Consider the following 50,706-nt stretch of genomic DNA (forward strand, 5'->3'; position numbering starts at 1 on the left):
AGCACCTGGACGATCAACCCAGCAACCGCATAGACCAAGGGGCCGCCCGGCCTACGGCCGGACAGCCCCCACCAAGATCTTCATGAGTCTTCTAGGCCAGACGGGCCTGGGCAGCAGGCACAGAGTGCTCGGTGCGGGGGTTAGCCACCCAACCCTGTGCTGACCAGCGGTTTCAGCAGGGCGCCAGGAACCCTCAGGTGGGTAGTGTCGGCAACTCGCGCCGGGAACCAGCATCGGTGGACGGTACGACCGGTCGATTCCGAACCCTGCCTGTCTTCGCCTTCTGTGTCCGGAAGCTGCGGTGTCCCGGTGGGCAGTCTCGGGTAGCACCTGCCTGGGCGACTGGGAGGGGGACCGTTCGTGGGTAGGGCGAGTCGTGGGAAGAAGCAGCGCAGCCGGGACGACTCGACTGCGTGGAGCGCCGTCAGGGCCGCACGCGCCGCGCACCGAACCCGGGGCGACACTCTTCGGCTTCTGCAGGACAACGTGTGGGTTGCCACGATGATGGCGTCGAACGCGGGCAACCGGATGAGGGAGCTGCGTACCGTCCTGCATCACAGCACCGTGCCGGAACAGCACCGTGAGGACCTGGCGTTCGCGTTGATGCTCGGCAAGCAGGGGATGCGGCGGCCGTGGCCGTCCAGCCCCGCCGAGGCGGCACGGTGGCAGATCAAGCAGATCCTCCGGCTTCTTGACCGTGCTGAAATTCTGGTCATCTCGCCGGCCGCACACGCGGCGGTCATGGCCGCCGCAGCCACCCTGGAGCCCGCAGACATCGCCACCCTCGACAAGGACCGGGACATTCCCATGCCGGCCGGGCTGCTGGTACTGCCGGAGCCGGTCGTCGTAGAAAACCGGGGCGGCTCCCTGTCCGACATCCGCGCCTTCGGCTGGCAGTTCGTCACCCAGCATCAGGTCCTGCCCGACGCCCAGTACCCCGGGGTCCAGCTCGCGTGCTTCATGGACCGGGACGGCCCCGTGCAGCCGGAAACCTGGCGCCAGGCCGTCGCCCAGGCACGCGCCACCGGATCACCGCTTCCCCCGCTCGTCCCGGACGGGATCTACGGCATGCGGGCCGACGGCGCCCTCGCCGACAGCACCGAGCGGCACAAGGAGATCTCCGACGAGCACCGCAGGCTCAACACCGTCCTGAACCAGGTGGCCCAGCACACCACTCCTCCGCCGGAGGAAGGACTGTGGGACGGCGGGCGGATCAAGGACACCTACGACGACTTCGCCGCCCGCTACGCGTTCGCGTTCTGGCGGCTCGCCGCCCAGGGCGTCACCGTCCTCGGCACCCCGCAGCAGCCGGGCGAGGACAGCCCACGGAACGAGCCGGGGGTGCGGACGGCGATCCCCGACGTCCGCGTCATCCGGCTCGCCAATCAGGCGCCCGCGCGGAGCTCGGCGGAAGGCCACGGGACGAGCCGGGCCTACCGTCACCGGTGGACCGTCCGGATGCACAAGGTCCGACAGTGGTACCCCAGTGCTCAGGAGCACCGCGTGATCTGGCGCGGCCCCTACATCAAGGGCCCGGCCGACGCGCCATTCATGATGGGCGAGAAGGCGTACTCCGTGGATTGAGGCCGGTCTCAGCCAGCCATGCAGAAGGCGAACAGCTGCTGCCTCCAACCGGATCGGTCGGCAGAGAGGCCAGGCGCATGGCCGGTGCGGTGACAAGCAGGCCCGGCTTCCTACCTTCTTCGGGAACGAAGCCGGGCGGTGCTGAGCCTGCCGGGGGCTTACTGACTGTGTCGCTCCAAATAGATGGAGGTGAACACGGCGACTTTGGCACGCAGGGCCCACGGGTCGAAGGGCTTGCTGATGTAGTCGACAGCGCCGGCCGCATACCCGCGGGCGGAGTGTTCGGATCCGGTACCCATCGCTGTCAGGAAGATGATGGGAACGTCCCGGGTCCTCGGACGGCGTTTGATGTGAGCGCAAGTCTCATAACCGTCCATCTCCGGCATCTGCACGTCCATGATGATGACAGCGAAGTCATCGTGGTCGAGCAGGGCTTTGAGGGCCTCTCGGCCGGAGGAGACCGTGACGAGCTCCTGCTCGAGTGTCGCCAGGACTGCGGTCATCGCCAGCAGGTTGTCCGGCTGATCATCAACGATGAGGATCTTGGGCATGTCCTGCGGCCTCGCCGGCAACACAGCAGCTGTGGCCTGCTCGACGGCGTCCAGCTGGCGTTCAAGCAGATCGCAGCGCCCCTCCGCAGCAGCACGCTGAGCCTGTGCCTCTGCAAGGGCTGCACCGAGGCGCTCGACCTCCAGCTGGAGCGCGTTGCGCTCCTGGAGGAGACCTGAGACATCCGGATACGCCTGCGCAAGAGCGTCCGCCCGCCTCCGCTCCGCAAGGCGATCGGCCTCCAACTGGTTGAGCCGCGTCTCCAGATCGGCGATGCGCTGTGTCCTGTCCAGCAGCGCATCGCCCAGGACATCGCCGCGGACGGTGGACCGCCGGGAGACATGGTCGGCGTCGGCCAGCTGCTGCTCCAGGATTTCCACCGCGTGCTTGGGGGACGAGGCAGCGTCCACAGCCGATCCGTACAGGCTCCGTACCAACTCTATGGCCTCGGTGGTGACTGCGGTCCCGCGATGCTCGGCGACATCGGTGAAGAGGTCGCTGATCACCTGCCACGGAGGCAGCCGGGTGCCGTTCAGGTACCGCGAGACCGTGCCCGGATCGAGACGGCGCCGGGCCGCATACCGACGGACGGACAGGTGAAGGCTCTCGAACAGCTCGCGCAACGCCTCGGCCAACGCCCGGGATGCATCGTTGAGGTCGTCTCCCAGAGGTTGGAGTTTACTCATGGCTCTCCTCCGCGACCGTGCTGGCACTCACGGTGCTTGGTGGCTGGACGCCGCCGCCCTCCGCGGCGATGAGACGGTTGAAGAAGGGCACGGCCAGTCCCGTAGCGGCAAGACCCGCGAGCACGCTGTGCGCGAGTCCTTCCCCGGAGACGGCCGTCAGCCCACTTGCCGCCCCGCCGGCGACCAAGGCAAGCAGAAATACCAGGGCAGACCTCAGTGACAGCAGAGGACGGTCCACTGTGCTCTCCAATCATCCAACCCGCCGCAGTGCGGCAGGACTTGTTCCCTATCCGGCCGTTTACGGGACGGAGGAACCAGGATGAACGAAGCCAGAGGCGTTGCAGCCCGCAAGCCGAAAGCGAGGCAGTACAGACTGCCTGTTGCACGGGTGTTGCCGCCGTTCACACCGAACCCTTGGCCGGTCACGAGCCCGGGAGTTCACCTGTTGCCAGAATGTTGCTCTGCAACGCTGCCGTTCTTCAACAACACCCGGTGACGTGGAACAACTCCGCTGGGATCCGGTTCCCGGCCGAGCACCGTCGCCGTGCCCGCCGCCTCAAGGTCGCACCCGCGGCCGTTCCGCACCAGCCCGAAGAACGGCCACCTCCTGGAGCAGGAGACCGACGTCGACACAGTGGTACAGACGCGCCAAACCTTGGAAGCCGCCGCCGCGCAGGTGGTTGCCACGCTCTGATGAGGCTTCCCCTGCCAGCACGTGACCGACGCCGGCCTCCAGGCGTGACGGCCGATGACCAGCCCGCCCGTTCTGCTCCTGGGAGCCCCCGCGCGGGTGAATCGTGGGCTTCCGTGCGAACTGCCGCCGGCCCGGGGTGCGTCGTGCCGGTCATGGAAGCGATCAACGAGGTGCACGTGTCCGAGCCCGGCCTGGTTGTGGTCGACGTGGCCGCGGCCGACGACGAGACCGCCTTCGCCTTCCACGCGGCCCTGGCCGCGCGGTGGGCGACGACGTCCGTGGAACGCACGACGCGGGACGCCGGCCAGCCGGGAGTACGGCTGCGCTGCTACCTCGACCTGCGTCAGCCCCTGAACCCGCCCGGACCCCGCAACGGCCCCTGGTGAGGGGCGACCGAGGAAGGAGGTCTACCGGGCGTGTGGGGTACCGGCTCACGGGCAGCGGCCGGTGAAGCGTGAGCGAGAATCCAGAACGTGACAACCGACCGCCGCCCGCTGGGCACTGGCCCCCTGCACGTGCACGCCCCCGCTGCTGAGCGCGCTCCGCGTGCCCAGCTCGCCGCAGAGCGCCTGCCCACCATCCCGACCATATCCGGAGCAGCGCTTCGTCCGGTTGGACGCCGCGCTCTGGGAACCGGCCCTGCAGACGGCCCGACCGCGTAGCCGACCACACCCTGAGACGCGATCCAGTCGTCGATCTGGGCGAGGGCTGCTGCCGCCTGCTGCACCACCCGGCGGGTGAAGTGGAGCAGATGGAGCCGCGACAGTTACTGAGTTTGTCGGCGTGATGTCGCGAGGCTGACAAGAGACGGTTGTCGCGGTATGCCGGAACTATGAGGTATCCGCAAGGCGGCGGCCTGACCGCCGAGCGGCGGGCGTTTCACGAACGCATCCGTATGGAGGCGGCCGAGATGTTCGCTGAAGGACAGGACAACGCGGCGGTGGCGAAGGAGCTGCGGGTCAGTGTGCGCTCGGTGCAGCGCTGGCGCCGTTCCTGGCAGGAAGGCGGCCGGCAGACACTGTGCTCCAGGGGGTCGGCCGCCCGTCCCAAGCTGAACGAGGCCCTGTTCTCGGTTCTGGAGCAGGAGCTGGCCAAGGGGCCGGTCGCCCACGGCTGGCCGGACCAGACCTGGACCCTGGCCAGGATCAAGACGCTGATCGGACGCCGGTTCCACCGGACCCTCACGCTCTCGGCCATCGCGCGGATGCTGCGGCGTCACGGGTGGAGCCATCAGGTTCCGGCCCGACGGGCCCTGGAACGCGATGAGGAGACGGTCGCCGGCTGGGCGAAGGAGACCTGGCCCCGGGCAAAAGGACCGCGGCGGCGCTCGGCGGCTGGATCGTCTTCGAGGACGAAGCCGGCTTCTCGATGACGCCGCCCACCTCCCGCACCTGGGCAAGGCGCGGGCACACGCCCGTGATCCGAGTATGAGGACGTTCCCAGCGCCGGTTCTCGATCGCGGCCCTGGCCTGTTACAAGCAGGGCGAACGCTCACGCCTGGTCTTCCGGCCCAAGCGGCACGCCGACCACAAGCGCGGCGGCCGGCGCAGCTTCACCTGGACCGACTACCGCGACCTGCTGACCGCCGCCCACCAGCAACTCGGCGCCCCCTTCGTCCTCCTCTGGGACAATCTGAATGTGCACCTGGACGCCCGGCTGCGGGCCTTCATCCACGCCCGTGACTGGATCACCGCCTACCAGTTACCGCCGTACGCACCCGACCTGAACCCGGTCGAAGGCATCTGGTCACTGGTCCGACGCGCGGGCCAGAACAACACCGCCTTCACCGACCCCGACCACCTGATGCACGCCCTGCGCCGCACCCTCCGCGAACTCCAGTACCGCAGCGAAACCATCGACGGATGCCTCGCCGCAACCGGACTCACCCTGACGACATCCCGCTGACAAACTCAGTAATCGTTCATGAGTCCGTTTCAGGTGGTGCGACCGGGCGGCAGCGCAGGGGGCCCCGGCACCGCCGGGCCAGTGCCGGCGATCCCACGGGCGTGCTGGGACGGATGAGAGCGCAGAGCTGTGCGGCGTTGCCGCGGAGGCGTTGTCAGTGGTCTGCGCTACGGTCGTCTCCCCCTTGAGGGGTGCGCTGTCCCGCCCGGCCTCTATCTCAGGCCGGGCGGGACGCGTGGCGCGTTCCCCCTTATTTTCTTCGGCACAGGGGCACGCCGTTCTTCCGGATAGGAAGGACCGACACCAAGGTGTCCTGTCTCCATATGACGGTGTGCCGCGGGGGATTGCAAGGAAAACCGGGAACTTCACCCGCCGGGTGCCCGCAGTGTGCCCTACGTGCACCGGATCGGTCATCTCCCGGGCCGTGGCTGACCGTCCGCGACCCCTAATGTTCCGTGATTTCGTGATCACGTCGCGTGATCTACGTTCCTCGGTTCATGCTGAGGGCCCCTCAACGGCGGTTCGGCACCCGCCCGTTGAAGGGATTCCCCCGGCGTGGTCTCTTCCGGATGCCTGCGCCTGACCGACATCAAGACAAGGACGTTCATGAGCAGGAAACGCATAGCGGCAGCAACGGTGCTGGCGCTGGTGCTGGCGGTGTTCGCCTGGAGCCTGGCGATGGCGGCGATGGGACATGCCGCCCTCATCGCCGGGCTGGCCCCGATCCTGGGGATGACCATCAACCAGGTCCTGCGCGGCACCCGCCCGCGTACCACGCCGGCCTCCGGGCACCATGTGGCGCCGGTGCCCGACAAGAAGGACGGCGCCCCGTGAACACTTCCGAGCCGCCCCCGGGCCGTCCCGGCCGCAAGCTGGGCCCCATCGCGGCCACGGTCGGTACCTTGCACCGTGCCTGGCTGGAGCCGACCCGCGAGCGTTACCTCTCCAGCGGATGGACCCTCAACGACCTCAGCTTCCACGTGCTGCTGGCCAAGTCCAAGCTGTCCGAGCTGCTGCGCGGCATCGGACACTACCCGCGCTGGGAGGTCATCCACCGCCTGGCCGCCGTGCTCGACATCCCCAGCTGGCCGCTGTACCGGCTGTGGAGACAGGCCGCCCTGGACGCCGGCAAGAGCCGTGACTGGATCGACCGCTCCACCGAGGGCGCCACGGCCGTGGCCACCACCCACTCCGGCCCGCCCCTGGAGCACGGCCCTCTGCGCCTGACCGTCGAGGAAGGCTACCTCGCCTACGCCGGCGCCTTCCTCACCGGCGACGCCCGTGACGCAGCGGTGGAGGACGCCTTCGCCATCCTCTGGCTCAGCTTCGACGAGGCCCTGGCCAGCCCCGACATCCGCCGCTACGCCTGGTCCCTGCTGCGCGCCACGGTCAAGGCCCGGGCCGACTACCGGGACGAGCGGCCCGTGCTGGGCGAGGCCGCCTTCGACACCGTCGCCCTGCGCCAGGAAAGCTCCACCGAGAGCCAGGCCGCCCAGCTGGCCGAGAGCCTGGAGCTGTACGCGGCGATCAGCCGGCTGCCCGACACCCAGCTCGACGTGATGGTGCTGCGGCTCGTGTGCGGCTACCCGTCCGAGAAGGTCTCCGATCTCCTCGGCGTCCCCCTGGCCACCGTACGGTCCACCGAGCGCCACGCCCAACGCTTCCTGGCCGACACCATCGAGCCGTCCGCGACCGAAGGACCCACCCCGTGACCACACTCCAAGACATCCTCTCCAGGGCCCTGCTCGCCCCCGACCGCACCGTGCCCCGCGACACCGTCCAGCCGCGGGGCGCCGACCCCGCCGTCCGGCCGGTGATCACAGGACGGGAAACGGCGAACACAGCGGCCGCGGACCTGAGGGCCCTGTGCGAGACCGTGGTCCGCCACACCCCGGCCACCGCGGTCGCCGCCTTCATCACCGACCAGGTCCCCGAGCCCCGCAGCGCACTGGTCCTGGCCTGCGTGCTGCAGCTGACCGACACCGACGACGGCGCCCGGTTCTGGTGGCAGTACGCCGCCGGCGCCGGCCAGCCCGCCGCCGCCTACTGCCTCTACCTCCACCACCTCGCCCTCGGCGAGACCCACGCCGCCCGCTGGTGGCACACCCAGACCAACGAAGTACAGCCCAAGCCCACCCCCAGCACCCCCCGAAACCGCGCTGCTGTCCTGTGGAGCGACGAGGTGATGCCCGCGGTCCTCCGGGACGGCGACGGCGCATCCACCACCATGCTGCTGCGTGTCCTGCGACGCTTGGCCGGCCACGTGTCTCGGCCCCGGTCGGCCGTGGTCGCGGAGCTGATGACCTACATGCCCATCGCGGTGGCCGTCGGCTACCTCCGCGAACCCGACAGCGAACTGCCTCTGCCCGGACCCGGCTTCGCCCACCAGGTCCGCGCCCGGCTGGCCGCAGCCGCCGAACGGCCCGACGGCCCCAGCGACCTCCCTGCCCGCCGCCAGGTCAGCCCCGCCCGACGGCGAGAGGCCGCCTCGTCCGAGCAGCGAAGCCACCGCCAGGTCGACGAGGCCGCAACCCGCTGAAGCCGACACGCCCCCGGGACCGCTCTCCCCGGGGGCGTGTCGGTTTCCCCGACCTCGCCCGAACACTGTCCTACGCCGACCACCGAGCCACCACTCGCGGCGGGTGCGCTTCACAGTGAGTGACACCTATGACCACAAGGTGACGGTCTCCCCGTCAGGCTGATGACGGCCGGGGCTACCGCGCCCCCCGGCTGCGGGGCCGACCGCACCTGTGCGCGCAGCGGGTGCAGCCCCGGGCCCGCAGGGCACGGAGGGGAAGGATCCGATGGGCTGTGGGCTACAGTCCGGCGATGGACCTCGAGGAACTTCGCCGGCGTGCTCTGCGTGTCCACGACCTGTACGACGAGCTGAACCTGCAAGAACACGGCCGGGTGTGGACTCGCGAGGAGTTCATGCTCGGATTCATGGGGGACGCCGGTGACCTGGCCAAGCTGATCCTGGCGCAGGAGGGGGTGCGGTCGGACCGGCCGGACAGCCGGGCCGCGCTGGAGCACGAGCTGGCCGACTGCCTGTGGTCCGTGCTGATCCTCGCCCACCGCTACGGCATCGACCTGGAGAGCGCGTTCGTACGCACGATGGAGGACCTGGAGAAGTCGATCAGCGCCCGTCTCGACCGGTAGGACCAGACGGAGATCCTGCGCGCCGTGCTGACCGCCTGCACGAAGAGGAATGACGCCTGAGACAGCCCGACGGGACGCCTTTCGACGGCGACGTCCTGACGCGGGCCCAAGTAGCAGCGGAGCCGGATTCCGAGCTGCCCTGGGCCAGGTGTGTCCAGTAGACGGCTGATCCAGTTTGTGTAGCGGTCAGTTGGTGGACGGTCGGGGAAGCGGTGCGTTGGTACGCGCTCGATGGCGTAGGAGTCCACTGAAGTCGGATTTCAGGGCGGGTGGTGCTCGTGTAGCCGGCGCGCAGCATTCGCACGGCGTCGTCAGGCGTCCTCGTCGCCGGGGAGCGGCGGCAACTCCTTCCTCCAGCGGTCGGGATGGAGCAGGTGGCAGTCGGCGGGGCACCAGCGCCTCCGGATGTCCTCTCGATGGGGGGAAGAAGGACTGGGCGCTGAGGACCAGGTACACCAGCTCCTCAGTGATCGTGAGGCAGAGGGGACAGGGGATTCCGGCTCGAGTGATTTCCATGCGCGGGAGAGTGCACAGGTCGGTGGCTTAGAGGTCGCGCGGATAGGAGGGCGTACGAGGAGGCAGCAACTGGTCCGACGGCGCTGGCTGCTGGGCATGGTCCGGGGGTGGTTGGTAGGTCTGCGGCGGAGTGACGTCAAGGGATCACTTGCCGTCGGCTCCGGTAGCATCGGCGCCATGTCTGGTGCTTCGTGCGCGGCTTGTGCCGCGGTGACGAGGACGCTCCGCTAGCGGCGGGGCGTTCGTCTCACTTCTGTTGAACGTTCCGTCGCTCCGTGGTTGAACCGGAGCGGCACGTTCGTGCTGCTCGGAACTTCTTCTGGGCAACGGAGCACTCGGTGTTTTCAGGCATTCTCTCTTCGCGCGGGGACGATTCGTCCCCGGTGCGCGCGTGGCTGGTGCTGTGCTGCATGGCCATGCTGCAGTTCTTCATCGCGGTGGACGTGACCGTGGTCAACGTCGCCCTGCCCTCGATCGGCGCCGACTTCGGGGTCGACGGTCACGCCCTGACCTGGGTCGTGGTCGGGTACACGATCACCGGCGGCGGGCTGCTGATGCTCGGCGGCCGACTGGGCGACGTGCTCGGCAGGCGCCGCATCCTCCTGCTCGGCACCACGCTCTTCGGCGCCGCGTCCTTGCTGGCCGGGCTCGCGCCGTCCTTCGCCGTGCTGGTGACGGCCCGGCTGCTGCAGGGTGCCGGGGAAGCGATCGCGCTTCCGGCGGCGATGGCGGTGATCGTGCTCATGTTCCCCGAGGGGCCGCGCAGGTCGCGGGCGCTGAGCGTGTGGGCGGCCGTCGCGAGCTGTGGCCTCGTCTTCGGGTTCGTGATCTCCGGGATCATCACCGAGCTGCTCGGCTGGCGGTGGATCTTCCTGGTGTCCGTGCCGTTCATCCTGGTCGTGCTCGCCGCTGCGGCCATTCTCGTGCCGGGCGAACGGCCCGCCGGGCCCGCACCGCTGGACCTTCCCGGTTCGCTCCTGCTGGTCGCGGCTCCGCTGCTGTTCACCCTCGGCGTCATCGAGGCGGGAGAGGCGGACGGCACGCTGCCCTGGCTGCCGCCGGCGGCGCTGGTCGGCGCGGTGGCAGCCGGGGCCCTGTTCGTCGGGGTCGAGCGCCGTTCACGGAACCCGCTCGTGCCGCTGCGGTTCTTCCGCAACCGGCCGCGCGTCCTGGCCAACCTCGCCACCGCTCTGCTGAGCGCGGCACTGTCCACCTCGTTCCTGCTGTTCACCTACTACCTGCAGGACCGGTGGGGCGCCGGCCCGCTCCGGGCCGGTCTGACGATGCTGCCCCTGGCGGTGTCCCTGATCGCGACCTCGGTGCTGGTGCCCCGGCTGCTCGGACGGTGGGGTACCCGGGCCTGTGTCCTGGCCGGCATCGGCTTCACCGCGCTGGCGATGGCAGCCATCGCGCTGGTCTCCTCCCTCGGGGCCCCCGGCCCGGCGCTGATTCCGGCCATGGTGCTCATCGCGGCCGGGATGGGGTTCGGGATCGTCGGGCTGCAGTACGTCGCGGTGACCGGCGTGACCGAGGACGACGCCGGCATCGCCTCCGGAGTCCAGCGAGCCGCCGACCAACTGGGCGGTTCCACCGGTGTCACGCTCTACGTCGGCACCGGGTTCGCTCCCGCCCTGGACGGCACCGACCCGTTCCTCGCCAGTAGCTTCCTTGCCGTCGCCGGGCTCGCCGCGGCCGGGTGCGTCGCCTGGCGGATCTCCCTGCCCGCCGCGGTGACGGAGGAAACGCTCGGGTGATCTTGGGCAGGGCTGCGCCCGGCCGGACCGCCGGACGGGCGCAGCCCTGGAAACAACAGGTCCACGATCACCACCGGTCAAGCAGAAGGTCACGTGCCCGTCCTGCCTTCCTCCATCACCGGCCCTCTGTGGGAGCAGTTCCACGCGCTGATCCCGCGCCGCCAGGTCACTCATCCGCTGGGCTGTCATCGGCCCCGCGTCCCGGACAGGGTCGTGTTCGACAAGCTCCTGGCCCGGCTCGTGCTGGGCGGCACCTACCAGCAGCACGCCGACCACCAGGTCTCCGCGACCACGCTGCGGTCCCGGCGGGACGAGTGGATCGCCGCGGGAGTCTTCGAAGTCCCGCTCGCCTGGCCGGACGCGGACGCGTTCCTCGCGGAGATGCCCGACTGGTTCCGCCTCGACCGCACCGAGGGCCAGGAGCACGCCCTGTACGTCGCGGCGGAGAAGGACACCCTGCGCCAGCAGCTGACCGGCTGGCTCGCCGGTGCGGGTATCCCTGTGCTGGTGGTCCGCGGCTTCGGCTCGCAGTCGTACGCCGACGTGGTCCACGACCGCGTCACCGCCGACCCGCGCGGTGCCGTGCTTTTGGTGATCGGCGATTTCGGACTGCTCCGGCGAGGACATCGAGCGGGACTGGGTAGCGCGTACGGGCTGCTGGAGCCACACCGGGCGGGTGCTGCTGACCTACGAGCAGGTACGTGCCTACGAGCTGCCCGCGACCGAGGGCAAGCGCGGCGACCCGAGGTGGCCGGCCTTCGCCCGCCGCTACGGCTTCGACCCCCGCCGCCCGGTGCAGTAGGAGGTGGAGGCGCTGGAGCCGGCCGAACTCCGGCGCCTGGTCCTCGCCGCCGTCGACCCATACATCGACCGCGACGTCCTCGCCCGGCAGATCACCCGCGAGGAAGAGCAACGCCGCGCCCTGGCCGCCTTCCTGGACGGCTGGGACGCGGCGGGCGGGGGAGCGCACTCGTAGGGCTGTTCCAGCGTGGGGGCGCTCAGGCGGGTGCCGGCACCGGGCGCAGCGCCGCCAGCGGTGAGCGCCGGCCCTTCTCCACCGCGCGCAGCTGCTCCCAGTTGACCTCGGGGTGGTCGGGGACGATCGAGGCCGGGCGGAGACGCACGAGACCGAATCAGCGGGCCAGATCCAGCAGGTCCCTCACGCCGGGAACCTGGCGGTAGGGCTGGAAGCGTGGGATGAGGTCTTCGACCAGGCGGGAACAGCGCGGGGCGTGGAGGCGGCGGGCCAGGAGCAGTGACTGGGTGGCGGCGGCTGCGGCGGGTTCGGGTTCTTTGAGGTCGAGGTGGCTGGCCGCCTGGTAGGCGAGGAAGATGCCGCGGGTTTTGCCCCGGGAGGCGGGCAGCAGGCGTTCGCCGTCGGTGATGAGGTGGTGGGCGCGGGCGGTGTCGCCGAGGTCGAGGAGGGTCTGGCCGGAATCGACGGCGAGGTCGGCGTCGGAGAGCCAGGCGCACCATGCGGGGCGGTCGCCGGCGGTTTGGGCGAGGTGCTTTTCGGCGGCGGCGAGGGCGCGGAGGGCGGGGCGGGTTTCACCGCGTGCGGCGTGGGTGCGAGCCATGCGGAGCTGGAGGAGGCTGCGGGCGGCGGGGTGGGTGGCGCGGGAGAGTGCGTGGGTCAGGAGCTGTCCGGCGAGAGAGTGGTCGCCTTGCCAGGCGGCTTGGTAGGCGAGGTCGCTGATGAGGCCGGCGCCGCGGTCGGTGTCGCCTACGGCGTGGCTGTTGTGGAGGGCGGCGATCCAGTACTGGGCGGCGTGGGCATTGTCGCCGGTGTCGAAGCGGCGCCAGGCAAGGGTGTGGGCGAGGTCCGCGGCCAGCGTGTGCAGCCGGTGCCGGGTCGCGGCGCTGTGGGAGCCACGGTCGAGGAGATCCGTCACGGTCGCCAGGTGTTCTCGCAGCAGCCGGGTGGTGTGCGGATGGTGGACGGGGTCGCTGGCAGCGAGCTGCCGCGCGGTGGTCTCCAGCACGTCGACCAGGTCCCCGTCTCCGGCGAGCTGGGACGGCACGGTTCGTGTGGTGCCGGCGGCTGCCCAGTCGGCGGTGAGCGTGGTCAGTGCGGTGGAGGAGACGGTGAGGAAGGTGCGGCGGTCCACGGTTCGCAGGGCCTCTCTGAGGGCGGGCACGGTGGCATGCGGGGCGAGGGGGACGACGCCGGTGTCGGTCAGCGGCAGCCAGTCGGGCCACGGCCCGGCGATGATGCCTGCGGGCAGGCCCAGGGCCTCGGCGATGTAGGTCTGGGAGTCCTCATCGGGCCGGATACCGCGCTCCCACTTGCGGACGCGGGAGGCATCGGTGCCCGAGCGCAGCCCACGGCGCGCAGCGGCGGCCCGCACACCGGCCGCCAGATGCTCCTGCGACAGGCCGGCGGCCCGGCGAGCGCGGGCCAAAGGGTGTAAGGCGCGGTGCTCCACCGCGCCATCGTGGCACCGGCTGACCTGCCCCGGTACGGCACGAACCAGACGGGACCTCACCGGGACCTCTCCCGCCGGCGAACGCGGGCGCTCATCGTCTACGGCAGGCTGCGCAGCCGCCCCCGGTCCGCCACCTGGCACGAAGGGCACCCACATGACGCACCAGCACACCCGCCCCGCCCCCGAGTCGTCCACGGCACTGCAGAATCTTGAGGGAGCGACCGTCTTGGTCACCGGCGGCGCCGGTCTGATCGGCTCACGGATCGTGCGCCGCCTGAAAACTCTGGGCGCCGCCCCGCTGGCACTGTGCACCCTGGACGCCTACCCCCCCGACGTCTACCAGGACCTGTTCGGCATCGACACCACCAGCGACGACGTCCTGGTCGAGGACGTCCGCGATGCTGCCGCCGTGCAGGAGGCCATGCGCCGGGCGGACTACGTCGTCCACGCCGCAGCCCTCGCCGACGTCGCGGCCTGCACCCGGCGCCCGCAGGACGCCATCGACCACAACATCACCGGCACCCAGACCGTCCTGTCCGCCGCCGCGGCCTCGGACCGGCTCAAGCGGCTGGTGTTCGTCTCCTCGGCCTCCGTGTACGGCAACGGCAACCCCGACGACTGGACCGGCCCCCGCGACGAACACCGCACCACCCGGGAACTGCTGGCCGCCGTCTACGGCCGCACCGTGCCCCGCTTCACCGAACACGCCCCGCTGCGCCCGCTGTCGGTCTACGCCAACACCAAGGCCTTCGGCGAGGTGCAGACCGCCCTGCAGCTCGGCGCGGCCGGCACCTCGTACGCGGTGGTGCGCTACTTCTCCGTCTACGGCGAGCCGCAGGTCATCAAGCCGGGCAGCCACTCGTGGGTGGTGGCCTGGTTCGCCGCCCGAGCCGCGCTCGGCCTGCCCCTGCAGCTCAACGGCGGCGGCCACCAGGTCCGCGACCTGGTCCACGTCGACGACATCGCCGACGGCACCATCCACGCCCTGACCAGCCCGGCCGCCGACGGCGAGACGGTCAACATCGGCACCGGACGCCCGGCCACCATCCGCCGCGTCGCCGACCTCATCACCGCCCACTACCCGGGAACGCAGGTGCTGGAGACGCCGATGCCACCCGGCGACCCGCTCGGCGGCTGCGCGAGCACCACGCACATGGAACAGGTCCTGCGCTGGCGGCCCCAGATCACGCTGGAGGACGGCATCGCCCGGTACGTGCACTGGCTGCACGCCACCCCGGCCGCCCTGCCCGCCTGGCTGCGCGCCGAGACGGCGGCGAAGCCCGGCTAGATCACCGGTGGGCGTCCGAGCCGGGTCATGCGGGCCACGGTCGCCCACCGCATCGGCCGCCGCCGCCCCGCAGGACGCGTGACGCCCTCCCAGAAGCCGCCGGCCCAGGCCCGCAGTCCCCCCAGGGACCGGGTCCGGGCCAGCGTCAGTACCGTCCACACCCCCAGGTAGGCAGGGACCAGCGGGGCAGGCAGATGCCGCTTGGCCAGCCACACCCGGTTGCGGGCCGTCATCCGGTAGTACACCGCGTGCCGGGCCGGCGACGTCCTCGGGTGCCGGAGCACCAGCGACGGCTCGTACACCACCCGCCAGCCCGCATCCAGCGCCCGCCACGCCAGATCGGTCTCCTCGTGCGCGAAGAAGAACTCCTCCGGCCAGTCCCCGACCTCGTCCAGCATGCGCATCGACAGGCCGTGCCCGCCGCCCAGGAACGTCGTCACCTCACCGCCGCGCATCGGATCCTTGGCACGCAGCCGCGGCACATGACGCCGCTGGGTCTGCCCGTCCGCGTCGGCGATCCGGAACGACACCACACCCAGACGCGGGTCGGCCGCGTACAGCGCGGCCAGCTTCGAGAACACGTCGGTGTCCACCAGGAGCCCGTCGTCGTCCAGGTCCACGACCACGTCGACGTCCCCACAGGCCCGCAGGTGAGCGATCGCGGCGTTCCTGCCGCCGGAGACCCCCAGATTCTCGCCCAGCTCAACTCCGTCGACCCCGGCCGGCAGCTCCGGCAGCGCTGTCCCGTTGCCGACCACCACCACACGTGCCGCAGCCAGGTCCTGCCGGGCCACCGACTCCAGCAGCGCTGCCAGCTCGGCAGGCCGGTTGCCCATCGTCAAGACGGCAACGCCCAGGCGTGGGTGACTCACAGGTGAACTCCCATCGAACGTCGACCGGCCGCAGCCTAGCCGCCCCGTCCCCGCACCGTTGTCTGCATCCACCGAAGGAGCCTTTCCGTGCCCGACGTCCCCGTCCTGTACCTCGGCGACTACCTCAGCGCCCCCGCCGACGCCGGCCTGGCCGCCACCGCGTACGCGAGTCTGGACCGCGCCGATCTGGCCCGGTGGCTCGCCCACTGGCCCGACCTGCACGCCAAGGCCCTGGCCCAAGTCGAGTACCGCGTCCACCCGAGCGCCCGTATCCACCCCACCGCGATCCTCGGCGCGGACGTGATCGTCGGACCGGGAGCGCACGTGTGGGAGTTCACCACCGTCCGCGGCCACACCGTCATCGGCCCCGGCGCGTCGGTCGGCTTCAACTGCGAGGTCACCAACGCCTACATCGGAGCCCACAGCGTCCTGGGGCACCGCATCGGCATCAACCGCACCCTCCTGGGTGACGGCGTCCACCTGTCCGCGAACGTCACCGTCGCCGCCATCCACCTCACCCGCGACATGACCCAGCCCGACCGCGAAACCGTCCTCCGTCTGCCCGACGGTCTCTACCGCTGCGGCACCCCACGCTTCGGCGCACTGATCGGCGACCACACCCAGACCGGCATGAACATCACCATCGGCCCGGGCACCGCGATCGGCCGCCACTGCCAGATCAACTCCCACACGGCGATCGGCCCCACCCACGTCATCCCCGACCACCACATCCTCAGCCCGACCGAGCCGCCAGCCCACCGCGCACGCCCGCGCCGGGAGACACGGACCCCGGGGCCGTCCGCAATCCAAAACTAGGGCTACGCTCCGCGCTGAAGCTGTCCCTTGATCGTGGACACCTGGGGACTGGGATCTTGAGGTTCCAGAGGACGTAGCACCGGGTGGGAAGCAGGTCCACGAAGCGGTGCACCGAGGAGTTCAAGCGGGACGCGGTCGCGCTCGTCGATTCCTCGGGCAAGACGGTCACCGCCGTCGCTCGGGAGCTCGGCATCAGCTCCGAGTCTCTGCGCGGCTGGTATCGCCGGGCGAAGGCGGACCGGGGCGAGGGCGAGTCCGGTGAGTTGACCAGCGTCGAGCGCGAGGAACTCAAAGGAAGAGATCGGCACCCGCGCCCGGCCCGACCGGGCCACCGCGCGAGCCGAGGTCTTCAACTTCATCGAGACCTTCTGCAACCGCCGCCGTCTGCGCAAGCACAAGACCCTCGGCTATCTCACCCCGGCCGAGACCAGACAGCGACATCAGCACACCCTCGCGGCATAACGATCACGTGTCCGATATCACAGGGCTGGGAAGCCGCCCTGGGCCACGCCTTCCTGGACGTACCCGGCGAAGGAACCGCCGGGTACGGTCCGGCCTGTGGATAACTCAGGGGCAAGCTCCGTGCCCTGTTCCGCCGCCGGAGCTGACCGCACTGGGCAACGCCGCCTCTTCCACCGGGTACGGATAGAGGCAGCGTCACTGACAGGCGGCCCGGGACAGGCCGGGGTGCAGAACGGTGAGCGTGGAGCACCGGCTCCTGTCGACCGCGTGCAGAGGCACCCAGACGGTCCCAGGGTGCGCGGCGGCCACTGCGCTGGTCCTGCTCTTTCGAAGCTATGGCGAAATGCGTATAGCTTTCTGCGGTGGTTGCTCAGCGAGGCCAGGCGCAGTGCACGTGCCGGCTGTGCCCGGCGTTGCCCGGGCCGAGGACCTCCGTGGCACCCAGCTTGCGGCAGGCGGCCATCAGCGCCTTGTGCGGGGCGCCGTCCCCGACGTGCTTCCCGTTGATGTAGTTGATGTCGATCGCCTTCCCCGCGTAGTGGCGGGACTTGGCGCTGTGCTTGCCTCCGACGATCTCCGACACGGAGATCCGGTACTTGTACTGGGTGTTCAGCTTCAGCAGCCCGTTGAGCATGCGGGGATCCAGAGCCACACGGCGGTTCGGCTTGTGCCCCCACGGGCTCGTCAGAGCGCCCTTGCCGTTGGCGGTATCGGTGATGTTCGCCTTGGCGGTGGATCCCGCGTGCTTGCCTCCCGGGTGAACGGTGGCCAGGGAGATGCCGCTGGTACGCAGGATCTGCCGGGCGGTGGTGGCCCGGGTGTCTGCCGCCGCGGTGGCGTGGACCGCGGAGCCGCCCAGGGCTGCTGCGGCAACTGCCGCCGCGATCACGCGGGCAAGACGGTGCGTTGACATGGCGAGTTGTCCCTTCAGGAGCGCGGACCGGGAAGGTTGGGTGCCGGTCCGGGACAACAGATACAAGGTGCCGACGGCCCGGATCAGGACGATCTACGACGATTCACTACAGCGGGTGACAGCTATGACCACAAGGTGACGGCCTCTCCGTCAGGCTGACGACGGCCGTGGCCACCGCGCCCCCGACTGCGAGGCCGACCACACCTGTGCGCGCAGGGGGTGCAGCCCCGGGCTGGGCTTTACCCCGGACAGTGGACACTTCTGATTGGCGTCGTCTGCGCCACTGTGACCATCTCAGTGCGCGTGCCCTGATGAGGGACTGATGAGCGCGTGTGGCGGGTGGGTGGCCAGTTGCCAGGAGCCGCCGAACTTCTGCCACGGTGAGGGGCGCGAGGCAGGAACCGTTTCTGCTGCCCCCTTTGCCGCGGCGTCGGCGGCCATGACCGCCAGGTAGGCGTGCGCCAGCATGACCAGGGTGACGTGCCGCATCCAGCCGGTGTAGCGGCGGACTTCGTACTGGTCGAGGCCGCATTCGTTTTTGGCCGCCTGGAAGGCTTCCTCGATGGCCCAACGTGTTCCAGCGACGCGGACCAGATGCTCGACCGTGGTGCCGAGCGGTGCGTAGGCGATCTCCTGGGGCTTGCTGATGCTGCGGCGCGCCAGTGCCCACCGCTGGTGGGTGGACAGTTCGCCGTCGAAGTCCTCAATGGAGGTGATTTGCAGGGCGGCCCAGTGGTAGACGCGTGGCCCCTTGGCGCCGTCACCGCACGAATGTCTCTTCCATGCTTCGTCGGGAGCCTGGGAATCGCGTTTCCCGTGTTCAGAGATAAGGGTCAAGGCCCCTCGACGGCACCGCCGGTGCGGGCCTGCTCGACATCTACGAGCAGGAGCGCCGCCCGGTCGGGCTGTACACCGCACGGCAGGGCTCGCTGCGGCTGGCGATGCGCTCGGGGACGGCCACCGACGAACAGCGGGCCGCGACCGACGACGCGATGACCGTGACCATGGGCCAGGCCTGTCCGGCCGGTGCCTTCGTCGCCGAGGAGGAGGTCGGCGCGTTGCCCCTAACCAGCGATCCGCGCGCCCTGTCCGGCCAGCCCGGCACCCGTGCACCGTACGTGGTGCACCGTACGTGGTGCTCGAACGGGACGGTGCGCCGCTGGCGACGCTGGACCAGTTCGGTACCCGTTTCGTGCTACTGGCCGGTGAGGACGGGCAGTCCTGGGCCGCGGCGGCACGGACGGCCGCCGCGCAGCTGGGGGTCGCGCTCGACGTCCGCCGGATCACCGCGGACGGGGACCAGGGGCCGGCCGACTCCGAGGGTCGGTGGGCCGACGCCTACGGGGTGTCGGCCGACGGCGCCGTCCTGGTGCGCCCGGACGGGATCGTCGCCTGGCGCAGCCGGGGCGCTCTGCCCGCCGGCGAGCAGGCCGCGGCGCTGGCGTCGGCGCTGCGCCGCGGCCTGGCGCGCCGAGCGATGCGGGGCGGGCGGTCAGCCGCCGGCCGGGGCGTGCCGCGCCTCGGCCACCGAGTCCACGTACTTGATCAGCAGGCGGGCGAACTGCAGGCGTTCCTCCTCGGGCCAGTCCCGGGTGATGAACTCGAAGGCCGCCCGCTGGTGACGGCGGAAGGCGGCCAGCATGTCCATGCCCTCGTCGGTCATCTGAAGGATCGTCCGGCGTCCGTCCTGCTGCGAGGCGGCGCGGACCAGATATCCCGCGGAGATGCAGTCGGTGACCATGCGGCTGGCGACTGAGGGATCCACGGCGAGCCGTTCGGCGACGACTCCGACGGTGATCTCCTGGCCGTCTTCCTCCGGGCCCTCCTCGGCGATGTTGAGGACCAAGGTCCGGGTCATGTCCTTGCGCGAGACCTGCGTCTCCGCGTTCAGCGCGGAGGCGCGGCGCAGCCGCGAGAAGGCCGGACCCACCGCGTCGAGAGGGTCGGCTCCGGCGAGCGGCCCCTGGCTCGACGGGACGCTCGTCCGCCTGGTCGAAGTCTCCATGTCCCCATCCTAGGTCCGGTGATTACAAGCAAACCAGCATGTGTATGTCAACACGTCATTGCATGACGACACGCATATAGTCTCTCGTCAATGTTTCCCCATGAAAGGACTTCCATGCCGGACACCCAGGACTTCGACTTCGACGTCCTCATCGTCGACGGGGGCCCGGTGGGCATGCTGCTCGCCTCCGAACTCCGCATCTCCCGTGCCAAGCCGGTGGTGCTGGAGCGGCTGCCCGAGCGCACCCCCACTCCAAGGCCTTCGGCCTGCACGCCCGTTCGCTGGAGTCGCTGGACCGCCGCGGTCTGCTGGAGCGCTTCCGTGACGGCGCCCCGTCCTGGAACAACGGCCACTTCGCCGGCCTCGACGTCTGGGTCGACTTCTCCCTGCTGGACAGCGCCCAGAACTACGCCCTGCTGTCCGAGCAGACCCGCACCGAGCGCCTCCTGGAGGAGTGCGCGCAGGAATTCGGCGTCGAGATCCGCCGCGGCCACGAGGTCACCGCCGTATGGCAGGACGCCGACGGCGTCGAGGCCGACGTCACCGGCCCCGAGGGGCCGTACACCCTGCGCGGCCGCTACCTCGTGGGCGCCGACAGCGGCCGCAGCCTGGTCCGCAAGGCCGCCGGGATCGCCTTCCCGGGCACCGGCGGCAAGGTCACCGAGCGGCTGGCCGACGTGGTTCTCGCCGACGGCGAGAAGGCCCCGATGGACATGGAGCGCACCGAGCGCGGCCTGCTCTTCTGCGTGCCGCTGGACGACACCTACCACCGCGTCGCCACCTTCGACTTCCACAAGGAGCGCGAGGCCGAGGGCGAGCTGACGCCGGAGGAGTTCACCGACAGCCTGCGCGAGATCTGGGGCGACGACCTCGGCGCGAGCCGGCCGCGGTGGCTGTCATGGTTCACCGACTCCGCCTGCCAGGCCGAGCGCTACCGCGCCGGGCGCATCTTCCTGGCCGGCGACGCCGCCCACACCCACTTCCCGGTCGGCGGCCAGGGTGTCAACCTCGGCCTGCAGGACGTGCTCGACCTCGGCTGGAAGCTCGCCGCCGACATCAACGGCTGGGCATCCGAGGGACCGCTCGACACCTACGACCGCGAGCGCCAGGGCCCGGCCCGCAAGGTGCTCGCCAACACGCGTGCGCAGATCGCGCTGATGAACCCCGACCCGTACGTCACTCCGCTGCGCGAGCTCTTCGAGGGCCTGATGCGCAAGGAGGAGGTCAACCGGCACGTCGCCGAGATGCTCAGCGGCGTCGGGGTGCGCTACGACATCCCGGGCCCCGAGCACCGTCTGCTCGGCGACTTCGCGCGCGACCTGACCGTCGCCACCGAGGAGGGTCCCCTCACTCTCCAGAAGCTCCTGCACCGCGGCACCTTCGCGCTGCTGGACCTCTCCGGCCTTCCGGAGATCTCCGAGGTCTACCAGGAGTGGGCCGAGCCGATCGCCTGGCCCGGCCGCGTGCGGCACGTCATCGGCACGTGTGAGCAGGAGCCCGGCCTGGCCGGTCTGCTCGTCCGCCCCGACGGCTACGTCGCCTGGGCCGCCGACAAGGACGCCTCGCCCGCCGAGATCGCCGAGGGGCTGCGCGCGGCTCTGGCGGCCTGGGCGGGGACCGAGGGTCCCCGCCGGCCGGTCTTCGAGTAAACGGCAAAGAAAACCGTGCGACCGCCAGTACGGTGTGGATGCACAATCAAATGCATGACAACATGCACATGTAATCCGGATCACCGGACGGAGCCTGCAGCAGTTCGCCGGTCCCCCGAAGAGTGTGAGCGTGCTCCTGCCCGCGGTTGCGGGCGCTGTGCGGCTGACGGCGTCGGGCCATTCCTTGCGGGCCCCCTGCCGGGTGATGCCCCGGACGGCTCCCATCCGCTCGTAGCCGGCGCCGGCCGACACCAGGGCCGCCACCGCCCCCGGCCTCCCGCCGGTCCCCGAGCCGTTCGCGAGCGGGGACCGGCCCGTCGACACCCGGAACCCCGCCCCGGAACCCCGCCCCTGCCCCGGCCGCCGTGCCCGGCGAGCTCGCGGCCGATGCCACGGCGCCGCCGCGGGCGACCCCGGCACCGGCCGCGGTCGACGACCAGGCGGCGGGACTCCGCGAGGCCACCGGACACCACCTGCCCGGCATCGCCCTGACCGCACTGCGCTTTGCCCGCACCAACGACCCGGCCTTCCCCAATTCGGCGGGCAAGCGTGGCGCCGAACCGGGGAAGACCGGGTCGGCGACCTCGAGAAGTGGGCCCGTAACCGGCCCCGCGCCGCTACCGGCACCACCGACCTCGACCGACCGGGCCGCTCCAGCCGACCTGACCCCTCGTCCCGGGGAGCACCCGGCTTCGTCGCGTCAGCGCGTCGATGACGGCGAGTGCTCAGGCCGGTGCTCGCCCCGACAAGGCACCCCTCACGGGAAGGTCACGTAACACCTCGCCACCGACCCCAGGGGTTCGCAGCGCGCGTCGTCGATGTCGGTGATCTTCGTCCAGACCCCCTTCTTGAATCCCCCCATGTACCTCATCTCTTTGTTTTTGCCGCTGCCGAACTGCATGTAAAGGTCGTAGGCCCGGTCCTCGAAGGTGAACCCGTCGACGTCGTTGCCGGGACCTCCGGCCTTGCCACCCGCCTTCAGCGCGACCTGTTTGCAACTCAGGTTCTTCCAGCTGTCCTGGCGTGCCGTCAGGGAGTTGTTCCACACGTCACATCGGTGTACTCGGTCGGAACCGCTGAAGGAGGCGTACTCCATGGTCCAGCGAGTGTTGTTGCGGAGTTCCCCGTAGGCAGCCGTGAAAGCGGGGCCGGCCGCCGCACCCGGGTCCGCCGCGGCGGTACTGCTCGGTGCCAGCACCAGGAGACTCGCCATCGCGGCCACCGGCACCGTGATCCCGACCGCCGTCCGGCAGGCCGGCCGCCTTGGCCTCGTCCTCCCCACCCCGAGCCCCGTGTTCGCCGTGTTCGCTTTGGGCACAGTCGTTCCCCCTTGTCCTCGGACGGTGAGCGAGCCGACTTCGGCCGTCGGCCCGGCGGGCCTCAGTATCCGGCCTCGACCGCCCACCAGCCCGCGGATCCGCGTCTCACATCATCACGGGACGTGCGCTCCCCCGCTGACCTACGCTTTCGCACATCGAATGGGACAGCTGCGGAACGCGAGGACGAGCCGCCGCGGCCCGTCAGGGGGTGGGGATGTGGCAGAGGCGGAAGGCGTACGGGGGTTGGCCGCCGCACTCGCGGAGATCAAGGAGCGCAGCGGGCTCAGCTACCAGGAGCTGGGGCGGCGGGTGTTCACCAGCCGGTCCACGCTGCACCGCTACTGCACCGGCCGGGCGGTGCCCGGCGACTACGGTCTGCTGGTCCGCGTCGCCGAGGAGTGCGGAGCGGGACCGGAAGAACTGAACGAGCTGCTGCGGCACTGGCGGACGGCCACCGGTCGCGACCAGACGCCCACCGCTTCACCGGAGGCAGACGACTCCGGCTCCCCGGACCGCTCCAGCTCTCCGGCCCGCTCGCCCTCACATCTGATCGGCTCTCCGAAGCCGAGACCCCGCACTCCGGCCGTGCGGTTCGTACTCGCCGCCGTCGTGGCCCTGTGCGTCCTTGGTGGCGCCGCGGCCAGCACGCCGCGCGATGAGGCGGACCGGCGCGTGCCCGCTCCGACAGCCGGGGCCTCGGCCCCTTGGGCCGAGGCCCCGAAGGCGGTCGGACCGGAGATGTTCGGAGTGACGATGAACAGCTCCAGCGGGGCGACACCCTCCTTCCGAGTCGGCTCCCTGCGCCTGTGGGACAGCGAGACGCGCTGGGCCCAGCTGGAGCCCAGACAGGGAAAGTACGACTGGTCCACCCTCGACCGGCTGCTTGACGCCGCCGAACGCGACCGGCTGCCCACCTTGTTCGTCTTCGGCGGCACCCCCGCCTGGGCAGGGCCCGATGCACGCAGGGCCGCCTACCCGGACGGCTCACGGGCGGCCCCGCCGGACGACCTCGCCGACTGGGACGCCTTCGTCCGCGCCCTGGTGCGGCACGCGGGCGGCCGGATCGACGCCTACGAACTGTGGGTCGCGGCCAACCACCCCCACCACTACAACGGCAGCGTGCGGACCCTGGTGGAGATGACTCGCCGGGCGAGCGCCATCCTTCGGGCCGACGACCCCGGCGCGACCTTGGTCTGCCCCTCGATCACCGGGCTGTGGGACCAGAAGGCGCACGACTACCTGCTGCGCTTCGCCGAGGCGGGCGGCTACCAGTACTGCGACGTGGCGGGCGTCAAGCTCTACCAGCGCCGCGTCACCGACCCTCCGGAGACCATGCTGGACGCGGTCCTGAGGATCGAGCGGACCTTCCACCGCGCCGGATACCACCTGCCGTTGTGGAGCACGGGGACCACACAGTCGCTGCCCCTCAACGATCCGCTGGACGAGGACACGGCGGCCGATCAGGCGGTCCGCTTCTACCTGACCGGTCTGTACGCCCGGAACCGCGGCGTGGCCCGTATGTACTTCTACGCCTGGGGCAACGGCAAGCTCCCCCTCGTGCTCCAGGCGGAAGGCCAACCGCCCACCAAAGCAGGCGAGTTCGTGGGCCGCCTCCAGCAGTGGCTGTCCGGCGCGCGCCTGCGCGGCTGTGGCAGCGGCCCGCAGGCCGACCTCCCGGACAACGTCTGGCAGTGCGAATTCCGCGTATCCGACTCCGCAGGCCGGTCGCGCACCGCCCACGTCCGCTGGACCCACACCGGCACCGCCGAGGTGCCCAACGGGCCCGGCGCGGAACGTGTCCGTCAACTAGACGGCTCGGCCGAGCGGGTACGACCGGGAGACATCCGGCTCATCACGGAACGGCCCGTGTTGATCGAGTACCGGGGGATCCACGCATGACTGAGACGGCGGCGTCGCCTCGCGGACGTCGGTAATCCGTTGCCAACGGCATGCCGAGCACGAACGCTGAGCTGCCCCGAGTTTCGTAGAGTCCGATCTTGATTGGTTCAGGCGGACTGGGGGGTTTGCTTCTGGCTCTGCCAGAAGGCTTCCTCGTACTCGGCCGGTGGCCGGCCCGCCCCGTTCTGCTCCCGGGAGCCCCCGTGCGGGTGAATCCCGGGCTCCGCCCGAACTGCCGCCGGCCCGGGGTGCGTCGTGCCGGTCATGGAAGCGATCAACGAGGTGCACGTGTCCGAGCCCAGCCTGGTCGTCATCGACGTCGCCGCAGCCGACGACGAGACCGCCTTCACCTTCCACGCGGCCCTGGCCGCACGGTGGGCGACCACATCCGTGGAACGCACCACCCGGGACGCCGGCCAGCCGGGAGTGCGGCTGCGCTGCTACCTCGACCTGCGCCAGCCCACGGGCACGCCCGGCCCCCGCAATGGCCTCTGCTGAGGGAGCCGGGCGAGGAAGAAGGACTACCAGGCGTGCGGGGCACCGGCCCACGGGCAGCGGCCAGTGAAGCGTGAGCGAGAATCCAGTCCGTGACGACCGACCGCCGCCCACCGGCCACCTGCCCGTGCACACCACCGCTGCTGAGCGCGCTCCGCGTGCCCAGCTCGCCGCCGAACACCTGCCCACCACCCCCACCACCCCCCCAAGCAGCGCTTCGCCCGGACGGACGCCGCCCCTTGGGAACCGGCCCCGACAGCACCCCGGACAGTCCGTCTCCGGCTGCACCGAACAGCTGATGGACATCCCGGAGCCGGGAGCGGGCGCCTTCCACACGGACGAGGAGCACCACGCCGCAACACCCGGCATCGAGACCGAGTTCGCCGCCCTGCGCTGCTTCGCCCTCAAGATCCACTAGGCCATTTCGCCACGACCACCTTGATCGTTCGCAGGACATACGAATCGCGATCAAGTCCGTCGTAGCCACTACGCCAGCTCCTCGGCCGCGGCGCAGATCCGCGTCGGTTCACCTCCGCTCGCGCAGAGAGGACATCGCGCCGACGGGCAACCCCATCAGCAGCGACGGCTCACTTCCGCTCGTGCGGAGAGGACGGCGCTACCCTCACGGCCGAAGACGGGCACAGCGACTCACCTCTGCGGAGAGGACGTCATCTCGCCGGGGAGCATCGACCGGCGGAAGGCTCACCTCCGCTTGCGCGGAGAGGGCAACACGCCGCGAGGCGACCGTCCCACAGCCGACGGCTCACCTCCGCTCGCGCGGAGAGGACACGGGGGTGACCGACGCCTCCGGGAACGTCACCGGCTCACCTCCGCTCGCGCGGAGAGGACGCGCGCATGAGGGCGCGGAAGTTGGGGCCCGGCGGCTCACCTCCGCTCGCGCGGAGAGGACGCGTTCTTGTCCCACATGACGTGGGCAACGGCCAGGTTCGGACCCGGCTGAACCATGCCTGGGTTCGGCTGGCGCACGACGCCTGGGAGGCTGCCGGTGGTCCAGTACTCACGGTGATGCCGGATGTGGGCGGCGTTGATGTCGTGTCGTGGGTCGACGGTCAACTGGCGACGAGCGTGGTGGGTGAATGCGTCGATGATGTAGAGGTCGTCGGTGAGGTAGAGGGCGCCGTTGTCGAACTGGATGTGGCAGTTCGGGCACAGGCACAGCAGGTTTTCGATCCGGTCCGGGCCGTTGTGGGGATGACCGACGGCCTGGATGTGCGCGCCTTCACTGTAGGCCCCAGCTGGCCCGGGGACGCGCAGCACGGTTTCACACATCTGGCAGCGGTTGCCGTACCACTGCTTGACGGTCTTCACGATGCCGGTGTCGCGGACCTGGCTGTCAACGACCGTAGACCGGCGCCGCACCGGCACTACCTCCGCAGTACTTGCCGCCGTCGGCTGCTCCGCCGTGTCGTCCTCGATGCCAGCTAGGGCCGACGCAGAGTTGTGGCCGCTGGGCGGGCTGCTGATCTCCTTGCTGTGCGAGTGGATGATGGTGCGCAGCTGCGCATCGACATCCTCAACTACCGCGCTGATGTTGGTGCCCCGCGGCCCGAGCAGAGACTGGACGTCCAGACATGACCGCCGCGCCAGATCCCATGCGGCCTGAAGGTGCTGGGGCCGGATCAAAGAGCTGCGGTCTGCTACCGCCAAGACGGAGGCGATGCGGTGGGTGTGGGCATGCGTGCGCACGAGCATCGCGTCAGGGCCAGCCCCAGCGAAGGCCTTTTCATAGCGGCGGATGGTGTCCAACATTTCCGCGGCCGTGGCGTCCAGGAACACACGGGGGCGCTCTGACAGCGCCCATGCTCGCGCTTGAGCGAGTTCGGTCAGTGCCGCGCCGTCCATGTCCACAGACCCCGGGGCCGGGACAACGGACCGACGCCGGAAAAGCATGAGCCGGGACGTGGTCGCGGCGTCCAAACTTCGGGTGGCCTGCTCCCACGCTTGCCGGGAAGTCTCCCAGAGCACTCCTACGGGGGGAGGCGTCACAGGGGCGGACTGCTGCCACTTGTCGGGCCGGTACTCCTTGCCATCCCAGGCCAGTCTCAGGAAGACATAGTTGTGCAGGCTGACCCGGCGGCCTGTGGGAGGCCGATACAACGGATCGCCAGTCAGCAGCAGGGACCGCTCGTGTCCGGCCTCGGCCGTTCCCAGAAGAGCGTCGACGGCCTCATATACCTTCCGCTCACCCGGCTGAGAATGCAGGTGCGGCGGGCCGACCGTTTCCTCTTCGAAGCCAGCTTGCCGCAGCTCCCTGCTCAGAGAGGGCGTGTACTGATTCTCGTCGGACAGGAAAACCCCCCACACCAGGACGGGCCAATCTATCGACCGCGCGGCGGGAGCGATGGCCGCCGACCACCAGCACACCGCAGCGGCGAAGGCGTCTTGTGCGTCGACTCCGCGGCGCGCGTGTACCTGCCGGGCAATATTTCCCAAAGGCCCGGGCAGATGGCCAGCGTCGGACATCTGGCTTCCCCTTCTCTAGGTCTTCGTTCAGGCGCAGCCTGCGCCGGGGCGCTGCGCCCAGACTGCCGCTTGGCGGTGCCGTCTGAGGGCCACCGGCTGTGGATCGCACATAGGATCGCATCCTTGCAGCGATGCCTGGTTCGGTGATCATGGAATTGCTGGTGGTCTCCGTACCGCCTCAGCCGTCGCCGTCCCCTGCGTATCCGCCCCGGCGGTGGAGCGCGGCACTCAGCGGTTCACTGTCGGGGGCTCGTCGATGCCGCGGTGGCGCCGCAGGTCGGCCTGCGGCTCACCTCCGCTCGCGCGGAGAGGACACCACCAACGGTCCGAACAGCGGCCACCGCTCCGGCTCACCTCCGCTCGCGCGGAGAGGACGTCCAGTGGAAGCCGATGGCGACCCAGCCCATCGGCTTACCTCCGCTCGCGCGGAGAGGACTGGCTCACGTCGAGCATCGGCTCCTGGTGCTCCGGCTCACCTCCGCTTGCGCTGAGCCCGGTCATGAGGTAGCCGAACCCGGGCGGCTCACCTCCGCTAGCGCGGAGAGGACGCTCCACGGAATGGGAGCGGAAGTTCCAGGAGTGACTCACCTCCGCTCGCGCGGAGCGGGCGCTTCGTCACTGTCAGGGTATGGGGCGAGACCCTGGCTCACCTCCGCTCGCGCGGAGAGGACGCCGGCGTCCCCCGGTACCTGTACGACCGGCCCGGCTCACCTCCGCTCGCGCGGAGAGGACAACGCCTGCACATGTGGCAACGCGGGCGAGTGCGGCTCACCTCCGCTCGCGCAGAGAGGACCGGGCCCGACCCTTGTCGGCGTAGATGATCTCCGGCTCACCTCCGCTCGCGCGGAGAGGACCGGCCGGGAGTTGCCTGCCATGGGCAGACCTCCGGCTCACCTCCGCTCGCGCGGAGAGGACGAACGGCTCGGCGTCGACCAGGTGGTGCCCCGCGGCTCACCTCCGCTCGCGCGGAGAGGACGAACGGCTCGGCGTCGACCAGGTGGTGCCCCGCGGCTCACCTCCGCTCGCGCGGAGAGGACCGACTTCCGAGGTGTCCGCTCAAGCCGACGACCGGCTCACCTCCGCTCGCGCGGAGAGGACACCCGTACTGCCGTCATCACGGTCCCGGACGGCGGCTCACCTCCGCTCGCGCGGAGAGGACCGTCCATGGGGGAGCTCGCGGTCTACGGGGAGCGGCTCACCTCCGCTCGCGCGGAGAGGACCGTCCATGGGGGAGCTCGCGGTCTACGGGGAGCGGCTCACCTCCGCTCGCGCGGAGAGGACATTTACTGACCATCGGTCAGGCGGGACTATGACGGCTCACCTCCGCTCGCGCGGAGAGGACGCGCGACCGTCGAGGTCTGGTCCCCCGGACAACGGCTCACCTCCGCTCGCGCGGAGAGGACTCGATCCACAGATCCGCCAGGAAGCCGTTGGTCGGCTCACCTCCGCTCGCGCGGAGAGGACCGCACCGGACGGTCCCTGAACAGGCGTTTCGTCGGCTCACCTCCGCTCGCGCGGAGAGGACGGCACCGCCCTGCGCCTGGTCGTCGTTGCTGGCGGCTCACCTCCGCTCGCGCGGAGAGGACACGTACGGCGCCTCCACCAGCTCCTTCGCGGCCGGCTCACCTCCGCTCGCGCGGAGAGGACGTCGCCCTTGGCGAGGGTTTCCTTGCAGAGTTCGGCTCACCTCCGCTCGCGCGGAGAGGACCCGGGGTGGCCCCGCCCAAGTTGGGCGGGGTTCGGCTCACCTCCGCTCGCGCGGAGAGGACGGTTTCGCGGATCCACCGGTTGACGGCTGCGGCGGCTCACCTCCGCTCGCGCGGAGAGGACAACCCGGTTTTGAGCGGCGCCGCGCCCCAGCCCGGCTCACCTCCGCTCGCGCGGAGAGGACGGCCTTGCGGGCGCGCTGGGCGAGTTCGTCGGCGGCTCACCTCCGCTCGCGCGGAGAGGACGCCCTGAAAGCCTTCACCACGGCGACCAGCCGCGGCTCACCTCCGCTCGCGCGGAGAGGACTCGTGCCGGAACAGCCGCGCCGTACGTCGGACCGGCTCACCTCCGCTCGCGCGGAGAGGACCAGGGCGTTCTCGATCCGGGCGAGGCGGACCGCGGCTCACCTCCGCTCGCGCGGAGAGGACGTCAAAAGGTTGTACGGCAACCCCAGTCAATCTGGCTCACCTCCGCTCGCGCGGAGAGGACCAGATCCATCCCAACCACAGCTCCAAGGGGAACGGCTCACCTCCGCTCGCGCGGAGAGGACGACACGGTTGCGTTCCGTGTCGTCCGCACCCGCGGCTCACCTCCGCTCGCGCGGAGAGGACAGGCGGCGATCTGCTCGTGCGAGGACCAGACGCGGCTCACCTCCGCTCGCGCGGAGAGGACGCAGAGCTGATCGAATCGCATCATCGCGCCATCGGCTCACCTCCGCTCGCGCGGAGAGGACGCCTGGTCCGCGGCCTTCGTCGCCGCGTTCGCCGGCTCACCTCCGCTCGCGCGGAGAGGACAGAACCGCAGCCAGGGCGGTGCCGATCGGCACCGGCTCACCTCCGCTCGCGCGGAGAGGACGTTCCTGACCGTCTTGGGGGCGTGGTTGGGCAGGGCTCACCTCCGCTCGCGCGGAGAGGACGCCGTGCGGGTCCGATGTGGCCGGGCGTCCGGCGGCTCACCTCCGCTCGCGCGGAGAGGACGGGAGAGGTCGAGGCCGACCATCAGCGGGCTCCGGCTCACCTCCGCTCGCGCGGAGAGGACCTCTGAGCCTGCCGAGGCTGGACATGCAGGAGCGGCTCACCTCCGCTCGCGCGGAGAGGACGTGAGGTTGCCGAACTTGTTGTCCACGTGCAGCGGCTCACCTCCGCTCGCGCGGAGAGGACGTTGTGGGCGGTGAGCCAGCCCTGGTGGGCGGCGGCTCACCTCCGCTCGCGCGGAGAGGACACCGCGTCCATCACGAGCGCGCCCTCTGTCAGCGGCTCACCTCCGCTCGCGCGGAGAGGACTCGTGCTGTTACTTCCGCGGGCCGTTCTGCGACGGCTCACCTCCGCTCGCGCGGAGAGGACACGAGTTCAGCGTCGACCACTTCCGCGGGGATCGGCTCACCTCCGCTCGCGCGGAGAGGACGTCTTGTGTCCATGCCGGATCAGATAGAGACGCGGCTCACCTCCGCTCGCGCGGAGAGGACACCAGCAGGGCCTGGGGCAGCGGTACTACCTGCGGCTCACCTCCGCTCGCGCGGAGAGGACTTGACCGCGGTGAGGAGCAGCAGGAGGACGGCCGGCTCACCTCCGCTCGCGCGGAGAGGACGCAGCCGGGGCAGGTGCGGATGAAGCGGCCGGCGGCTCACCTCCGCTCGCGCGGAGAGGACCTCCTCGCCTGCAACCAGCCCTTCCAAGACCTCGGCTCACCTCCGCTCGCGCGGAGAGGACGTAGTTGTTCCAGGTCGCCACCATGGTGAACAGGGCTCACCTCCGCTCGCGCGGAGAGGACGTCCGAGGCAGAGAAGTGGAAGGCGCAGGCCCGGGCTCACCTCCGCTCGCGCGGAGAGGACCAGTCACAGGAATTCCACCTCTACGTCGTCTCCGGCTCACCTCCGCTCGCGCGGAGAGGACACCGACACCGCGAAGGTCAGTGCCCTTCTGGTCGGCTCACCTCCGCTCGCGCGGAGAGGACCCTTTCCGACCTGCAATGTTAGAGGGGGTTTGCTGTTTCTTGACCTTCCTTTCGGAATGCGACGAGGGTGAGGCCGTCGAAGTCGAGTGGGGTGCGACGTTGTTTTCCGGCTGTGCGGAGTTCGAAGCCTTGTTCGTTGTTGCTGGGGTAGGCGAGGACGGCGGTGCCGTTGCCGACGCAGGCGGTGACGGAGGCCCAGAGTTCGTCGCGTACGCGGGCGGAGACGGTGCCCACGTAGAGCTCGGGGGTGACCTCGAGGAGCCATCGGGTGAGGGCGCCGCGGAGGTGGTCGGGGACGGCTGTGGTGGCGAGGACGGTCATCGAGGCCATGGGCGCCGTGCCTTCCGGTTGAGGGATGTCATGAGGCTCCGCCGTGGTTGGTGCCGCCGGGGATGGCACCGGCCACGGGGTCCCAGAGATCGACGAGTTCCTCCTCGGGGTCGGGTTCTGCGCGGTCGCCGTCCGGGTCGAGGAGGGACTGGATGTCGTGGACGATGCGCGGCAGGAGCCGGAAGAGGCGCAGACCGTTGCGGAAGGAGCGGCGTGCTTCCGCCTCCGGGTCGGTCGAGGCGTTGAGGGAGAAGGCCAGCGGGATGGTCAGCTCGGCCTTGTAGAGGTCGGCGATGTCATAGACGAAGGCCTGCTGGTTCCCGCTGTGGACGAACCCCAGGGCGGGTGAGCAGCCCAGGGCGAGTACGGCTGCGTGGACGATGCCGTAGAGGCAGGTGTTCGCGGAGGAGAGGGCGAGGTTGACGGGGTCCTGGGTGTCCCACTGTGCGGGGTCGTAGCTGCGGCGGAAGCGGCCGATCTTGTACTGCTGGGCAAGGAGTCTGTACTGCGCCTTGACGCGCTGTCCTTCCATGCCGCGCAGCTGGGCCAGCGAGGTGCCGGGCGGCACGGAGCCTGTGCCGAAGCGCCGTTCGTACATGGCGGTGGCGACGGCGAGCCGCTGGTTGTCGTCGGCCCATGAACGGGCCTGGCGCTCGAGCCAGACGGTGGTGAGGGAGTCCGGCTGGGTTGCGGCGTAGCAGCGGACGCCGCCCGAACCGGTGACGACCACGGTGGTGCCGTGACGGGCCAGGGTGGCCAGGGCCCGGGCGGTGATGGAGGTGCCGGGGCCCAGGAGTACGCAGCTGAGGGCGGCGGTCGGCAGGTGGACGGTCTCCCTGCCCCGCCGGTCGCTGGTCACTTCGGCCAGCACTCCGGTGTCGTCCTGCAGGACGCGGACGACGTCCAGGTAGAGGAACGACAGGGAGTCCGCGAAGCGGGGCAGCATGGCCACCGTGGGGGCGGCGAGTCTGCGGCGGCCGGCGGGGGAGGGAGGCGCGGTCATGCTCGGGTGCCGCCTTCGCGGGTTAGGGCGGGGGCGATGGTGAGCAGGCCGCAGCCGTAGGCCTTGCCGCGCCCGATGCCGTCGGTCAGTTTCGCCCGGAGCCGGTCGGGATCGATGACGGCGGCGGTGCCGTCGAAGCGGGTGCGGGCGTGGCGGATGCGCTGCTGGTCGGCGCCGCGTTGGCCGCGGATGCCGGTGGCGCTGTCGAGGGGCTGGGAGTGCAGGGTCAGCACCTTCAGACCGGCGGTGTCGGCCTGCCGTATCCACCACTCGTCGGCGTGGGCGCCGGCGAGTGGGACGACGGCGGGCAGGTGGTAGAGGGCGCGGGTGCTGGCCCCGGGCTTGCGGACCGGACTGGCGACACAGCGGAAGTGGATGTTCGCGCCGGAGCGCAGCGCGCTGAGGAGCGGGCCGATCTCCCGGACGGCCGCTGTGCCGTAGTCCTCGGGGAGCCGGCCGAGGTCGGGCTGGTGGCGGGACTGCATGAGGATGTACGGGCCGGCGGGGGAGTCCTCCACGCGGTGCAGAACGCCCAGTGCCGCCCGTGGGTCGGGGCCGGCCTCGTCGGGAAAGAGGGACATGAGCCGGCGGTGCAGCCCGACGGCGTTGCCGAGGTCGCGACGGGCGTCGCGGGAGGCGGCGTGAGGGACGATCCGGGTCAGCCAGACGTCGTTCATGGACGGCTCCCCTCGCTGGTGCGGAAGTGGCGGTTCGCGTACTGGCCGAGGGCCTGGAGGTAGTCCGTGCCGAGACCGCCCCACTGGTCGGCGGGCGGGGTGACCGTGCGGCGGTACAGGGGCCGGGCCCGGTAGCTGCGCCGGGTGGGGTGGAAGGTGACGGGCTGGTCGTTGAGGCTTGTCGACGGGTGGGCGGCTTCTGCCGGGTCGCAGGCGTGGACGCCGTCGGGCAGCGGCAGCCGGTCGAGCGGGCTGTCGGAGAGGAAGTCGACGGCTCTGGTGGTGCTGCCGGTCCGGGGCGCCGGTGCGGCGAGGGGGAGACGCACCAGGTGGTGCAGGCAGTCGTCGACCAGGGCGAGGAAGAGGGGGCCGGTGGGCGGGCAGGCGCGCCGGCCCAGGAACAGAGGCCAGCGCGGGGTGCGCAGGGCACTCTCGCACTGGGCGAGCAGGCCGGTCTCGGTGGGGCTGGTGACGGCGACGGTGAAGGCGGCGTCGGCGAGGTAATAGCGGTGGGACAGCAGTGTGGTGGTGTCCCCGGAGCGCTTCTTGCCCTGGGCGGTGGTGACCGTGGCAGCGGCGGGCAGGCCGCCGCCGACGGTGTGCAGGTCGCGCAGGAAGACCCCGGGCCGGTCCACGCGCACGGTGAGACCGAGCCGCGCCAGATCGTCGACGGGCTCCTCGCGGCCGCGGCCGAGCGCAGCGGCGAGCAGGCCGAGGACGCCGGAGCGGGTGGGGAACGCGGCCGTGTCGCGCTGGTTGAAGTGGCTGTGGTGGCCCCAGGACTGCAGGGGACCGGCACAGTGCAGCAGCAGTCCCGGCACCGCCGGGGCCGGCGCCTGCGCGTCGGCCCCGGCGGTGGTGTCCTGCGCGGGGACGGTGGTCGAGCTCACGCGGCGGCCCCGGAGGCGGTGGTGAACGCGGTGCGAACGGCGGAGCCGATCAGGGCGTTCAGGGAGGCGTGGCGCTCGCCGAGCCCGGTGTGGCCCTTGTGGTCGAGGCCGGTCCAGCCGGACTGCAGGATGCCGGTGGTGCCCATGAAGGAGTTCACGGCCTCCGCGTAGGCGGACAGGGTGTCGCGGGAGGTGGCCGCGTAGCCGCCGTCGCCGGCCGCCTGCACCGGCTTCTCGAAGGCCGCGGCGAGGGAGAGGGGGCGGTCGGAGCGGACCGTGAGGTGGATCAGGTCCGGCACGGTGTGCGGGGCGGTGGAGTTCTTCTTCGCCTGGGGCAGGGATGCGACGAAGGACTGCAGGAACGCCTCGGCCAGCTCGCGAGCCGCCGCCAGGTCGCCGTCGAGGTTGGCGGCGAGCTCCTCCAGGTCCATGGTGGCGTACCGGTAGAAGGTGCCCGCGCTGAACTCGGCGTGGCCCATGTGGGCGCTGCCGCTGGAGTCGTTCCAGTCGGCGGTGACGTCGTCGACGGCGGAGAAGTAGTCGATCTCGACGTCGGTCTGGTGCGTCGTCATGGCGTGCGCGACCTGGACGGCGCCGTCCACACCGGCGTTGTCGACCTCGGCGAGCATGCGGCCGAAGAGGTTGATGACGCCGTTGCGGGACCGCAGGATCGCCGTCACCCGCTCCTTGGGCACGATGCTCTTGTCGGTGGTCTTCTTGATGTCCTTCGCGGCCTCGAGCTCGGCCCGCATCTCCTCGGCCAGGTCGGCGAGCTCGGCGACGGCGGTCTGCGGCACGTAGACCATGGCGTTGCCGATCACCTTGTTGGCCTGGACCTGCTTCTCCTTCTCCTCCAGCTCGAACTTGATGCCGCTGGCGGCCGCCAGGTGCCCGCCGGCCCGCGCGGCCAGCTCCGCGGGCCAGCCGCGCTCCTCGGTCAGCAGGCGGCTCACACGCTCCCCGATCCGGCGGGTGCGCAGCGCGGTCTGGCCGACGCGCTGCTCGAAGTCCACGCGGATCGCCCGCTTCCAGCACTGGCTGGACACGCGGGTGCGCAGGACGCCGCCGTACTGGACGGTCTTGACCGAGTTGGTGTCGTCTCGATTCAAACAGGCGTACGGAACGGTCTGCAGGACGTGAGCGCAGAGGAAACGGGCGGACGGCTTCTGGGACACGAGAACTCCTCGAGAAAGAGTGTGGATGACGAGTGGTGGTGCGGCGGCCGGGGCTGGAGCGAACCGCCCGAGGCGGGGCCGGATCAGGCGTCGGTACCGGTCGGCGGCTCCTCGGCGTCGGCCTGGTCGCGCAGGCGGCGCTCCTCCTCGTGGAGGCGGCGGTAGAAGTCCTGCAGCCAACGGCGGGCGACCCGGCCGGAGTGCCGCCGCCAGTCGACGAGATCCTGCAGCAGCCGTGCCCAGTCGACGGGCACGTCCAGCGAGCGCAGGTAGCGGACCGAGGCCGGAAGGTGCCGGTGCAGACCCGGAAGGCCCTGCTTGCACAGCAGGTTCAGCCGGCTCTCCGCGGTGCCGCGCCGCATCTTGCGCTCGTGGCCGGGGCTGCGGACGACCGCCAGCGCGAAGGCTGTGCCGAGACTCGAGCCGTACTTCCGCTCCCTTTCGGCCTCCTGGGCGGCGGCCGCCGTCTCTGCCGTCTCTGCCGCCTTTGCGGCCTGGGCGGCTTCCTGCCCGGCCGTGGTCTCGTCGACGTCGGTGGCATCACCTCCGCGGCGTGCCTGCTCGGCGATCATCGCGGCAACGGCGTAGTACGCCCGCTGGGTGTCCTCGGACACGTCCTGCGGCACCAGATGGGCGATCACCTGGTGCATGCGCGGCACCGAGTCCAGATCCTTGCGCACGCCGGACCGCAGCGCGCTTCGCGCACCCGGGTCGCCCTCGCACTTCGCCAGCACGGCCCGCGTGAAGGCGCGGTAGCGGTCGAGGCGGGTGGGCTCCTCACCGGAGCGGGGAGCCGGAACTGCGGCGGTGGGCGGGGCCTGTGTGGTCACCGGGATCTCCTTCGGGTCAGCAGGCTGGTTCATGCCGCGGAGCCCTTGCCGGGCTTGCGGGAACGGGAATCGCCGAACAGTTCGACGCGGGCCTCCTCCACGGCCCGGGCCCCGCGCTGGGTGCGTGTCACCGAGGTGGTGACCTCGTCGAAGGCGAGGATCGCGAGGCCGAGGAACACCTTGCGGGCCGTGTCGGCGTCGAGGCCTCCGTCCAGGGCGGTCCCGGTCCGGTCCAGCAGACGGAACCGGTTCCAGAACTCGGCTTCCGCCGCGAGCCAGTACCGGGCGGCGCCCTCCTGGGCCCAGGCTTCCGCGCTGTCCTTCGGATCGTTCACATAGGTCCGCCAGGCCCGGCGCAGGGCGCGGTCCAGGCGGTTGCCGAACCGCTCGCCCGTCGCACGCAGCCGGCCGACGGCGGGCTTGCTGCGGGCCGAACGCTTCTCGGCGAAGGCAAGAACCGGCGGCGTCACGGAATCGACGAACTGGGTGTCCTTGGCCTGACCGTCCTGCTCGAAGCCCAGAGCATGCACGCGCAGGTCCAACGGCAGCTCGACGGCCCACTCGAACACCTTCGGCCGCCGCGGCTGAGCGACGCCGGGCGGGTCGATCAGCAGCAGCGCGTCCAGGTCCCGCCACAGCGCCCGCTGCGAGTCCGCCGGCCGCGGATAGACGTTGCCCTGCTTGCTGATCTGCCAGATCAGGTAGTCGTCCTCCGGCCGGGCACCGCGGCCCTTGCGGTACGCCCAGGTGATGTAGGCGTCCCGCACCAGGGAGGGGTCGTCCTCGTCGGGCACCAGGAGCAGGGCGTGCATCGAGGCGGCGGTCAGACGCGAGCACGGCCCGGTCAGGGCGGCCGGCGGACCCTCGGGGTCGGGAAGCTCGTCCCACTCCCACGGGCACCGGTCCTGCTCCGGGTCGACATTCTCCTCCGGCGGAACCAGACCGGCCAGCAGCGTCTCGAAGAGCGTGGCGCCCTCCGGGTGGTACGACAGCGCCGACCGCAGAGGGCCTGCCGTGGCGCTGGCGCTCTTCGCCCCGCCGACCTCCCGGGACGAGCAGCGTCCGGACGGGCCGTAGTAGTGCCAGGTCAGCAGGTTGAGCAGGGCTTCGGACGCGGACAGCGGTTCGGGGCGGGTGTCCAGGCTGTGCTTCCACCAGGAGTGGTTGTTGCCCGACGGCCTGGTCACCACCAGCTTGTTCACCCCGGCCGTGCTTGCCGCGTCGCACTGCTGCACCAGCCGCGGGTCCTGCATCCAGGGGCGGCCGTCCGGGTTCGTGTCGAAGAGGAAGAACCGGTCACGGTAGGTCTCGGCGTACGCCTTGATCCTGTCCTCCGGGAGCATGCCTTCCGCCAGGAGCTCCTCCCGCCGCTCCAGCCAGTCGTCCGGCCCGGTCCTCGCCTCGTCCAGTCCCGTCACGCGGCTGGTGAGGGCGTACAGGACCCGCAGGAACGCCGAATGCGCCGGCGCCTCCGCGATGGCCAGACACTCGATGTCGTGACTGCGCAGCAGCAGCTCCAGCAGGCCGACCTTGGAGGGCAACTCTTCGGCACCTGGCTGCTGCTCGGCGTGCGGGGCCCAGCGGACGGGGATGAAGGGTTCGTGAAGGATGTTCATTGTCGGCCGCATAGGTCTCCAGACGGAAGGCAGAATGGGACAGGGCCCCGTGTGAAGCGGGGGTGACCCCGTAGCGGCTCTGAGAGACGTGACGAGGTGTCCCCCCTGCCCGCGAGAGCGGGTGGTCCGCTCCAGCAATGGCCAGGTGTGCACTGTGTCCGACCTGCTGGAGCGGCATGTCTGACGGTAGAGGAAGGTAGCTGCTCTGAGAAGAGCGGACCGGCGATCGGTCAGGCAAGATCGACAGTCGGTCAAAATTGCTCAAGTCCTGCTGCTGAAACGCCAATCGTGTGCGCGCCGCGAGGACACGTCCACAGTCCGTCCTTGACCTCGCGCATGGGGAGCAGGACGACATCCCGCAGCGTCGAGATCTTCTTCCACGGGGCAGGATGATCCCTCTCGGCATCGGCGCCCTCCCGGACCCACTTGCCGGGCACCGGCGCGGTGTGGGCGGCGACGGTGGCCACGTCGTCCCGGCTCAGGGGCCTGCCGTCCAGACCGGGCACCGGACCGCCGCTGCCGTCGCGGGCGAGTGTGAGGGACCCGTCCTCCTGCACGTACGCGCACAGCACCCGGCCGGTGTCCGCTCCCAGCCGTGTGGTGAGCAGCTCCTCCGTGACGCCTTCGAGCCGCCGGCTGATGAGATGCAACTGCCCCTCGATGTTGCCGGGGCCGCTGATCCCCACCATGGCGGCGAGGTCGGTCTCCGCCATCTCGGACGCCAGACGCTCCACGTCCAGGGACTTCAGCTCCCGCTCCACCGCCGCGTCGAGTCCGTCGACGAAGTCCGGCGCGTAGACGGCGTCCACGAGTTCCTGCACGCCGTCCGGCACCACGATGCCGTCCGCGGCCCGTTCGGTGAGCAGCAGCGAGGTGCGGATCAGCAGGCTTGCGTCGTACACCGACCCCCAGGTCGCCGGCTTGTCCGACTTCTGCGGGCGGCGGAAGGGGTCGAGGACGACCAGCTTCGGCCGGTCCTCGGCCTGTGCCCACACCGGCCGCCCGCCGGGGCCCCGGCGGTGGCGGCGGCCGCGGCCCGCGCGCTGCAGCAGCTGGGCCAGCGGGGCGAGGTCGCTGACGACCAGGTCGAAGTCGAGATCGAGGGATTGCTCCACCACCTGCGTGGCCACGAGGATCGACGCCGGCCGTACCGTCGGTGGCTGATCCGCCCGCGGCTTTCCGTAGGCGGCTTCACAGTCGGCGGTGATCCGCTGACGGTCGTTCGCCGGAAAGCGGGAGTGGAGCAGCCGGATCCCGCCTTCCTGCCCCGCGAGATCGGGGAAAGCGGCGCACAGGTCCCGGTAGGTGGCCTGCGCCTCGGGGACCGTCGTGCAGCAGACCAGAGCCGTCCCGCCCGCCTCCGCGACCGGCCGCAGTTCCTCACGAAGAGCCTCCCGGCGGCCTCCGGCCTGCGGTGGCTCCGTCGGCTTCACAGCGACGTCCCAAGCCACCCGGCGCACCCTCACGTCGAGGGTGCGGGGACGACCGCTGCTGGTCGGGCGGGGGGACGAGACCTCTCCGGTGACCGCGCTCGCGTACAGCCAGCCCGGGTAGCACGGGGCGATGACGGCAGGCTCCAGGAAGCCCGCACCGCGGCGGTAGGCGTTGACCAGCGACGCGGCAGTGCTGCCGGTCAGCGTGGCCGACAGCAGTACCACCGGCGAGCGCATCGCCCCGAGCCACTCCAGCAGGGTGAGCAGCAGCTTGTGCATCCACGGGCCGTACGCGTGGGCCTCGTCGACGACGAAGACCTTCTCGTGCAACCCGAACAACGGCAGCACGTTGTACCGAAGCGGCAGCACCCCGCGCAGCGCCTGGTCGATCGTGCCCACGGAGAGCGGAGCGAGAAAGCCGTGCCTCGCCCCGCGCAGCCAGGCGTCCGCCGTCACCGCCGTCGCCGCGTCCGCACTGACCTCACCCGCCTGGCCGCGGCCGACCGCCGTGGCCGCGGCGTCCTGGGCGGCCTGCCCGTACAAGGGGTTCAGCCAGGCCATGGAGTGCAGCAGGGTGAGCGCGCGCTCCCCGCCGAGTGAGGACTCGGCGAACTTCCTCACCCGCTTGTACATCGCGTCCGCCGTGGCCATCGTCGGCAGCGCCACATACATTCCGCGGGCACCCGCCGCCGGCCCCAGGACCGACGCGGCATACAAGGCCGCCTCCGTCTTCCCGTCCCCCGTGGGCGCCGTCATCAGCACCAGACCCGCCCCGCCCTCGGCGACCAGGCCCGGCAGATGCTCGACGAGATCGCCCTGCAGCGGGTTCGGAGAGAACGGAAACATCTCCCCGAAGCTCTCCGCCTCGAACGTGGCCCGGCCCAACTGCGCCTCAGCCACCAGCGCCGGCGCGGCAGCGCTCGTCCGCCGCCAGTGGGCGTCGACCTGTGCAGGCGTCCCCTGCCAGGCACCGTCGGCCGGCCGCACCTGCTTGATGGCACCGATCTGGCTGGCCAGCCAGTCAGCCGTGACCACCAGACCCGTCAGCACCACAGCCATGTCCGCGGACAGGACACCACCCGGCACGGCCTCCCCGCCGGTCACCCGCCGCAACTCCTCGAAGTGCAACCGCCGCTGCTCCGCCCAGCCGGCCTCCCCCAGCCCCGGCTGATACTGGCTCGGCAGCCGCAACTGCGCCGCCGGCACCTTCGCCCCGAACACCCCGTGGTGGCCGCCCAGCAGCTGACCCACCCAATGAGCCGCCGGAGCCTTCGCCCCGCCCACACCGGTCGTCCCCCGCCGCGTCGGATACCCCTCCTCCGCCAGCAGCGAGGCAAGCGACCAGTGCGTCGCCATCTCGTGACGGAACCCCCGGTCCCGTTCGGCACCCGGCGCGAAAAGATAGGCCGCATCGTTGCGCACCTTGTCGAACAGCGACGGCACCTGCGCCTGGAAAACCGGCGTGATCTTCCCAAGATCATGAAGACCCGCCCAGAACGACAGCACCGCTCGGCAGTCCTTCACATCCAGAGCCAACTGCTCGGCAAACCGCTCCCGAGCCGCGGCGGACAGCAGCACATCCCACAGAACGCTGAAAACCGCGGCAACGTCCAGGAGATGGCACATCACTGGGTACGCGCGCTCGAGACCGCGCTCCTTCCCCCAGAGCCTGGGATCAGGACAGGCACAAGGCACGGCAATTCCTTGCTGATTCGTCACGGCGATACTGCTACCAGAGGGCACTGACAATGGGCTCTGAGCAGGAAGAATGCTTCGTCTGCGCCGGTTCCTTCCCCCACTTGACCTCCGCTCGCGCGGAGAGGACACGAACGGCGAGAGCATCTCGCTGCCCGCCACCGGCTCACCTCCGCTTGCGCGGAGAGGACCCGCACGGCCACCTACGGCCGTAGCGGGGGGCGGGCTCACCTCCGCTCGCGCGGAGAGGACGGTGGTGGCCGGGGCGAACGAGTCCCGGGCAGCGGCTCACCTCCGCTCGCGCGGAGAGAACATCGCCGAGAACAGCGTCTCGGGCTTGACGGCCGGCTCACCTCCGCTCGCGCGGAGAGAACCCCAGCCCGCCCCTGGCGCAAGCCGCCCCCACCGGCTCACCTCCGCTCGCGCGGAGAGGACCCACTCGGTCACCACCCGCTCTGGCTCCGGGTCGGCTCACCTCCGCTCGCGCGGAGAGGACCGACGCGCGGTCGACAGCGGGTTGGACGACGCCGGCTCACCTCCGCTCGCGCGGAGAGGACCAACAACCCCCACATCCGCCTGCACTGACGGCCGGCTCACCTCCGCTCGCGCGGAGAGGACCCCGTCATTCGCGACGAGGGCCTTACCCCAGCCGGCTCACCTCCGCTCGCGCGGAGAGGACCAACAACCCCCACATCCGCCTGCACTGACGGCCGGCTCACCTCCGCTCGCGCGGAGAGGACGACGACCTGCAGGCCGCCCACACCCTCGGTGTCGGCTCACCTCCGCTTGCGCGGAGAGGACATCGTCGCCGTCGCCACGATCACCGACTGCCACGGCTCACCTCCGCTCGCGCGGAGAGGACCCCGCATCGCTCAGCCCGTGCCGCTCCCACGGCGGCTCACCTCCGCTCGCGCGGAGAGGACTCATGCGTTCCGACTTCAAGGCAAACCCGACCCGGCTCACCTCCGCTCGCGCGGAGAGGACCGCACCGACAGTCCGACCCGCTTGAAGCGGCGCGGCTCACCTCCGCTCGCGCGGAGAGGACTGCTGGTACAGCTGCCGCATGACCTCGCCCGGCGGCTCACCTCCGCTCGCGCGGAGAGGACACCCGTTATCCCAGCGTTATCAACCCGTGATTCGGCTCACCTCCGCTCGCGCGGAGAGGACACCCCATCAAGCGCGATGCGGCGGCCACGGAGCGGCTCACCTCCGCTCGCGCGGAGAGGACGCCCCGGTCACCGGCGCCAACGCCAGCGGCAACGGCTCACCTCCGCTCGCGCGGAGAGGACTCCTTGAAGGCATCGGCGACCTTGTCGGTGTCCGGCTCACCTCCGCTCGCGCGGAGAGGACTACCCCGACGAGGCCGGCAACACGGTGTACCACGGCTCACCTCCGCTCGCGCGGAGAGGACGGCGACGTAGGCGACGAGGGCGCCGCGGGTGCCGGCTCACCTCCGCTCGCGCGGAGAGGACTGCCGTCTACGCTTCAACACCCGGCTGCCAGGCGGCTCACCTCCGCTCGCGCGGAGAGGACGTCGCACGACGGTTGGAAGCGCACGCTGACGTTGGCTCACCTCCGCTCGCGCGGAGAGGACGCGGTGCCCGCGGGCGCGACCAGGAACAGCGCCGGCTCACCTCCGCTCGCGCGGAGAGGACGGTGCGCCGAAGTAGTCGAAGACTGCCCCGGCCGGCTCACCTCCGCTCGCGCGGAGAGGACTCACGGCGACCAAACCCGTCTGGCGAGGGGATCGGCTCACCTCCGCTCGCGCGGAGAGGACCGAACCCGGCAGGCCAAGGCGATCTGCGGCCGGGGCTCACCTCCGCTCGCGCGGAGAGGACCTGGTCGACGTCGACCCGTACGACGACGGCAGCGGCTCACCTCCGCTCGCGCGGAGAGGACCTGAGTACCCACGTCTACTACAAGATGGCCACCGGCTCACCTCCGCTCGCGCGGAGAGGACCGCACGAAGATCCGCAACGCCCGGTTGGAGAACGGCTCACCTCCGCTCGCGCGGAGAGGACGCAGGAGGCGTGGCAGGTCTTGCCCGTCTTCGCGGCTCACCTCCGCTCGCGCGGAGAGGACGTAGCCCACCCCCGCACGGTGGCGCCCACCCTCGGCTCACCTCCGCTCGCGCGGAGAGGACTCGCTTGAGCGTGACCCGGGTGACCTTGCGGCCGGCTCACCTCCGCTCGCGCGGAGAGGACTCGGCGATGATGTCCAGCGGGTACCCGATGCTCGGCTCACCTCCGCTCGCGCGGAGAGGACCGGGAGGACCCAGGGGAGGGCGGCCATGGTGACGGCTCACCTCCGCTCGCGCGGAGAGGACGATCAACAGGGTGGGGCGCATCAGTCCTGCTCCGGCTCACCTCCGCTCGCGCGGAGAGGACCCTTCCTGACCTGTTCTGTTGTCAGGGCTTTGCCATTGCTTTACTGGTAGGTCTTGGCAAGGGGTGGGGGCCCGATCTTGTCGGTTTCGGCTGACTCAGCCTACGCGGTATGGCCCGGCGGAATCAGGGCTGCGTGTTCCCTGCCGTCTCCGCTGCGATGCGGGCGGCTGTGTATGTGGCCTGTGCGGCGGGATGGGGGGCGGGCGGTCCCGAATGGCTCGTCAACGTGAACATGGCTGAAGAAGTCTCAGGCATGGGCCCCGAGGGACAGAACACTGCCGACGTGTGGCGGGTGAACGCGGGCAACGGCACCGTCTGCGAGGGAGCCAATGCGTCGGTCATGATCAGATGGCAACAGAACGGACATGAGGCCGCCGCCCGCGGCGGCCTCGCCCTGCGGCTGCGGAAGGCGGCTGGGTCCGTCAGGAGGGAAGGGGCTTGACCGGTATACCGGTCAAGGAAGCGGGTGGCTTGGAGCAGTGGACCGAGTCGGACGCTGCTGACCGGCAGCCGCCCGGGCCGCGCCTTCTCTCTGGTGGGCCCGCAGCCCCGTGCCGAGGCCGTCGGTGTGTCATGCCTTCCCGAGGGGGGTGACGGTGGTGGGCGGGAGGGTGCGTTGGCGGAGGGCTTCGGTGAGGGTGGCTCGTCGGCGGCGGGGGGAGTCCTGTGCCGGGGTTTTTTTGGCGAGTTTGTGCAGGAGGCGGGCGCGGCCGTCTTCGACGGTGTGGTCTTCGGTGAGGACCTTGCTGAAGGTCTTCATGACAGCGTCGGGTCCTGCGGGGCAGCTGGGCCTGGAGGCGGGCTGGGGTGCGGTGCGGTGTTCGGCTGCTGTGGTGGGGGAGGGGTGGTCGACGGCGGGGGTGGGTGGCTGCTGGAGGGCTGTGTCGTGTTCGGCTTCGTGGTGGGCGTTGTCCAGGAGCTGGTTGAAGTGGTCGGTGTCGCCGCCCAGGAGTTGGACGAAGGTGTGCAGGACGTCGCGGGGTGGCAGGACGGTGGCTTCGAGGAGGGAGGCGACGGTGCCGGTGGTGAGGACCCAGCGGCTGGCGACGGCGATGGCGTTGGGGGCGGGGCGGCCGGCGCGCAGGTGCAGGGTGTGGATCGCGGCGCGTAGTTGTTCGGCGGCGGTCATGGCGGCGGTGTCGGGACTGGTGGCGGGGGTGCCGGTCTTGTAGCGGAGCTTCTCCGACTCCCACACGGCCCGCAGCACTTCGGGATCGGCGCCGCAGGCCTGGGCGAACCTGCGCGTCAGTTCCCAGGTAGGAATGCGTTCGCCGGACAGGATGCGGGACAAGTAGGAGGCGGAGCATCCGATCCGGCGGCTGATCTCCTTGTTGGTGATCTGGGCAGTGCGGATCAGCATGGACAGGATGGGCGCGAGCCGGTTGTACGCGACCCTCGAGGACTCCACTGGTGCAGACTGATCCGGGCCGTCACTGCGGTCGCCGGCTGGTTCGCCGGCTTCGCCACCCGTATCACCGCTCGCGGACGCCTCACGGGCGCCGCCGACGGGGACAGTGAAGAGAACCGCGAGAGAGGCCGGGACCGTTCCGGAGCGGTTGAAGCGGGCAAGACGGCGCAGGATGTAGCGGTCGGTGTAGCGGTGGCGGGCGGTGTCCTCGCTGATGCGCAGGATGGAGCCGACGGTGGCCCAGGTGACCCGCCGGTAGCGGGCGCGGCCGACAGCTGTGGCGGTCAGACCGTCGAGCTGCTCATGCAGCTGGATGATGCGCCGCAAGGGCTCCTCTCCGTCCAGGGTCGGCAGGAGTCGTGCAAGGTCGCGGGCACCGTCCTGGATGTCCCGTGCGATCTCGGCGAGCAGCTCGTCACCGGCGCACGGACCGTGACCGCCCGCGCGTGCAGCAGGAGCGGATCGCGGTGTCGCCGAGAGCTGTTCGGCCGTGGACTCCGGCTGTGACGAGAGCGCCGTGCTGCCGCGGGCAGGGACGGCGCTGAGGCGGCGCCGGTGGGCGGCCTGGCGGCAGGGGTCTCCGCAGTACTTGCGGGGACGGCCCTTTCCCGGCCCCGATCGGAGAGGAGAGCCGCAGTACTCACAGGTGTCACTCATAGTTACTTCCGTCCGTAACGAAAAGGGTTCACAGTGGGTCGCGCGGCGTTGATACACCCGAAAATCCTTGGGTTTCGTCACACGCCGCCTCCGCGGGGTGAATGCGGCTCTCTGTGGCAGCCCGCTCCCCGCAAAGCGGAGCGGGTGGAGACCGGGGCACCGGACCCCACCCGCTCGAGCCCATCGTCAGTGCCGGTGGCGGCGGGTCTGAGCGAGGCGGAATGCGGTGCCGGACAGCACCGCACCAAGGACAGTGACGCCCTCGGGAGAAACGGTCACGTGAATCGGCGGGCGGAAGATGAGCACGTACCCGATGAACAGAACCCCGATGAACGCGCCGAGAGCATGCTTGCCAAAGCGGTTCATGTCACGAAACTTTTCGTTACGGACACTAGGGTTGCTGTGAGCAAAGCGGCCGGAAGGCTGTTTTGCCTGACGGCGCCGGCGGGTAGATCGCCCCATAGGGCACTCCTTCGTGGTTGCCAACAAGCGTGCGGGACCTCGAACGGGGTCGGAAGCTTTGTGCGAGGTCCCGCACGTGATCTGAGGGTGAAGCTACCGATACACAGTGCGATAAGCGAGTCACCCAAATGCCTCACTAGGGGGCATAATTATGGTTGCCGCAGGACAGCGGATTTTCGTTGCCGCGAGGGCCGAAATCTCCCTGAATTCCGTATACCTGCGCTTCGGGCACGGATGATTTTCAGCACCGATCCGTTTCCGTCAATCCTTGTCATCTGACCCCGCATGAAACGATCACCCTGAACAGGGGAAAAGGCGTCGATCGCATGAGAGTGCTCAGAACAGCGCCTCGACTGGTCCACGGAGAGGCGTAGCACGACAGGGGGAATGAAGTTGCGCGATCAAAAACGGACTTAGATATATCCTTCTGCCTCGATGGGCAGCGCCCCGCAGCTCACACCCGAGACCTAGGTGTTCTGTCCTGGGAGGTTGTGGACGGGTGAGCCAGGTCTCGGCTGAGGATTCTTGAACAGGTGAGGGCCTTCCGGTTCGGTGTGGATTGCGACGTCTACACCTGACCGAAAGGCCCTCGTGCCCCACCGTAATGCACCCCTGACCGAGACCGGACGGCTGCGCCTGGCCCGCTGCGTGGTCGAGGACGGCTGGCCCCTTCGCCGGGCCGCCGAACGCTTCCAGGTCTCGCCGACCACCGCCCAGCGCTGGGCCGAGCGCTACCGGCAGTTCGGCGAGGCGGGCATGTCCGACCGCTCCTCCCGTCCGCACACCAGCCCGCGCCGCACCCCGACCCGCACCGAACGCCGGATCATCAAGGTCCGCGTCCTGCGCCGGTGGGGACCGGCCCGCATCGCGCACCTGCTGCACCTGGTGCCCTCGACCGTGCACCGGGTACTGACCCGCTTCGGCCTGGCCCGCCTCACCCACCTGGACCGGGCCACCGGCCGGATCATCCGCCGCTACGAACGCGAGCGGCCCGGCGAGCTGGTGCACGTCGACATCAAGAAACTCGGCAACATCCCCGACGGCGGCGGCCACAAGGTCCTGGGCCGGCAAGCAGGCCGCAGGAACCGCAAGAACGCCGGCTACAGCTACCTGCACACCGCCGTCGACGACCACTCCCGCCTCGCCTACAGCGAGATCCACACCGACGAGAAGAAACAGACCGCCACCGGCTTCTGGACCCGCGCCCACGCCTTCTTCACCGAGTGCGGGATCACCGTCGAGCGGGTGCTGACCGACAACGGCGCCTGCTACCGCTCCCGCGACTGGCGCGACCTGCTCACCACGGCCGGGATCACCCACAAACGCACCCGGCCCTACCGGCCCCAGACCAACGGCAAAGTCGAACGCTTCAACCGCACCCTGCCCGACGAATGGGCCTACGCCCGCCCCTACCGCTCCGAAGCCGAACGACGCGAAGCGTTCCCGCAGTGGCTGCACACCTACAATCACCACCGCGGACACACCGCGCTCAAGGGCCAACCACCCGCCAGCCGCGTCCCCAACCTCACGGATCAATACACCTAGGCCAGCCATCGGGCTCGAGCTCCCCAGGCAGCTCGACGTGATTCACCCATCGCTCCCGGGCCGCAGCCCTTCCGACAGCCTCTGGACTGTCCGCCAGCGCGGGGCCTCGTCAGCAGGGACGTCTGGGGGAGCAAAGTGAAACGGCACACCAAGGTGGTCGGCCAGCGCCGGCGGCGGCCGCGGCGACGCTCACCATCAGGACCACCGCATCCCGATCGCGGACAGCAGCTCCATCCGCTTCGGGGTCAGGGTGGCGGCCCGGCTGCGCTGGTTCCCGATCCATGCCCCGAGCCGGAGCTCCCGCTCCTCCTGGCCGTCGTCGCCGACGATCCGCTCGACGTGCTTCCTGGGGACCTGGAGGTGTCCCTCGCGCTCGTAGTACTGCTTGGCGGCTGCGTAGTGCATCGCCCACTTGTCGGCTTGCGTGCGGCGCGGCTTCGGCTTCTCGTCCTCGGCCGCGGGCTCGATGCCGAGGACTTGCTCGCACATCCACTGCTGCACGCTCGTCAGGTTGTCCCAGCCGAGCCGGACCGACTGCACCCACCGTCCGAGGTCCTCGCCCTGGCGCAGGACGTCGCCCGTCTCGGTGGGCAGCGCCTCACCGGCGTCCAGGTGCATCCTCACCAGGTGGAAACAGCGCTGCCACCTCACCGGCCACGACGGGCACCAGGACGCGTCGATCTCCTCCAGCTGCTCGCGCCGCTCGTCCGACAGCACCCCGGCCGACGACTGGACCGGCAGCCCCTGGGCACGCCGCTGTTCGATCTCCTGTGCCTTCCGGGCGGCGGCCCGCGCGTTCTTCAGGAAGATGCCCACCCGGTACCCCTGGTAGGTGGCGTCCAGCGGGGCCAGGAGGTGCCCGTGTTCGGCCGCCCACCCGCGCGCGGCGGACAGGCCCTCCTCCCACGCGACGTCGAAGTGGCTCCAGATCATGCCGAGCTTCTCCAACTGCGCGACGCGGTCCTCGTCCATGTCGCCGCGGGCGTAGAACCTCCTGGCGTCGGCGATCCACTGCCCCAGCGGGAACCCGGCGAGCGAGGCCAGCCACACCGCACCTTCCTCCCCCTGCTCCTGGTCGTCGACGGCGGGCACCCGGAACGTGAACGGGACGCGGAGGTCGCCGTGCTCACGGGCGTAGATGACGGCGGCCTCCACGCCGCGCCGCCAGTGCTCGTGCTCCGGGTTGAGGACCCGCAGGTTGATGAACGCGGCCAGGGCGGCCGGGTCGCGGGGCGTGGAGAACTTCAGCAGGGCCTTGGCGGGGGCGCTGACACCTCCGTAGCCTTCGCCGCTCCCGCCCGTGCTCTTGCCGCTCTCGTCCTTGCTGACGGGCTTGTAGCGGCTCGGGGCCTGCTGCTCCGCGAGGCTCTCCACGATCCGCGCGTCGTGTGCCCGCAGGGCCTCCAAGAGCTTGGCCAGCCCGCCGAAGGCCCGGGAGGTGAGCATGTTGTCCGCCGTCTCTCCGGGCCCGAGCAGCACCGGCACCACGAGCGAGGCCACCTTGCCCTCGCCCGGCTGCATCCGCAGCGCCCGGCCCACGGCCTGGACGAGGTCGGGCATGGAGCCGCGTACGTCGGCCCAGTACACGGAGTCGCAGTTCTTGGTGTCGATGCCCTCGCCCAGGACCTTCACCGAGGACAGGAAGCACTTCTCCACCACGGTGCCGTCCGTGGCGATCCCGGCCGCGAACTCCCCGAGCAGCCGGCGCCGGTGGAGCGGCTTGTGGTCCCCGCACAGCCAGTCCGCCCAGATCGTCTTCGGGTACAGCTCGGGGTCGGCGGCGTGCAGCTGCGCGGCGACGTCTGGAAGGCCGGCCGCGAACGCTTCGGCCTCGCGGACCTGGTGGTGGAAGACGAGCGTGCGCCGGAAGTTCTCCTCCGCGGACGCCTTCACCAGGGCGGTCTGGAGCGCGGCGAGCCGGGCCCCGCGGACCTCTGCCGAGCGGCCCTCGGCGCCCAGGAGCTGCGCGGCCTGGAGCGCTGTGTCGGTGACATCCACGCATACGACCTGGTAGGGGGCACAGATTCCCCGGTCGATGGCCTCCGAGAGCGTCAAAGTGAACGTCCTGCTGCCGAAGGGGCCTTCGGGGTCGTCTTCCATGCTCGCGACCAGCTCGCCGGGTGCGCCGGCCGCGTTGTCGTCTCCGAGCTGCCACAGCCGGGGCGTGGCAGTCATGTACAGACGGCGCAGGGACGGGATCTTCTGGTTGTCGTGGACGACCGCCCACGGCTTCCCGATCCGGCCCGAAACGCGGTGGGCTTCGTCCACGACGATCAGGTCCCAGGCCGCGAGGCCGGCGGCGTGCGCCCGCTCCAGCGTGCCCAGCCCGAGGCTGGCGTACGTGGCGTACACGGTGACCTTCTCCAGGCCCCGCGTCCACTCCACCAGCTCGTCCACGTCCGTGGTGTTGGGGAAGGACACCTCCTCGCCCCGCAGCGAGGACACCCCGATCATCGGCCCTCGACGGCCCCCCTCGCGCCACGCGGCCTCCGTCTGGGCGAGCAGGTCCAGCGAGGGCACGAGCACCAGCACACGGCCCGCGTGGAGCTCCTCCGCGCTGCGGACCGCCACCCGGGTCTTCCCGGACCCGGTCGCCATGATCACCTGCGTTCGAAGCCCTCGTTCAGGCACAAGTGATCTTGCAGGCAATTCGAGGGCGCGCACGACCGCGTCAATGGCTTCTCGCTGGGCTGCCTCGCGCTGATCAGCGCGGTCTGTGCTCGACATATCGCCTGCCTTCTCCTGGGGTGCCGTCCGGTCGATGCGAGCGGCGGGAAACGGGAAACCTGCACGTAGAGCGGCTGTGAGGGCCATGGTTGGACGGATGCGATCGGCTGGGTGCTCTGCCTCACCAGAGCACCGGCAAGGCCGGGGGATGGATCTCGACACCACCCCGGAGAGGTCCGGGGTGGTGTGCTCTGAGTCCATAACTTATCTCTGCTCTAAAAATGAAGCACACCGAATCCCGAGATCCCCTCTAACGCGGCCGAAAGTTGCTAGTCTTGCCTTATCGCAAGCGAATCCAGGGCCTTGACGGCCCCTCAGTTCCCCCCTCTCCGCGAGTGGCCGACCTCCGCGCCCCCGTCACCCGCCCGACTACCTGCCACCCCCCTCCTCTTGCCGCTGCCCGGGCCGCAGGCCCGTGGGTGGGCCGCGCGGAGCGTGGCGCGCCCCGTGGTACGGCGGGTGACGTGGGGTCAGGTGGTGGGGTGGCGGGTGGCTGGAGCGCAGCGGAGGCCACCGGTCGGCCGGAGGCCGGCCCCGGGCCGCAACGCGGCCCGGCTGCCCTGCCCTTGGCGGCGGGAGCGGAGCGCGTGCCGCCTGGCGGTGAGCGAAGCGAGCCGCATCCGCTCACGCGGAGCGGGAGCGGCCGGGGGGGGCCCCCCCCCCGCCCCCGTAATAGGGCGGACCCCCCACGGGGCCCCCCCCCCGGGGGAAGGAAGAACACAACTAATAAAACAAA

Annotated in this window: 37 protein-coding genes, 6 pseudogenes and 3 CRISPR repeat arrays; of the genes and pseudogenes, 22 read left to right on the forward strand and 21 right to left on the reverse strand. The window is 70.5% G+C overall.

All coding sequences use genetic code 11. From position 1 onward, the window contains the following. The first annotated feature begins 564 nt into the window (after nt 1-564). Nucleotides 565-1,584, forward strand: a complete 1,020-nt coding sequence (locus tag ACIRFH_RS32645; protein ID WP_403528884.1) for a hypothetical protein — start codon at nt 565-567, stop codon at nt 1,582-1,584. Between the two features lie 158 nt (nt 1,585-1,742). Here ACIRFH_RS32645 and ACIRFH_RS32650 read toward each other — a convergent pair whose 3' ends face one another. After that, on the reverse strand, nt 1,743-2,819 hold the full coding sequence (locus ACIRFH_RS32650; RefSeq protein ID WP_403528887.1) for a PleD family two-component system response regulator: 1,077 nt from the start codon (nt 2,817-2,819) through the stop codon (nt 1,743-1,745). An 846-nt stretch (nt 2,820-3,665) separates the two neighbouring features. Here ACIRFH_RS32650 and ACIRFH_RS32655 point away from each other — a divergent pair. The 11 genes and pseudogenes from ACIRFH_RS32655 to ACIRFH_RS32705 all read left to right on the forward strand — a co-directional run bounded on the left by ACIRFH_RS32655 (nt 3,666) and on the right by ACIRFH_RS32705 (nt 11,823). After that, entirely contained in the window at nt 3,666-3,899 is a 234-nt protein-coding gene (locus ACIRFH_RS32655; protein WP_403528890.1) for a DUF6207 family protein, read from the forward strand. Nucleotides 3,900-4,345: 446 nt separating this feature from the next. Then, nucleotides 4,346-4,885, forward strand: coding sequence for a winged helix-turn-helix domain-containing protein (locus ACIRFH_RS32660; protein ID WP_403528893.1), 540 nt, complete (start codon nt 4,346-4,348; stop codon nt 4,883-4,885). An 83-nt stretch (nt 4,886-4,968) separates the two neighbouring features. Then, nucleotides 4,969-5,418: a transposase gene (locus tag ACIRFH_RS32665; RefSeq protein WP_403528971.1), complete on the forward strand. Its 450-nt coding sequence runs from the start codon at nt 4,969-4,971 to the stop codon at nt 5,416-5,418. A gap of 606 nt (nt 5,419-6,024) precedes the next feature. Then, nucleotides 6,025-6,252 carry a hypothetical protein gene (locus tag ACIRFH_RS32670; protein ID WP_403528896.1) on the forward strand — a complete coding sequence of 76 codons (228 nt, stop codon included), beginning with the start codon at nt 6,025-6,027 and terminating at the stop codon, nt 6,250-6,252. Continuing rightward, nucleotides 6,249-7,130 carry a sigma-70 family RNA polymerase sigma factor gene (locus tag ACIRFH_RS32675; protein ID WP_403528899.1) on the forward strand — a complete coding sequence of 294 codons (882 nt, stop codon included), beginning with the start codon at nt 6,249-6,251 and terminating at the stop codon, nt 7,128-7,130. The genes ACIRFH_RS32670 and ACIRFH_RS32675 overlap by 4 nt, the downstream gene beginning before the upstream one ends. After that, entirely contained in the window at nt 7,127-7,957 is an 831-nt protein-coding gene (locus ACIRFH_RS32680; RefSeq protein ID WP_403528902.1) for a hypothetical protein, read from the forward strand. The genes ACIRFH_RS32675 and ACIRFH_RS32680 overlap by 4 nt, the downstream gene beginning before the upstream one ends. A 290-nt stretch (nt 7,958-8,247) precedes the next feature. Beyond that, entirely contained in the window at nt 8,248-8,577 is a 330-nt protein-coding gene (locus tag ACIRFH_RS32685) for a MazG nucleotide pyrophosphohydrolase domain-containing protein (protein WP_403528905.1), read from the forward strand. A 926-nt stretch (nt 8,578-9,503) separates the two neighbouring features. Beyond that, nucleotides 9,504-10,847: an MFS transporter gene (locus tag ACIRFH_RS32690; protein WP_403528908.1), complete on the forward strand. Its 1,344-nt coding sequence runs from the start codon at nt 9,504-9,506 to the stop codon at nt 10,845-10,847. A 93-nt stretch (nt 10,848-10,940) separates the two neighbouring features. Beyond that, a pseudogene (locus tag ACIRFH_RS32695) lies at nt 10,941-11,183 on the forward strand (transposase); the annotation flags it as partial. 340 nt (nt 11,184-11,523) lie between these two features. After that, nucleotides 11,524-11,649 (forward strand): hypothetical protein, encoded by a 126-nt coding sequence (locus tag ACIRFH_RS32700; RefSeq protein ID WP_403528980.1) that lies wholly within the window; start codon nt 11,524-11,526, stop codon nt 11,647-11,649. Between the two features lie 3 nt (nt 11,650-11,652). Then, nucleotides 11,653-11,823: a hypothetical protein gene (locus ACIRFH_RS32705; RefSeq protein WP_403528982.1), complete on the forward strand. Its 171-nt coding sequence runs from the start codon at nt 11,653-11,655 to the stop codon at nt 11,821-11,823. Nucleotides 11,824-11,845: 22 nt separating this feature from the next. On the opposite strand, the gene ACIRFH_RS32710 is transcribed toward ACIRFH_RS32705, so the two are convergent. Together ACIRFH_RS32710 and ACIRFH_RS32715 are read right to left on the reverse strand one after the other, a co-directional pair. Beyond that, nucleotides 11,846-11,971: a hypothetical protein gene (locus ACIRFH_RS32710; protein ID WP_403528985.1), complete on the reverse strand. Its 126-nt coding sequence runs from the start codon at nt 11,969-11,971 to the stop codon at nt 11,846-11,848. A 9-nt stretch (nt 11,972-11,980) separates the two neighbouring features. Beyond that, complete coding sequence (locus tag ACIRFH_RS32715; RefSeq protein WP_403528911.1) at nt 11,981-13,249, reverse strand: XRE family transcriptional regulator; 1,269 nt, start codon at nt 13,247-13,249, stop codon at nt 11,981-11,983. A 178-nt stretch (nt 13,250-13,427) separates the two neighbouring features. Here ACIRFH_RS32715 and ACIRFH_RS32720 point away from each other — a divergent pair, with 178 nt between their 5' ends. Further along, nucleotides 13,428-14,561 carry an NAD-dependent epimerase/dehydratase family protein gene (locus ACIRFH_RS32720; RefSeq protein WP_403528914.1) on the forward strand — a complete coding sequence of 378 codons (1,134 nt, stop codon included), beginning with the start codon at nt 13,428-13,430 and terminating at the stop codon, nt 14,559-14,561. On the opposite strand, the gene ACIRFH_RS32725 is transcribed toward ACIRFH_RS32720, so the two are convergent. Further along, a complete protein-coding gene (locus ACIRFH_RS32725; RefSeq protein WP_403528917.1) occupies nt 14,558-15,433 on the reverse strand; it encodes a glycosyltransferase family 2 protein in 876 nt (291 codons plus the stop codon). The genes ACIRFH_RS32720 and ACIRFH_RS32725 overlap by 4 nt on opposite strands. 87 nt (nt 15,434-15,520) lie before the next feature. Here ACIRFH_RS32725 and ACIRFH_RS32730 point away from each other — a divergent pair, with 87 nt between their 5' ends. Together ACIRFH_RS32730 and ACIRFH_RS32735 are read left to right on the forward strand one after the other, a co-directional pair. Further along, nucleotides 15,521-16,249 carry a transferase gene (locus ACIRFH_RS32730; RefSeq protein WP_403528920.1) on the forward strand — a complete coding sequence of 243 codons (729 nt, stop codon included), beginning with the start codon at nt 15,521-15,523 and terminating at the stop codon, nt 16,247-16,249. Between the two features lie 83 nt (nt 16,250-16,332). Beyond that, nucleotides 16,333-16,521 (forward strand): annotated as a pseudogene (locus ACIRFH_RS32735) (transposase); the annotation flags it as partial. Nucleotides 16,522-16,537: 16 nt separating this feature from the next. On the opposite strand, the gene ACIRFH_RS32740 reads toward ACIRFH_RS32735, so the two are convergent. From ACIRFH_RS32740 to ACIRFH_RS32750, 3 genes and pseudogenes are all read right to left on the reverse strand, one after another. After that, nucleotides 16,538-16,696 (reverse strand): hypothetical protein, encoded by a 159-nt coding sequence (locus ACIRFH_RS32740; RefSeq protein WP_403528988.1) that lies wholly within the window; start codon nt 16,694-16,696, stop codon nt 16,538-16,540. A 385-nt stretch (nt 16,697-17,081) separates the two neighbouring features. Then, a complete protein-coding gene (locus ACIRFH_RS32745) occupies nt 17,082-17,624 on the reverse strand; it encodes a hypothetical protein (protein WP_403528923.1) in 543 nt (180 codons plus the stop codon). Between the two features lie 294 nt (nt 17,625-17,918). Next, nucleotides 17,919-18,218 (reverse strand): annotated as a pseudogene (locus ACIRFH_RS32750) (IS701 family transposase); the annotation flags it as partial. 157 nt (nt 18,219-18,375) lie between these two features. Between ACIRFH_RS32750 and ACIRFH_RS32755 the strand changes: the two are divergent. Continuing rightward, nucleotides 18,376-19,074: pseudogene (locus ACIRFH_RS32755) on the forward strand (hypothetical protein); the annotation flags it as partial. A gap of 42 nt (nt 19,075-19,116) precedes the next feature. On the opposite strand, the gene ACIRFH_RS32760 reads toward ACIRFH_RS32755, so the two are convergent. Next, nucleotides 19,117-19,629: a MarR family winged helix-turn-helix transcriptional regulator gene (locus tag ACIRFH_RS32760; RefSeq protein ID WP_403528926.1), complete on the reverse strand. Its 513-nt coding sequence runs from the start codon at nt 19,627-19,629 to the stop codon at nt 19,117-19,119. A 174-nt stretch (nt 19,630-19,803) separates the two neighbouring features. On the opposite strand from ACIRFH_RS32760, the pseudogene ACIRFH_RS32765 reads away from it, so the two are divergent. Together ACIRFH_RS32765 and ACIRFH_RS32770 are read left to right on the forward strand one after the other, a co-directional pair. Next, nucleotides 19,804-20,705: pseudogene (locus ACIRFH_RS32765) on the forward strand (FAD-dependent monooxygenase); the annotation flags it as partial. 168 nt (nt 20,706-20,873) lie between these two features. Next, complete coding sequence (locus ACIRFH_RS32770) at nt 20,874-21,278, forward strand: hypothetical protein (protein ID WP_403528974.1); 405 nt, start codon at nt 20,874-20,876, stop codon at nt 21,276-21,278. A gap of 757 nt (nt 21,279-22,035) precedes the next feature. Here ACIRFH_RS32770 and ACIRFH_RS32775 read toward each other — a convergent pair. Next, entirely contained in the window at nt 22,036-22,491 is a 456-nt protein-coding gene (locus tag ACIRFH_RS32775) for a hypothetical protein (protein ID WP_403528929.1), read from the reverse strand. 322 nt (nt 22,492-22,813) lie between these two features. On the opposite strand from ACIRFH_RS32775, the gene ACIRFH_RS32780 reads away from it, so the two are divergent. The 3 genes from ACIRFH_RS32780 to ACIRFH_RS32790 all read left to right on the forward strand — a co-directional run bounded on the left by ACIRFH_RS32780 (nt 22,814) and on the right by ACIRFH_RS32790 (nt 25,409). Then, nucleotides 22,814-24,496 carry a helix-turn-helix domain-containing protein gene (locus tag ACIRFH_RS32780; RefSeq protein WP_403528932.1) on the forward strand — a complete coding sequence of 561 codons (1,683 nt, stop codon included), beginning with the start codon at nt 22,814-22,816 and terminating at the stop codon, nt 24,494-24,496. Between the two features lie 264 nt (nt 24,497-24,760). Continuing rightward, nucleotides 24,761-24,994, forward strand: a complete 234-nt coding sequence (locus ACIRFH_RS32785; RefSeq protein ID WP_403528935.1) for a DUF6207 family protein — start codon at nt 24,761-24,763, stop codon at nt 24,992-24,994. 70 nt (nt 24,995-25,064) lie between these two features. Continuing rightward, nucleotides 25,065-25,409, forward strand: a complete 345-nt coding sequence (locus ACIRFH_RS32790) for a hypothetical protein (RefSeq protein ID WP_403528939.1) — start codon at nt 25,065-25,067, stop codon at nt 25,407-25,409. A gap of 280 nt (nt 25,410-25,689) precedes the next feature. Further along, nucleotides 25,690-25,902: a CRISPR direct-repeat array (repeat unit 29 nt; unit sequence CGGCTCACCTCCGCTCGCGCGGAGAGGAC). Between the two features lie 277 nt (nt 25,903-26,179). Here the strand turns inward: ACIRFH_RS32790 and ACIRFH_RS32795 are convergent. From ACIRFH_RS32795 to ACIRFH_RS32845, 11 genes and pseudogenes are all read right to left on the reverse strand, one after another. Continuing rightward, a pseudogene (locus ACIRFH_RS32795) lies at nt 26,180-27,475 on the reverse strand (hypothetical protein); the annotation flags it as partial. Between the two features lie 285 nt (nt 27,476-27,760). Then, a CRISPR array of direct repeats spans nt 27,761-31,135; the repeat unit is 28 nt; unit sequence GGCTCACCTCCGCTCGCGCGGAGAGGAC. An 18-nt stretch (nt 31,136-31,153) separates the two neighbouring features. Continuing rightward, the gene (cas2e, locus tag ACIRFH_RS32800) at nt 31,154-31,465 is read right to left on the reverse strand and encodes a type I-E CRISPR-associated endoribonuclease Cas2e (RefSeq protein ID WP_403528942.1); all 312 of its coding nucleotides are present in this window, start codon (nt 31,463-31,465) and stop codon (nt 31,154-31,156) included. A 28-nt stretch (nt 31,466-31,493) separates the two neighbouring features. Continuing rightward, a complete protein-coding gene (gene cas1e, locus ACIRFH_RS32805) occupies nt 31,494-32,468 on the reverse strand; it encodes a type I-E CRISPR-associated endonuclease Cas1e (RefSeq protein ID WP_403528945.1) in 975 nt (324 codons plus the stop codon). After that, nucleotides 32,465-33,145 carry a type I-E CRISPR-associated protein Cas6/Cse3/CasE gene (cas6e, locus tag ACIRFH_RS32810; RefSeq protein WP_403528948.1) on the reverse strand — a complete coding sequence of 227 codons (681 nt, stop codon included), beginning with the start codon at nt 33,143-33,145 and terminating at the stop codon, nt 32,465-32,467. The genes cas1e and cas6e overlap by 4 nt, the downstream gene beginning before the upstream one ends. Beyond that, nucleotides 33,142-33,966: a type I-E CRISPR-associated protein Cas5/CasD gene (cas5e, locus tag ACIRFH_RS32815; protein WP_403528977.1), complete on the reverse strand. Its 825-nt coding sequence runs from the start codon at nt 33,964-33,966 to the stop codon at nt 33,142-33,144. Before cas5e ends, cas6e begins: the two co-directional genes overlap by 4 nt. Before the next feature lie 65 nt (nt 33,967-34,031). Beyond that, nucleotides 34,032-35,210 (reverse strand): type I-E CRISPR-associated protein Cas7/Cse4/CasC, encoded by a 1,179-nt coding sequence (gene cas7e / locus ACIRFH_RS32820; RefSeq protein WP_403528951.1) that lies wholly within the window; start codon nt 35,208-35,210, stop codon nt 34,032-34,034. 83 nt (nt 35,211-35,293) lie between these two features. Further along, a complete protein-coding gene (gene casB / locus ACIRFH_RS32825) occupies nt 35,294-36,073 on the reverse strand; it encodes a type I-E CRISPR-associated protein Cse2/CasB (protein ID WP_403528954.1) in 780 nt (259 codons plus the stop codon). After that, nucleotides 36,070-37,656, reverse strand: coding sequence for a type I-E CRISPR-associated protein Cse1/CasA (casA, locus tag ACIRFH_RS32830; protein WP_403528957.1), 1,587 nt, complete (start codon nt 37,654-37,656; stop codon nt 36,070-36,072). Before casA ends, casB begins: the two co-directional genes overlap by 4 nt. Before the next feature lie 251 nt (nt 37,657-37,907). Continuing rightward, the gene (locus tag ACIRFH_RS32835; protein ID WP_403528960.1) at nt 37,908-40,808 is read right to left on the reverse strand and encodes a CRISPR-associated endonuclease Cas3''; all 2,901 of its coding nucleotides are present in this window, start codon (nt 40,806-40,808) and stop codon (nt 37,908-37,910) included. A 77-nt stretch (nt 40,809-40,885) separates the two neighbouring features. Continuing rightward, nucleotides 40,886-43,171: direct repeats of the CRISPR family, unit length 29 nt; unit sequence CGGCTCACCTCCGCTCGCGCGGAGAGGAC. A gap of 571 nt (nt 43,172-43,742) precedes the next feature. Beyond that, complete coding sequence (locus ACIRFH_RS32840; RefSeq protein ID WP_403528963.1) at nt 43,743-44,906, reverse strand: helix-turn-helix domain-containing protein; 1,164 nt, start codon at nt 44,904-44,906, stop codon at nt 43,743-43,745. 516 nt (nt 44,907-45,422) lie between these two features. Next, entirely contained in the window at nt 45,423-45,698 is a 276-nt protein-coding gene (locus ACIRFH_RS32845; protein ID WP_403528965.1) for a hypothetical protein, read from the reverse strand. 591 nt (nt 45,699-46,289) lie between these two features. Here ACIRFH_RS32845 and ACIRFH_RS32850 point away from each other — a divergent pair. Then, nucleotides 46,290-47,243 (forward strand): IS481 family transposase, encoded by a 954-nt coding sequence (locus tag ACIRFH_RS32850; protein ID WP_403528967.1) that lies wholly within the window; start codon nt 46,290-46,292, stop codon nt 47,241-47,243. A gap of 195 nt (nt 47,244-47,438) precedes the next feature. On the opposite strand, the gene ACIRFH_RS32855 is transcribed toward ACIRFH_RS32850, so the two are convergent. Then, nucleotides 47,439-49,970, reverse strand: coding sequence for a Helicase associated domain protein (locus ACIRFH_RS32855; RefSeq protein ID WP_403528969.1), 2,532 nt, complete (start codon nt 49,968-49,970; stop codon nt 47,439-47,441). Nucleotides 49,971-50,706 lie beyond the last annotated feature (736 nt).

The sequence above is a fragment of the Streptomyces sp. NPDC093586 genome (genome assembly GCF_044764905.1).
In the GTDB taxonomy this organism is placed as follows: domain Bacteria; phylum Actinomycetota; class Actinomycetes; order Streptomycetales; family Streptomycetaceae; genus Streptomyces.

Bases quoted from the DNA above. Each gene is read 5' to 3' on its own strand.
- ACIRFH_RS32760 (WP_403528926.1), bottom strand. From the start codon at position 19,629: ATGGAGACTTCGACCAGGCGGACGAGCGTCCCGTCGAGCCAGGGGCCG.
- ACIRFH_RS32775 (WP_403528929.1), bottom strand. From the start codon at position 22,491: ATGGCGAGTCTCCTGGTGCTGGCACCGAGCAGTACCGCCGCGGCGGAC.
- casA (WP_403528957.1), bottom strand. From the start codon at position 37,656: ATGAACATCCTTCACGAACCCTTCATCCCCGTCCGCTGGGCCCCGCAC.
- ACIRFH_RS32720 (WP_403528914.1), top strand. From the start codon at position 13,428: ATGACGCACCAGCACACCCGCCCCGCCCCCGAGTCGTCCACGGCACTG.
- ACIRFH_RS32655 (WP_403528890.1), top strand. From the start codon at position 3,666: ATGGAAGCGATCAACGAGGTGCACGTGTCCGAGCCCGGCCTGGTTGTG.
- cas1e (WP_403528945.1), bottom strand. From the start codon at position 32,468: ATGACCGCGCCTCCCTCCCCCGCCGGCCGCCGCAGACTCGCCGCCCCC.
- ACIRFH_RS32770 (WP_403528974.1), top strand. From the start codon at position 20,874: ATGCTCAGCGGCGTCGGGGTGCGCTACGACATCCCGGGCCCCGAGCAC.
- ACIRFH_RS32685 (WP_403528905.1), top strand. From the start codon at position 8,248: ATGGACCTCGAGGAACTTCGCCGGCGTGCTCTGCGTGTCCACGACCTG.
- cas6e (WP_403528948.1), bottom strand. From the start codon at position 33,145: ATGAACGACGTCTGGCTGACCCGGATCGTCCCTCACGCCGCCTCCCGC.
- ACIRFH_RS32845 (WP_403528965.1), bottom strand. From the start codon at position 45,698: ATGGGGCGATCTACCCGCCGGCGCCGTCAGGCAAAACAGCCTTCCGGC.
- ACIRFH_RS32745 (WP_403528923.1), bottom strand. From the start codon at position 17,624: ATGTCAACGCACCGTCTTGCCCGCGTGATCGCGGCGGCAGTTGCCGCA.
- cas2e (WP_403528942.1), bottom strand. From the start codon at position 31,465: ATGGCCTCGATGACCGTCCTCGCCACCACAGCCGTCCCCGACCACCTC.
- ACIRFH_RS32855 (WP_403528969.1), bottom strand. From the start codon at position 49,970: ATGTCGAGCACAGACCGCGCTGATCAGCGCGAGGCAGCCCAGCGAGAA.
- ACIRFH_RS32690 (WP_403528908.1), top strand. From the start codon at position 9,504: ATGGCCATGCTGCAGTTCTTCATCGCGGTGGACGTGACCGTGGTCAAC.
- ACIRFH_RS32660 (WP_403528893.1), top strand. From the start codon at position 4,346: ATGAGGTATCCGCAAGGCGGCGGCCTGACCGCCGAGCGGCGGGCGTTT.
- ACIRFH_RS32785 (WP_403528935.1), top strand. From the start codon at position 24,761: ATGGAAGCGATCAACGAGGTGCACGTGTCCGAGCCCAGCCTGGTCGTC.
- ACIRFH_RS32650 (WP_403528887.1), bottom strand. From the start codon at position 2,819: ATGAGTAAACTCCAACCTCTGGGAGACGACCTCAACGATGCATCCCGG.
- casB (WP_403528954.1), bottom strand. From the start codon at position 36,073: ATGAACCAGCCTGCTGACCCGAAGGAGATCCCGGTGACCACACAGGCC.
- ACIRFH_RS32670 (WP_403528896.1), top strand. From the start codon at position 6,025: ATGAGCAGGAAACGCATAGCGGCAGCAACGGTGCTGGCGCTGGTGCTG.